Origin of the sequence: Microcoleus sp. CAWBG58, assembly GCF_020883045.1 — a bacterium.
Classification (GTDB): domain Bacteria; phylum Cyanobacteriota; class Cyanobacteriia; order Cyanobacteriales; family Microcoleaceae; genus Microcoleus.
Window position 1 is genome coordinate 1 of record NZ_JAHRFA010000036.1, and the last position, 57,671, is coordinate 57,671.

The 57,671-nt window shown below is 45.9% G+C and carries 53 protein-coding genes and 1 tRNA gene (1 of these 54 running past the window's edge); 20 read left to right on the forward strand and 34 right to left on the reverse strand.

What is annotated here, in order from left to right; genetic code table 11:
• Nucleotides 1-252 precede the first annotated feature (252 nt).
• Together QZ918_RS17275 and QZ918_RS17280 are read right to left on the reverse strand one after the other, a co-directional pair.
• Nucleotides 253-1,251 (reverse strand): Npun_R2479 family HD domain-containing metalloprotein, encoded by a 999-nt coding sequence (locus QZ918_RS17275; protein WP_293337064.1) that lies wholly within the window; start codon nucleotides 1,249-1,251, stop codon nucleotides 253-255.
• 123 nt (nucleotides 1,252-1,374) lie between these two features.
• Nucleotides 1,375-1,512, reverse strand: a complete 138-nt coding sequence (locus QZ918_RS17280) for a hypothetical protein (protein WP_293144362.1) — start codon at nucleotides 1,510-1,512, stop codon at nucleotides 1,375-1,377.
• A 271-nt stretch (nucleotides 1,513-1,783) separates the two neighbouring features.
• On the opposite strand from QZ918_RS17280, the gene QZ918_RS17285 reads away from it, so the two are divergent.
• From QZ918_RS17285 to QZ918_RS17305, 5 genes are all read left to right on the forward strand, one after another.
• Nucleotides 1,784-3,823, forward strand: a complete 2,040-nt coding sequence (locus QZ918_RS17285) for an AAA-like domain-containing protein (RefSeq protein ID WP_293337066.1) — start codon at nucleotides 1,784-1,786, stop codon at nucleotides 3,821-3,823.
• Nucleotides 3,824-4,011: 188 nt separating this feature from the next.
• Nucleotides 4,012-4,788, forward strand: a complete 777-nt coding sequence (locus QZ918_RS17290; RefSeq protein ID WP_293337068.1) for a DUF4058 family protein — start codon at nucleotides 4,012-4,014, stop codon at nucleotides 4,786-4,788.
• A gap of 54 nt (nucleotides 4,789-4,842) precedes the next feature.
• Complete coding sequence (locus QZ918_RS17295; RefSeq protein WP_293337070.1) at nucleotides 4,843-5,250, forward strand: RusA family crossover junction endodeoxyribonuclease; 408 nt, start codon at nucleotides 4,843-4,845, stop codon at nucleotides 5,248-5,250.
• Nucleotides 5,247-5,858, forward strand: a complete 612-nt coding sequence (locus QZ918_RS17300) for a hypothetical protein (RefSeq protein ID WP_293337072.1) — start codon at nucleotides 5,247-5,249, stop codon at nucleotides 5,856-5,858. The genes QZ918_RS17295 and QZ918_RS17300 overlap by 4 nt, the downstream gene beginning before the upstream one ends.
• A gap of 52 nt (nucleotides 5,859-5,910) precedes the next feature.
• Nucleotides 5,911-9,420 carry a GAF domain-containing protein gene (locus QZ918_RS17305; RefSeq protein ID WP_293337074.1) on the forward strand — a complete coding sequence of 1,170 codons (3,510 nt, stop codon included), beginning with the start codon at nucleotides 5,911-5,913 and terminating at the stop codon, nucleotides 9,418-9,420.
• Nucleotides 9,421-9,754: 334 nt separating this feature from the next.
• Here the strand turns inward: QZ918_RS17305 and QZ918_RS17310 are convergent, their stop codons facing one another.
• From QZ918_RS17310 to QZ918_RS17325, 4 genes are all read right to left on the reverse strand, one after another.
• Complete coding sequence (locus tag QZ918_RS17310) at nucleotides 9,755-14,626, reverse strand: CHAT domain-containing protein (protein WP_293337076.1); 4,872 nt, start codon at nucleotides 14,624-14,626, stop codon at nucleotides 9,755-9,757.
• 17 nt (nucleotides 14,627-14,643) lie between these two features.
• Nucleotides 14,644-14,790: a hypothetical protein gene (locus QZ918_RS17315; RefSeq protein WP_293337078.1), complete on the reverse strand. Its 147-nt coding sequence runs from the start codon at nucleotides 14,788-14,790 to the stop codon at nucleotides 14,644-14,646.
• A 16-nt stretch (nucleotides 14,791-14,806) separates the two neighbouring features.
• Nucleotides 14,807-14,965, reverse strand: coding sequence for a hypothetical protein (locus QZ918_RS17320; RefSeq protein ID WP_293144380.1), 159 nt, complete (start codon nucleotides 14,963-14,965; stop codon nucleotides 14,807-14,809).
• A gap of 473 nt (nucleotides 14,966-15,438) precedes the next feature.
• On the reverse strand, nucleotides 15,439-16,731 hold the full coding sequence (locus QZ918_RS17325) for an FAD-dependent oxidoreductase (RefSeq protein WP_293337080.1): 1,293 nt from the start codon (nucleotides 16,729-16,731) through the stop codon (nucleotides 15,439-15,441).
• 279 nt (nucleotides 16,732-17,010) lie between these two features.
• On the opposite strand from QZ918_RS17325, the gene QZ918_RS17330 reads away from it, so the two are divergent.
• Together QZ918_RS17330 and QZ918_RS17335 are read left to right on the forward strand one after the other, a co-directional pair.
• Nucleotides 17,011-18,327, forward strand: a complete 1,317-nt coding sequence (locus QZ918_RS17330; RefSeq protein ID WP_293337082.1) for a glycoside hydrolase family 10-like protein — start codon at nucleotides 17,011-17,013, stop codon at nucleotides 18,325-18,327.
• 447 nt (nucleotides 18,328-18,774) lie between these two features.
• Nucleotides 18,775-19,755 (forward strand): aldo/keto reductase, encoded by a 981-nt coding sequence (locus QZ918_RS17335; RefSeq protein WP_293337084.1) that lies wholly within the window; start codon nucleotides 18,775-18,777, stop codon nucleotides 19,753-19,755.
• A 104-nt stretch (nucleotides 19,756-19,859) separates the two neighbouring features.
• On the opposite strand, the gene QZ918_RS17340 is transcribed toward QZ918_RS17335, so the two are convergent.
• From QZ918_RS17340 to QZ918_RS17360, 5 genes are all read right to left on the reverse strand, one after another.
• Nucleotides 19,860-21,071, reverse strand: coding sequence for a M20 family metallopeptidase (locus QZ918_RS17340; protein WP_293337086.1), 1,212 nt, complete (start codon nucleotides 21,069-21,071; stop codon nucleotides 19,860-19,862).
• Between the two features lie 464 nt (nucleotides 21,072-21,535).
• Nucleotides 21,536-22,243, reverse strand: coding sequence for a dethiobiotin synthase (bioD, locus tag QZ918_RS17345; RefSeq protein ID WP_293337088.1), 708 nt, complete (start codon nucleotides 22,241-22,243; stop codon nucleotides 21,536-21,538).
• 58 nt (nucleotides 22,244-22,301) lie between these two features.
• Entirely contained in the window at nucleotides 22,302-23,984 is a 1,683-nt protein-coding gene (locus QZ918_RS17350) for a serine/threonine-protein kinase (protein WP_293337090.1), read from the reverse strand.
• A gap of 927 nt (nucleotides 23,985-24,911) precedes the next feature.
• On the reverse strand, nucleotides 24,912-25,370 hold the full coding sequence (locus QZ918_RS17355; RefSeq protein WP_293337092.1) for a GatB/YqeY domain-containing protein: 459 nt from the start codon (nucleotides 25,368-25,370) through the stop codon (nucleotides 24,912-24,914).
• 141 nt (nucleotides 25,371-25,511) lie between these two features.
• The gene (locus QZ918_RS17360; protein WP_293337094.1) at nucleotides 25,512-25,742 is read right to left on the reverse strand and encodes a hypothetical protein; all 231 of its coding nucleotides are present in this window, start codon (nucleotides 25,740-25,742) and stop codon (nucleotides 25,512-25,514) included.
• Between the two features lie 161 nt (nucleotides 25,743-25,903).
• Here QZ918_RS17360 and QZ918_RS17365 point away from each other — a divergent pair, with 161 nt between their 5' ends.
• Complete coding sequence (locus QZ918_RS17365) at nucleotides 25,904-26,896, forward strand: ribose-phosphate pyrophosphokinase (protein ID WP_293337096.1); 993 nt, start codon at nucleotides 25,904-25,906, stop codon at nucleotides 26,894-26,896.
• Nucleotides 26,897-26,935: 39 nt separating this feature from the next.
• On the opposite strand, the gene QZ918_RS17370 is transcribed toward QZ918_RS17365, so the two are convergent.
• The gene (locus QZ918_RS17370; protein ID WP_293144413.1) at nucleotides 26,936-27,091 is read right to left on the reverse strand and encodes a hypothetical protein; all 156 of its coding nucleotides are present in this window, start codon (nucleotides 27,089-27,091) and stop codon (nucleotides 26,936-26,938) included.
• Between the two features lie 243 nt (nucleotides 27,092-27,334).
• On the opposite strand from QZ918_RS17370, the gene QZ918_RS17375 reads away from it, so the two are divergent.
• Entirely contained in the window at nucleotides 27,335-28,567 is a 1,233-nt protein-coding gene (locus QZ918_RS17375; RefSeq protein ID WP_293337098.1) for a DUF3747 domain-containing protein, read from the forward strand.
• Nucleotides 28,568-29,009: 442 nt separating this feature from the next.
• Here the strand turns inward: QZ918_RS17375 and QZ918_RS17380 are convergent, their stop codons facing one another.
• From QZ918_RS17380 to QZ918_RS17395, 4 genes are all read right to left on the reverse strand, one after another.
• The gene (locus QZ918_RS17380; protein ID WP_293337100.1) at nucleotides 29,010-29,912 is read right to left on the reverse strand and encodes a hypothetical protein; all 903 of its coding nucleotides are present in this window, start codon (nucleotides 29,910-29,912) and stop codon (nucleotides 29,010-29,012) included.
• Nucleotides 29,890-34,218, reverse strand: a complete 4,329-nt coding sequence (locus tag QZ918_RS17385) for an AAA domain-containing protein (RefSeq protein ID WP_293337102.1) — start codon at nucleotides 34,216-34,218, stop codon at nucleotides 29,890-29,892. The genes QZ918_RS17380 and QZ918_RS17385 overlap by 23 nt, the downstream gene beginning before the upstream one ends.
• A gap of 228 nt (nucleotides 34,219-34,446) precedes the next feature.
• Nucleotides 34,447-34,519 (reverse strand) — tRNA-His (locus tag QZ918_RS17390).
• An 83-nt stretch (nucleotides 34,520-34,602) separates the two neighbouring features.
• Complete coding sequence (locus tag QZ918_RS17395) at nucleotides 34,603-34,740, reverse strand: hypothetical protein (protein ID WP_293337104.1); 138 nt, start codon at nucleotides 34,738-34,740, stop codon at nucleotides 34,603-34,605.
• A gap of 413 nt (nucleotides 34,741-35,153) precedes the next feature.
• On the opposite strand from QZ918_RS17395, the gene QZ918_RS17400 reads away from it, so the two are divergent.
• Nucleotides 35,154-36,665, forward strand: coding sequence for a serine/threonine-protein kinase (locus QZ918_RS17400; protein ID WP_293337106.1), 1,512 nt, complete (start codon nucleotides 35,154-35,156; stop codon nucleotides 36,663-36,665).
• Here QZ918_RS17400 and QZ918_RS17405 read toward each other — a convergent pair.
• The gene (locus QZ918_RS17405) at nucleotides 36,642-36,812 is read right to left on the reverse strand and encodes a hypothetical protein (RefSeq protein ID WP_293337108.1); all 171 of its coding nucleotides are present in this window, start codon (nucleotides 36,810-36,812) and stop codon (nucleotides 36,642-36,644) included. The genes QZ918_RS17400 and QZ918_RS17405 overlap by 24 nt on opposite strands.
• 297 nt (nucleotides 36,813-37,109) lie before the next feature.
• Here QZ918_RS17405 and QZ918_RS17410 point away from each other — a divergent pair, with 297 nt between their 5' ends.
• The 3 genes from QZ918_RS17410 to cobA all read left to right on the forward strand — a co-directional run bounded on the left by QZ918_RS17410 (nucleotide 37,110) and on the right by cobA (nucleotide 39,568).
• A complete protein-coding gene (locus tag QZ918_RS17410) occupies nucleotides 37,110-37,793 on the forward strand; it encodes a manganese catalase family protein (RefSeq protein ID WP_293337170.1) in 684 nt (227 codons plus the stop codon).
• A gap of 168 nt (nucleotides 37,794-37,961) precedes the next feature.
• A complete protein-coding gene (locus tag QZ918_RS17415) occupies nucleotides 37,962-38,702 on the forward strand; it encodes a sirohydrochlorin chelatase (protein WP_527250413.1) in 741 nt (246 codons plus the stop codon).
• On the forward strand, nucleotides 38,699-39,568 hold the full coding sequence (cobA, locus tag QZ918_RS17420) for a uroporphyrinogen-III C-methyltransferase (RefSeq protein WP_293337112.1): 870 nt from the start codon (nucleotides 38,699-38,701) through the stop codon (nucleotides 39,566-39,568). The genes QZ918_RS17415 and cobA overlap by 4 nt, the downstream gene beginning before the upstream one ends.
• Nucleotides 39,569-39,860: 292 nt before the next feature.
• Here cobA and QZ918_RS17425 read toward each other — a convergent pair whose 3' ends face one another.
• The 7 genes from QZ918_RS17425 to QZ918_RS17455 all read right to left on the reverse strand — a co-directional run bounded on the left by QZ918_RS17425 (nucleotide 39,861) and on the right by QZ918_RS17455 (nucleotide 44,870).
• Nucleotides 39,861-42,113 carry a transglycosylase domain-containing protein gene (locus QZ918_RS17425; RefSeq protein ID WP_293337114.1) on the reverse strand — a complete coding sequence of 751 codons (2,253 nt, stop codon included), beginning with the start codon at nucleotides 42,111-42,113 and terminating at the stop codon, nucleotides 39,861-39,863.
• Between the two features lie 634 nt (nucleotides 42,114-42,747).
• Nucleotides 42,748-42,870, reverse strand: a complete 123-nt coding sequence (locus QZ918_RS17430) for a photosystem II reaction center protein J (protein ID WP_293175784.1) — start codon at nucleotides 42,868-42,870, stop codon at nucleotides 42,748-42,750.
• A gap of 69 nt (nucleotides 42,871-42,939) precedes the next feature.
• Nucleotides 42,940-43,062, reverse strand: a complete 123-nt coding sequence (gene psbL, locus QZ918_RS17435) for a photosystem II reaction center protein PsbL (protein WP_293175782.1) — start codon at nucleotides 43,060-43,062, stop codon at nucleotides 42,940-42,942.
• A 9-nt stretch (nucleotides 43,063-43,071) separates the two neighbouring features.
• Complete coding sequence (gene psbF, locus QZ918_RS17440; protein ID WP_006635504.1) at nucleotides 43,072-43,209, reverse strand: cytochrome b559 subunit beta; 138 nt, start codon at nucleotides 43,207-43,209, stop codon at nucleotides 43,072-43,074.
• A 20-nt stretch (nucleotides 43,210-43,229) separates the two neighbouring features.
• The gene (gene psbE, locus QZ918_RS17445; protein ID WP_293144446.1) at nucleotides 43,230-43,478 is read right to left on the reverse strand and encodes a cytochrome b559 subunit alpha; all 249 of its coding nucleotides are present in this window, start codon (nucleotides 43,476-43,478) and stop codon (nucleotides 43,230-43,232) included.
• Nucleotides 43,479-43,534: 56 nt separating this feature from the next.
• The gene (locus tag QZ918_RS17450) at nucleotides 43,535-44,548 is read right to left on the reverse strand and encodes a photosynthesis system II assembly factor Ycf48 (RefSeq protein ID WP_293337116.1); all 1,014 of its coding nucleotides are present in this window, start codon (nucleotides 44,546-44,548) and stop codon (nucleotides 43,535-43,537) included.
• Nucleotides 44,535-44,870: a rubredoxin gene (locus QZ918_RS17455; protein ID WP_293144452.1), complete on the reverse strand. Its 336-nt coding sequence runs from the start codon at nucleotides 44,868-44,870 to the stop codon at nucleotides 44,535-44,537. The genes QZ918_RS17450 and QZ918_RS17455 overlap by 14 nt, the downstream gene beginning before the upstream one ends.
• Before the next feature lie 393 nt (nucleotides 44,871-45,263).
• Between QZ918_RS17455 and ndhC the strand changes: the two genes are divergently transcribed.
• From ndhC to QZ918_RS17480, 5 genes are all read left to right on the forward strand, one after another.
• Nucleotides 45,264-45,626 carry a photosynthetic/respiratory NAD(P)H-quinone oxidoreductase subunit C gene (ndhC, locus tag QZ918_RS17460; protein WP_006635500.1) on the forward strand — a complete coding sequence of 121 codons (363 nt, stop codon included), beginning with the start codon at nucleotides 45,264-45,266 and terminating at the stop codon, nucleotides 45,624-45,626.
• Nucleotides 45,617-46,342, forward strand: a complete 726-nt coding sequence (gene ndhK, locus QZ918_RS17465; RefSeq protein WP_293144455.1) for a photosynthetic/respiratory NAD(P)H-quinone oxidoreductase subunit K — start codon at nucleotides 45,617-45,619, stop codon at nucleotides 46,340-46,342. Before ndhC ends, ndhK begins: the two co-directional genes overlap by 10 nt.
• A complete protein-coding gene (locus QZ918_RS17470) occupies nucleotides 46,335-46,838 on the forward strand; it encodes an NAD(P)H-quinone oxidoreductase subunit J (RefSeq protein WP_293337118.1) in 504 nt (167 codons plus the stop codon). The genes ndhK and QZ918_RS17470 overlap by 8 nt, the downstream gene beginning before the upstream one ends.
• A 194-nt stretch (nucleotides 46,839-47,032) precedes the next feature.
• Entirely contained in the window at nucleotides 47,033-47,257 is a 225-nt protein-coding gene (locus QZ918_RS17475) for a type II toxin-antitoxin system HicA family toxin (protein WP_293337120.1), read from the forward strand.
• Complete coding sequence (locus tag QZ918_RS17480) at nucleotides 47,254-47,481, forward strand: type II toxin-antitoxin system HicB family antitoxin (protein ID WP_293337122.1); 228 nt, start codon at nucleotides 47,254-47,256, stop codon at nucleotides 47,479-47,481. The genes QZ918_RS17475 and QZ918_RS17480 overlap by 4 nt, the downstream gene beginning before the upstream one ends.
• 39 nt (nucleotides 47,482-47,520) lie before the next feature.
• Here the strand turns inward: QZ918_RS17480 and QZ918_RS17485 are convergent, their stop codons facing one another.
• The 10 genes from QZ918_RS17485 to QZ918_RS17530 form a co-directional block, all read right to left on the reverse strand.
• A complete protein-coding gene (locus QZ918_RS17485) occupies nucleotides 47,521-49,953 on the reverse strand; it encodes an ATP-binding protein (RefSeq protein ID WP_293337124.1) in 2,433 nt (810 codons plus the stop codon).
• Between the two features lie 7 nt (nucleotides 49,954-49,960).
• Nucleotides 49,961-51,088: an AAA-like domain-containing protein gene (locus QZ918_RS17490; RefSeq protein ID WP_293337126.1), complete on the reverse strand. Its 1,128-nt coding sequence runs from the start codon at nucleotides 51,086-51,088 to the stop codon at nucleotides 49,961-49,963.
• Nucleotides 51,089-51,186: 98 nt separating this feature from the next.
• Nucleotides 51,187-51,924, reverse strand: a complete 738-nt coding sequence (locus QZ918_RS17495) for an ISL3 family transposase (protein WP_363319288.1) — start codon at nucleotides 51,922-51,924, stop codon at nucleotides 51,187-51,189.
• The gene (locus tag QZ918_RS17500; RefSeq protein ID WP_293337128.1) at nucleotides 51,888-52,070 is read right to left on the reverse strand and encodes a helix-turn-helix domain-containing protein; all 183 of its coding nucleotides are present in this window, start codon (nucleotides 52,068-52,070) and stop codon (nucleotides 51,888-51,890) included. Before QZ918_RS17500 ends, QZ918_RS17495 begins: the two co-directional genes overlap by 37 nt.
• The gene (locus tag QZ918_RS17505; protein WP_293337130.1) at nucleotides 52,033-52,176 is read right to left on the reverse strand and encodes a transposase family protein; all 144 of its coding nucleotides are present in this window, start codon (nucleotides 52,174-52,176) and stop codon (nucleotides 52,033-52,035) included. The genes QZ918_RS17500 and QZ918_RS17505 overlap by 38 nt, the downstream gene beginning before the upstream one ends.
• Before the next feature lie 332 nt (nucleotides 52,177-52,508).
• The gene (locus QZ918_RS17510; RefSeq protein WP_293337132.1) at nucleotides 52,509-52,736 is read right to left on the reverse strand and encodes a DUF5615 family PIN-like protein; all 228 of its coding nucleotides are present in this window, start codon (nucleotides 52,734-52,736) and stop codon (nucleotides 52,509-52,511) included.
• 91 nt (nucleotides 52,737-52,827) lie between these two features.
• A complete protein-coding gene (locus tag QZ918_RS17515) occupies nucleotides 52,828-53,148 on the reverse strand; it encodes a DUF433 domain-containing protein (protein ID WP_293337134.1) in 321 nt (106 codons plus the stop codon).
• 272 nt (nucleotides 53,149-53,420) lie between these two features.
• Complete coding sequence (locus QZ918_RS17520) at nucleotides 53,421-53,723, reverse strand: hypothetical protein (protein WP_293337136.1); 303 nt, start codon at nucleotides 53,721-53,723, stop codon at nucleotides 53,421-53,423.
• A gap of 168 nt (nucleotides 53,724-53,891) precedes the next feature.
• Nucleotides 53,892-55,799 carry a hypothetical protein gene (locus tag QZ918_RS17525; RefSeq protein WP_293337138.1) on the reverse strand — a complete coding sequence of 636 codons (1,908 nt, stop codon included), beginning with the start codon at nucleotides 55,797-55,799 and terminating at the stop codon, nucleotides 53,892-53,894.
• Between the two features lie 127 nt (nucleotides 55,800-55,926).
• Nucleotides 55,927-56,103, reverse strand: coding sequence for a hypothetical protein (locus QZ918_RS17530; RefSeq protein ID WP_293337140.1), 177 nt, complete (start codon nucleotides 56,101-56,103; stop codon nucleotides 55,927-55,929).
• Between the two features lie 352 nt (nucleotides 56,104-56,455).
• Here QZ918_RS17530 and QZ918_RS17535 point away from each other — a divergent pair, with 352 nt between their 5' ends.
• On the forward strand, nucleotides 56,456-56,602 hold the full coding sequence (locus tag QZ918_RS17535; RefSeq protein ID WP_293337142.1) for a hypothetical protein: 147 nt from the start codon (nucleotides 56,456-56,458) through the stop codon (nucleotides 56,600-56,602).
• 257 nt (nucleotides 56,603-56,859) lie between these two features.
• Nucleotides 56,860-57,671 carry the 5' portion of a vanadium-dependent haloperoxidase gene (locus tag QZ918_RS17540; RefSeq protein WP_293337144.1) on the forward strand. The gene runs 520 nt beyond the window's last position, so only the first 812 of its 1,332 coding nucleotides appear in the window; the start codon lies at nucleotides 56,860-56,862; its stop codon lies off the right edge, out of view.

A 57,671-nucleotide genomic window follows, 5' to 3' on the forward strand; every position in this document is an offset into this window, starting at 1 on the left:
GGCTTAAATCATTGGTAAAAGTTATGTTGTGCTATCATAAAATTTATAAAATTTATATTACCAAGACGATCTCAAATTCACTCATTTTTACTAAATGCTGTTTTCTGACTTTTTCAGCAAGCCCTAATTACCAATTCCAATCCGCAATGCCCAATGCCCAATGCCCCATCCCTCCGCTTCGCTTCGCCCTGTTTGGCCAATGCCCTGTTTGGCCTTCTTCCCAATGCCCAATGCCCCATGCCCCATGCCCCATTACCCATTCCCAATTACAAACAAACTTTTAATGTTTTGTTTATTCTTCTGGCTAAAACTGTCAGGCAATCCGCGAAACCCCTGGAAATTCAGAAATTGAAACCCGCGAGTATCAGTCAGTAACTTTTGCGTAGAAGGTTTTTGAGCCGAAGTTGCAGCATGAGAGGCAATTTCTTTCTCTACTGTTAACACATTTCCGTAAAGATTGGCAATTATTTCTTGACCTCCGGCAGTCATTTTCAAATGCTGCAATCCTTCTTGAATGTAGGGATAGACAACATTCCAAAAAAACTTGGGATAGCCCGATCGCAAATCTGCTGGATTGCGGTAGCCTAGATTTTTATTACTACCTATTTCTTCAAATTCATAAAACAGCGCCGGTATTTTTTGCAAGTAGCGGGGGTCGCTGAGTTGACCGAGCAAATCTGCTGCCCGCACTAAGCCGGGATAATTCCCAGTACAAGAGTGTTCTTCGTCGTTCGGTACGGGGAAGCGAGTCAATTCAATATTGCGTATAATAGCCTCTGAATCAATCAAATCGTGACCTAAAAAATGTTCTTTTACAAACATTTTTCCCCTATCTATATGATATGGAGTTAAGCTAGCATCAGTTGTACCCGATTCTAGATAAATTGTATTGCTGTCAGTGCCTGTCGCATACAATCTTTCGCTTTGTCTATCTTGGGGGCAGATTCCTTTGACGTAACCGATATCGTGGCACAGCCAAGAAACGATCGCCTCTAGCCAATTTTCTGGGGAGATGTTTCCTTCGCTGAGGTATTTACCGCGCAATATTTCTTGCCCTACTAAGGTGACAAGAACTGTATGTTCGACGTTGTGATAAAGAGCGTCGCTGCTGGCAATATTTTCTAAAGCTAGGCTGACAACCTGTTCGATAAGTCTGGCGCTGTCAGATTTAATGTTCCCGTAAGTGGTTCGGTATCCAGCTTTTAAGCTTTCAGTTAAGGAACTGATGATGACTGTGGTGGGGTTCAACATTTGTAGTTACCTTGATGGCGGGTGATTGCGAACTATTGAATATTTGGAATTAGTCTGTCAGAGGAGTATTTTTTTTTCCAAGAAGTCATTTGTGCAGTCAATCTAAAATCTAAAATCTAAAATCTAAAATGGATCGACTGGCTGTTGGTTTTTATTGTCACCGATCGCAATTGGCGATCGCAACCAGAAAAGCTCATAAGTTTGACAGTTTTTGCGCCTCAGCAATTTCCCGCTGATTGGGGAGCTACGGCAATACCTCATAAAACCTCATAAAACCTCAGGAAAGCAAAGGAGCAGCTAACTCGACTCGGAATTTGCCGTGCAAGCCCTCAGCTCGGCTTCTCGCTTGAATCTTGACCCGCGAGGCTATACAATTTATAAAAATTCTTGCTATCAAGGAAGTGTGGGACTTTTTTCCTAAAACCAACCTACAACAGTCAAGCTCCCAAGCCCGATCGCCATCAGTGATTCCCAAATCTAAAATCTAAAATCTACAATCTCCAATCTCCAATCGAAATACCTTAGTACAAAAATGAATATTCAAGAAGCTTTAGAATTTATAGAAAACTCAGTTCACCTCAAAACTGGCAAACACCTCAACGATTTGGAAAGGCAGGTTTTTATCGGGACTTGGCAAGGACAAACCTATGAGCAGATTTACCCATTAAACCCGGAATATGTCGAAAAAGATGTAGGTTACAAGCTGTGGCAGAAGCTGTCAAGTATCTTGGGAGAGAAAGTTACAAAAAAGAACGTGCGAGGAGCCATAGCTAGATCCATAGCGCGGCAGGAAATGCGATCGGCAGAACATCTAAAACAGCCTTCCCAGACTGAACCGAGGAATGGGACAGATCGGGGAAAACGAGTTTTTATTAGCTATTGCAACCAAGAACCCGATCTGAGTTTGGCACTGGAGCTTGCCGAAGGCATAAATGCAACGGGACACCAAGTATTCGCTGCCAATATTGGGGCGGTTTATCCCGATCGCGAATCAGCAAAAAACTGGCTTTCTCAAGTTGACTTTCAATTAGAACAGTGTGACTATTTTTTATTGTTGCTGTCCGGAGAAACGGCAGTTAGTGAAATAGTTATGGAAGAATTGCGGAAAATCAAAGAATTGCGCTACAGACGGCAAAATCCGGCCCCTGCCGTGTTGCCAATTCGAGTCAATTATCCTCCCAGCATACGGCTAAACCACGACTTGCGGAACTACATAAACGATACTCAGCAGCGGGAGTGGACATCATCGGCTGACACGGTACTGCTCCTACAAGAAATCAACCAAATGCTGTTAGAAACAGTCGCTGGGGAAAGCACAGTACAGCCAGCAGGTACATCGCAAACAGATACAGAAGATGACATATCCGCAGGATTTATAGTTAATTTAAACCTGCTGGATCCAGAGCATTCTTTCCCTAAAAGTGCGACTCATACTGTAACCATTTCTCGGACTCTGCCGCTTTCAAATCCTCCATCACCCGCCGCAGAGCCGCAGATTCCCCAAGGACAAGTCAGGCTGGATTCGGCTTTTTATGTCGATCGCGTTCCCTGGGAAGCTCAGTGTTACAAGGAACTTTTGCAGCCGGGAACTTTAATTAGGATTAAAGCACCGAGACAAATGGGCAAAACTTCGTTAATGGCGAGGATTCTTTATCAGGCAAAAGAACAAGGCTATCGCACTGTTCCTCTGAGTTTTCAACACGCAGATGCTGCGTCATTTGCCAATCTCAATTCACTGCTGAGGTGGTTCTGCACCAAAATTACGCGCAAGCTGCGTTTGCCTCACCAGATTGACGATTATTGGACGGATACTTACGGCAGTAAAGATAATTGTACGGCTTATTTTGAAGATTTTTTGTTGTCGGAAAACAATGCACCGCTGGTCTTAGGATTGGATGAGGTCGATCGCGTTTTCCAGTATCCTACAATTGCCGATGATTTTTTTGGGCTGCTAAGGGCCTGGTATGAAGAAGCCGGATATGGCGACAGCGACAGCGAACTGTGGGCAAAACTGCGTTTGGTAGTGGTGCATTCAACAGAAGTTTACATTCCGCTGAACGTAAATCAATCACCTTTCAATGTGGGATTGCCCATAGAATTGTCCGAGTTTAGCGCCGAACAAGTGGCAGATTTAGCCAGAAGGCACGGGCTGAATTGGCAAATAAATATGGTGGAAAAATTGATGAATATTGTGGGGGGTCATCCGTATTTGGTGCGGGTAGCATTATATCACATTGCTCAAGAATTTGCTCTTTTCAATCGCCGATTTTCAGGTTCTGCAAAAGAACAAAAAGATTTAGAGGAAAGTTTAGATCGACTTTTAGAACTTGCTCCTACCGAAGCAGGAATTTACGGCGATCATTTGCGCCGTCATTTGTGGAATTTGCAAGAACATCAGGAGTTAGCAGCGGCTTTTAGCAGGGTAGTAGCAGCTAATGAACCTGTAGAGTTAGAATCTGTGCTGGCTTTTAAGTTGCACAGTTTGGGGCTGGTGCAGTTGCGGGGAAATGAGGTAACTGTGCGCTTTGAGTTGTACCGTCAGTATTTTGGCGATCGACTAAAATGTATTTAAGATTAATCTAATACCAATTTTTTATGAGGCTGCATAGAATTCCGATCACCCTGGCACCCCCCTTATCAAGGGGGGGACAAGATTCTTCTCAAAGTCCCCCTTCTTAAGGGGGATTTAGGGGGATCGAGATATGTGCAGCTTCATACAGAATTGCTATAACTTACAACACTCTTGCGGGAGGTAATAAAATGCCGTCTCCATTTCCCGGGGTAGACCCTTACTTAGAAAATCCTGAATTTTGGCCGGAAGTTCATCACCGCTTAATTACGGCGATCGCCGATGCGATCGGGCCTGCGTTGCGCCCGAAATACCGAGCGGCAATTGAAAAGCGGATTTATTTGAGCGAGACCGAAGATAACGATTTGTTGGGAATTCCCGACGTGACAGTATTCGATCGCCCCTCCACCGCTAGCCCATCTGTGATGACAGCAACGCTACCTCATTCCGAACCGATGACAGTTACGGTACCAATATTAGAAGAAGCTAGGGAAGGCTATTTAGAACTCCGAGAGGTAGGTACAAATCGGGTCATCACCGTCATAGAAATTCTTTCCCCAAAAAACAAACGCACTGGCAAAGGTCGAGAGGAATATGAAAATAAGCGGCAAGAAGTGTTAAGAAGTGCCTCGCATTTAATAGAAATTGACTTGCTCAGGGCGGGGAGACAAATGCCTGTAACGGGCGGGACTAACACGGATTATCGCATTTTAATTAGCAGGGCTAATCGCCCTCCAAAAGCTCAGTTATATGCTTTTACGGTACGAGAAGAAATTCCAGCATTTTTCTTGCCTTTGCAGCCGGGAGATATAGAATTTCAGGTAGATTTGCAAGCTTTGTTCAGCGGTGTTTATGACAGAGCGGGATTTGATTTGTCGATCGACTACGCTCAGCAGCCTGTCCCGCGACGGTCGGAAGAGGATGCTGTTTGGGCGCAGGCGCTTTTGCAGGAAAGGGGATTGCGGTGAACGGGGAGTCATTTTGGGCGATCGATTAAAATATCATGTCTAGGAGTAAAATAATTGATTCCGTTTGATTTTATAGTTACTGGTTCGCCAGTTTCTCTACAAACAAATAACCGAGCCAAACTTCAAGAGTGGAAAGCCAAAATTCGCGAAACGGTTGCCGAAGCCTTACCGCTCGGAATGTCAGCAACTAGCGAACCAGTTCAGGTCATCATCACTCACTATTGCTTTACTCAAATATCGGATTTAGATAACATTATTAAACCGATTGTAGATGCCATGAATTCTCTTGTTTACGTTGATGACAGACAAGTTAGCGATCTGACAGTAAAACGGCGCAAACTTACGGAATTCATCGATTTTACTGCGACATCTCCCTTGATAGCTGAAGCTTTAGCTGCCGCCCAAGAATTTATCTATGTTAAAATTGACCTACCAACCGAGCCGATGGAGCTAAATCAATGATAGCAGTCATAGAAAAAATAGAAGTAACAGAAATTGCTGAGATTGTCGATAAATATCGCCAGCAAGGTTATCAAGTGTTAGTAAAGCAGAGGGATTATGACTGGCAAAAATTTATTCAAAATCAGGAAATAGACTCGATCATTTGTACGGTTGAAAACTCGGTTATCGCAGCATTAAAGCCACGTTCTCCGGAGTCAAAAAGTCAAAATACTTCCGAAGAAGAGATGATGCAACCCTTGTATGACTATTCTCGTAAAGATTTAGAAGATATTCAGTTTTATATGAAAAAAGCATTAGAAATGATTGAAAAAGGTAATTTCGAGCTTGCCACTTGTTCGATCGGCTCTATTACTGAATCAGTGATGCGGATGGTAGCCGAACACCACTCGATTAATTTTGAAATTCAAGAACCGCCAATTTTAGCTCAAACATTTCTCGCTCACGGTTTGATAAATGAGGAGGATTATGAGTTTTTGGTGGCGGCGCTGGAAATTCGCGATCGCGTGATTTTTCAGCGAGAAAAAGTTACTGTTGAACTTAATTTGGCGCGCCGTGCTTTTGAAGCATTGCAGCGTCTGTTAAGTCAATCTGGACAAGTTGAAGGGTAATTAGGCTCTCAAAGGGCGATCGGCTGTGTATTCTACTCATTGAAAACAGGTTATGTATCAAGAAAAAAGCTCAGCCTACACTTACAAAGTTGGTGGACATTTGCCTCTAGATGTTTCCACTTATGTAGTGCGACAAGCAGATTCTGAACTTTATCAAGGCTTAACAAATGGTGACTTTTGTTACGTGCTGAATTCTCGCCAGATGGGTAAAACTAGCTTGCGCGTGCGAACTATGCACAAATTGCAAGCAGAAGGTATTGCTTGTGCGGCGATCGATCTAACTAAAATCGGTTCTCAAGATATCAATCCCGATCAGTGGTATGCGGGGGTGATCAGGCGTTTAGTTACCAGTTTTAAGCTAGATCTGAATTTGAGATCGTGGGTGCGGGAGCGAGAATTTTTGCCGCCCGTACAGCGCTTGAGCGAGTTTATTGAACAAGTTTTACTAGAAAATGTTCATGGTAAAATTGTAATTTTTATTGATGAAATAGACAGTATTTTGAGTTTAAATTTTCGGGCGGATGACTTTTTTGCCTTCATTCGTGCTTGCCATGAATTCGATCGCCTGACTTTTGCTTTGCTGGGGGTTGCGACTCCTTCGGACTTGATTCAAGATAAATACTGTACACCTTTTAATCTCGGTCGCGCTGTCGAATTGTACGGCTTTAAGCTGCACGAAGCTCAACCTTTAGTACAAGGTTTAGCAGGGAAAGTTAGCTATCCTGAGTCTGTTGTCGAAAATGTGCTGATTTGGACTGGAGGACAGCCGTTTTTAACTCAAAAGATTTGCAACTATATTTGGCGACAAGCCGAAAATTTCCCGGCAAAAATCCCTCAGGATAAATCTTCGATCGCAGACTGGGTTGAGAATTTAGTGCAGACGCAAATTATTGATAATTGGGAAGTTCAAGACGAACCGCCACATTTGAAAACAATTCGCGATCGCATTCTCAGAAGCGGACAGCGTACCGAAAATTTGCTGAAAATTTACCAGCAAATTTTAATTGCTTCTGATTCGTGTAGCGAAGCCAAGATTCCGGCTGATGAAAGCCTCGAACAAATGGAACTGCGATTGTCTGGTTTGGTTGTGAAAAGAGGGGGAATTTTAAGCATTTATAATAAAATTTATGCCTCTGTATTTAATCGAAATTGGACGAAAAAAGCTTTGGCTGCTCTCCAACCAGACTTTAAACAATTAGTTGCACATCAAGAACACAAAGTCCTATCTATGCTCAACAGTATGGAAGGCAGAGATTTTGAGGATGTGCTCTATGAAATTTTGGGTTCAATTACTATTAAACTAGGCGAATTGATGAGTGTCGATCGCATTTCAATATTTTTTATAGATAAAGATAAAAATGAACTGTGGTCGATTATTGCCAGAACGACAAACAGCAGTTCGACAAAGATTCAAATTATGGCAAACAATCCAACAGCAGGCAGAGTGACTATTTATAAAAAAGCTGTCAGCATTCCCAGCGATTTATCGGAAATTTGGTATTCCGATGTCGTGGAAGAGCAAGATAAAAAGACTGGTTACAAACTTTACAGCAATTTAACCTCACCTATGTTGAATGAAAAGGGAGATATATTTGCTTTTGTGCAGTTAGTTAATAAGTTAAAAAAACATCACGATCCGGCAGGAAATTTTTCTGACAAAGTCGAGATAGAAGGGTTTACAGAAGTCGATCGTACTTTGATCGGAGAGTATGTTCCAGCTATTCAGCGGTTGTTGGAAAGGTGTCAATCTTGTTATAAGTTAACTCAAAGATTGCAAGCTTCGGAAGCTTTAACGGAAGCAACGCGATCGGTTTCTCAAAGCAGCTTAGATTCGGAAGAAATTATCACTAAGGTGATGGAGGCTGCTAAAAGATTGATGAATGCCGATCGCAGCACTCTTTGGCTGTTAGAACGCGAGACAGGGCAACTGTGGACAAAAATCCGCTTTGAAGATGGCTCGGTTCGCGAACTCCGGATCGAAGTAGGACAAGGTTTTGCGGGTCAAGTTGCTGACAGCGGCAAACCTGTAAATATTCCGTTCGATTTGTACGAACATCCCGAATCAATAACCGCGAAACAAACTGACCAAAAAACAAAATATCGTACTTGCAGTTTGCTTTGTATGCCTGTTTGCAGTCCTGACGGTGAATTAGTGGCTGTCACTCAATTAATTAACAAAAGAAGACCGGGAGATTTCCCAGAATATGACCCGGAAACTTGGCCGGAAGCACCGGAATGCTTTCAAGACAGCTTCGATGCTAACAGTCAAAAATATATGCAAATTTTTAACACTCAAGTCGGGGTGGCCCTGCACAATGCGAGACAATTTGCGGCGATGAAACAGCAGGCTGAAGACCACCCGCAAAATGTGGTCAGCCAAACTCTGGCAATGCTAAATCAGGTGATGGACGGTCAGGGTTTTGATGATATTCTTGATGCTACTTTGCGATCGATTACTTTGAAAATGGGTAAGTCTTTGAATGCCGATCGCACTAGCATTTTTCTGTTAGACGAAGAAAAAAATGAGTTTTGGTCGATTATTGCGGAAGCCGATGCTGAGGGCGATCGATCGCTAGAAATTCGGGTTCCGGCAGATAAAGGAATTGTGGGTCATGTGGCTTCGACGAAACAAAGCATCAATATTCCGTTTGATTTTTACGACGATCCGCGATCGGAAACGGCAAAAGCATTAGATATCAAAAATGGATATCGAACTTATACTATGTTAACACTTCCTTTGTTAAATGACGAGGGTAATTTAGTAGCTGTAATTCAGCTAATTAATAAAATCAAAAAAATCGAGCGTTCCAGCTTGTCCTTGCAAGAAAAAATTGATTTGGAAGGGTTTACAAAACTGGATGAACAGCGGTTTGCCGAAGATGCGAATTTGATTCAAATGATTTTAGAAAGTTTCCGTACCTTTCACAAAACAGCCCGAGGACAAAGAGTTGCGGCTGCGTTGATGGCGGCTACTCGTTCTGTCAGCCAAAGCAGCTTAGAAATTGATTCGATTCTGCAACGGGTGATGGAATCTGCTAAGGAATTAATGAATGCAGATCGCAGCAGCTTTTGGGTAATAGATAGAGATGCCAATCAATTGTGGACAAAGATTCTTTTGCCAGACGGTACATTTTTTGAATTGCGTGTGGCGATCGGGCAAGGTTATGTAGGCCAAGTGGCCCAAATGGGAGTTCCTCTAAATATACCGTTCGATCTTTATGATTATCCGGGTTCTGAAACTTCTAAAAAGACGGACGAAAAAACCGGATATCGGACTTGCAGCTTGCTTTGTATGCCTGTTTGGAATCCAGACGGAGAGTTGATTGCTGTGACGCAGTTAATTAATAAAATTAAATCGGATGGCGACGATCAATCAATTGAATTATCGAAGAAAAATGTGCCGGAGCGTTTTCGGGCAAGTTTCGACCAAAGCGATCAAAATTATATGAAAATTTTTAACAATCAAGTGGGGGTTATTTTGCAGAATGCAGAATTGTTGGCGGCGGTTAAGCGGCAGGAACAAACATTGCGAAATAATTTGAGTTCGATCGGCGGTGATTAGCCGGTTCGTAGTGAGGACTTTAGTCCTTCTTTCTGAGGACTGAAGTCCTCACTACAAACTAATTACAGGTTCGTAGTGAGGACTTTAGTCCTTCTTTCTGAGGACTGAAGTCCTCACTACAAACTAATTACTCATGATATCGTTTCTGGTTTTATCGGAATGATTTAACCGCAGAGGACACAGAGAACACAGAGAGGGAATAGAGAGATTAATAATTCCTATGCAACCAGATTTGATATTACCACGGATTGCCAATCATAGTGAAGACTGTCCAGGTTCGTAGTGAGGACTTTAGTCCTCAGAAAGAAGGACTAAAGTCCTCACTACAAACTAATTACCAGGGATTGCCAATCATGGTGAAGGCGGCCCAATAATATGGATGGGCAAGGATTCGATCGCCCCGCGCGGCAATTTCCGGAGGCAAAATTAGAGGTAAAGCCAGCCCTTCGACTCGCAGCAGCCCGTCTTGAATCCGCACGCGCCCCCGCAGCATCTCCAATTGCGCTTGCCGCAAAGCCTCGGCTTTGATCGTCACATTCCCCTCGCGTCTGGGGGCGCGCAACTGCCGGTAAAACCCTGTCATCAGCCCCAAAGTTCCCTCATCGCTGACTTCCCACAAACTCGCTAAAGCCGATCGCGCACCGCTAGCTACCGCCAAACCCGCAAACCCCAACTCTGCCTCTTCGTCGCCCAAAGCTGTACTGCACGCGCTTAAAACTAAGAGATTCACTGGCGGTTCATTCCACCCCAACTTCGGCATTTCAGTGATGAGCAACTTAGTATCCCACAATTGAATGTAAGAATTAGTCGGTTGCCCGGGCTGGAATTCGCTGTGAGTTGCTAAATGAATGATGCCAAACGGATGATTTGCCCGCTGAGCTTGCAAGTTTCTGAGGGTAAAATCTTGATTCAAAAATGATTTTCCGCGATCGGGCGGCGCGATCGACTCTAACTCCACCGGTACCGCCGGTAATGGCGCTTTATCTTGAAATACCGACGCGCCCATCGCCAAAACTTCATCGTCAGCAATATTCTCGTAGCGGGTATCCGTCAAACTCAGACTCGGGATGACGCTAATGCTGTATTTTTCTACTAAAAATTGTTTTCCATCGTGAAGGGCAGCAAAGGGCAAGCTTCGCAAACCTGCTGCCGGAATTACAATTAAATTGTCAATTTTTAAAGCTGCCAATTCTGTCACTATTGGCGCAATTAACCACCGATAAATTTTTTGGGCTGCATCCAAATAACTGATGCTGTTTCTTCTTCTGGGATTAGTTATTTCGGTTTGCAGGGATTCTGCTAGTTGCAATACCTGCCAGCGGGTTATTGCGGGAACTAAAATGCGTATTGGTTGAGCGTTGGCTGTGACTAACACTAATTCTAACTGCTCCCCGTTAGGGATATCGGAAATTTCTTTGTCGGCTGGTTGGAGGCTCTTTCCTAACTTGTTTTCTAAGGATATAGGAGACTCGGATGTGAGGTTTTTGATTGCAGGAAATACATTAGATAAATTCCGACTTGCCACCAGCACCGAACTATTTTCTTTCGCTGCCCCGTTGGTTCCGCCGACCCAATTCATATAAATGATTGCCGATTTTACGCGGGTAATTTGTTCGTTTTTGCGAAGAGTTTCGTAAATTACCGACATATTAGTTATCGGCATTCTGGCGGGCAGTTTTAGATGTTTTTCGTACTCGCGAGTGAAGGTTCTCTCAAATGCTAAGACTCCCGAGCCTGCCGCATCGTATTTGCGAGAAGGAGCGAAAAGATCCGGGCTAATTGGAGAATCCTTGTCTCGATTTGGCGATCGCAATTCTACTTGCAAAGATGCCGGAAGCGATCGCCCAGGCTCAGGATTTACGGACACTGGAGTTGATGCGGGAGTTGATGCGGGAGTTGGTGCGGGAGTTGGTGCGGGAGTTGGTGCGGGAGTTGGAGTTGGTGCGGGAGTTGGAGTTGGAGTTGGTGCGGGAGTTGGTGCGATCAGGGAAATCAGATTTGGTAAACTTCCTTGGGTGTAAGTTTCCCCAAAAGCAAGACTGGGGAAAATAGTGTTTCCCTCGCCAGAATTAATGCTTCCCTTGGTTCCATTGTCGATCGCGCCGCCAACTAGAAATGGTCGATTGCTACCGCCTCCGTGCCGAATTGCGATCGCGCCACCTCCGGCACTTCCGGCAGTAGAAATACTGCTGGAAACATTGCCAGATGTATCGTCGGTGAACACATTGTTCGATCGAAACAAACCGAGGGTTGTTACATCAACGTTGCCACCTGTGCCGTCTTGTTGGCCACCTCTAGCATCGATAAAACCCAACAGAATGTTACCTGTCGCGCTGAGGGAGACGTTGCCACCGTTTCTCTGAGTGCCGCGGGAGGTGAGATCGAGAGCGGAAATTCCGGCTTGGGAGGTGAGGGCAATATTGCCGCCGATCGCTCCTGAAGCGTTCAAAGAGGCGGCAGTTAAAGGGCCTGTATTGCTTTTGAGTGCGATCGCGCCGCCTGTTCCCGTTGCCGATGAGGAGTCGATCGCACCGACAGTAACAGTATTTCCCTCAACTCGAATGCCACCGCCGTTGGAGGTAATATTGCCAGTTTTCAATTCGCGAGTTGCTTGCAGGTTGATGCTGCCGCCATCCGTCCTTAAATTGCCTTCTAAGAGTAGGTTTCCTGCGTTGATATCGGCTGGTAAACTGGCTCTGTTGCCCCCTCCGAGGGTAGCCGGATCTCGGGCGTTCAGGGTCAAATTGCGCGCGGTAATTCTGGAAGTCGCCGTGATGCTAGCAGCGTCAGCCGAGAGCTGGCCAAAGCTCTGAGTTTGACCGACGGGGCCGCCAAAAGTAATGTTACCACCAGCGCGCAGGGTCAAATTATTTGCGCCGCTGGGGGTGCTGTCGAGGGTATTGGCAAAAGTGATATTGCCGGTACTGGCGGCGAGGGTGGCGGTGCGATCGACTGTGACGGCACTGTTAAAAGTAATGTTGCCCGCAGTCGCGATCGTACCGGATAGCTCGGTACTGCGGCCGTTGACAGTCAAACTAGCTAGGGGCGCAGTTTGACCGACTGTACCGCCGAACAGCACTCGCTGAGCGTCAAGTCTCAGGGCGCGAGTTCCGTCTAGGTTGCCGGAAAACAGAATGTTGCCCCTAGCTTGAGTGCTCAAAGCTACATCAGCATTCAGGGAGAAGTTGCCTGTCAAAGTGAGATCGGCGCCGGATGTTGAAATGTTGGCACCGATCGCAGTTTGGGATGCGTCGAGAGTCAAACTAGCGCTGCCAGTCGTTCTCAGGGGATTGTCGATCGCGATCGAGTTGCCTTGAAGTGTCAGCGAACTGTTGAAGGTAGTGGGTGTGACGATCGCGATCGAGCTGCTGTTGGGACGCCCAATCGCGATCGAGCCAAAATCCGCTGCCAAACCAGCGATATCCGTTGCCGTTAAGTCCAAAATCCCTAAATTATCCCCAGTGCCGCCAATCCTAATTTGTCTGCCGTCATTGGGTTGCAAGCTAATTGTTCCCCCCGCACTGCTGGCGGAATTGTTGCCGCCCCTGAAGTCAATGCCGTTAGCAGTGAGAGCAATGTTACCACCGTTCGCATTCACCCGTCCCAGAGAGATGCTGCTAGCAAAAATGTTGATGTTGCCGCCTTGAGTCTCGATTAAATCGTTGGGATCGTTGACAAAAAAGACTCCGCCGGCTCTAAATGTGACGCTGTCTCCCCTTCTCGCTTGCAGGGAAAGTTGGTTGTCGGGCAAATCTTCGACGGTGATGAAGCCCGGAGTCTCTAAAACTACGTTGCTGCCGGCAGCCATCTGTTCCAACTGCGCGTCTGAGATCGATGTTTCAGCCAGCGATCCTGTGGCTTGAAGTTCCCCGCCAGTCGATCGCGCGCTGTTGTCGCCGTTACCGCTGACGATGGTAATATTTGGCGGATCGAGCAACAAATTGCCGATCGACCCATTAGGAGCGCGAGTATCGACCTCTCCTTGGAAAGTTAGAGCATTTTTGCCGGAAACTTCGACTCTGCCACCGTTACCTGCGGCAGTGCCGCCGCGAGCAGTAATATTGCCAAAGAAACCAGTAGTATTGTCCGACCAAATTACCGCTGCGCCACCGTTGCCGCGGTCGATCGCATTTGTGGCGATCGTAGAACCAGGACTAACATAAGTTACCTGGGCATTTAGCACCGGTTCGAGTCCCTGGAAACCGCCTCCGACGCGCACAACACCCCCGCCATCAATCCCCGAAGCATTAATATTTGCGCCGAACAGGCCGACTTTTTCGCCTAAAATATTTACCGTACCGCCAGTCTGGCCAGCAGGGGCCAATACATTTAGAGTACCCGAGACGATCGCACTTCCGGCAGTTACCGGCACTGTTTGGCCGCCCGTCAGTACCAATTCACCTTGTGCATTGGTTGTTAAACCTGTAGCCGAAGCTACTCCTGGGCCCGTCAGCAACTGAGGCAAAGCAGCCGGGGCGATCGCAGATTTTTCTGACTGCAAAGATGGAGTAATTTCTAAACTCAATAAATTACCCGCTTGACTGATGCGGACTGCATTTTGTCCCGGAACAGCAGCCACTGTAATTTGACCGGCCGGCGCCGATAATTGCCCGCTATTAATTACTGTACCGCCCAGCAAAGTTAAATTTTGACCGTTGCCAACTGCCAAATTTCCTGCATTGACAATTGCACCGACTTGTGAGTTATTAAAATTAAATTGATTGGGATTTCCCAGTAAAGCTTTATAATCATTAATTCCTGCCGAATTAAACCAGCCATCGCCGAAACCGATACCTGTAGCAGTTGTGGCGAAAAAAGAACCAGGCACGTTTAATCTGGCATTTTGACCGAAGACAATTCCCGCCGGATTCATCAGGAATAGATTTGAATTGCCACCGCTTACAGAAATTAGACCGTTAATGACAGAAACATTGTTGCTGGAAATCCGCCCTAAAATATTTTGAATATTTGGATTAGTGAGAAAATTGGCGATTTGACCTTCGCTGAGATTAAATTGACTGAAGCTGTGAAACAGATTGGCCCCGTTTCCCGACACTTGTCCGCCGCTAATGTTTAAGCGATTTTGCTCCTGATTGACAACAGTATTAGTGCCGTCATTCGCCGGAACGACAGATTGCGATCGCACTGCTATCGGTAGCAGCCAAAAACCTAATGTCAAAATTAAAGCAGAGCGAAAATAGGTCATTAGTCAGTTGTCAGTTGTCAGTTGTCAGTTGTCAGTTGTCCGTTGTCCGTTATCATGGGAGCAATTATCAATTCCCAATTCCCTGTTTGGCCGATGCCCGATGCCCAATGCCCAATTACCAATTCCCGATTCCCGATTCCCGATTCCCGATTCCCGATGCCCAATTCGCAATTCCCAATTCTAATCTATAGTAGTTTTGATTTTGTTTGAGCTGTAATGTTCCGGGAAAGTGCCAATAAACTTAAAAATGTCGATCGCGCGCCGGCACAGGTAGTTTGTCTGCTGAGTGCCAAGGGTGCCTCGTTCAGTCGATCGCACTTTCAAAGCGCCCGCTGCCATAATATCGGAAATATCATACAGATTTAATATTTATCTGTAGCAGGTGTCTTGACAAAACGATCGCTTTTGTGGTGTACTGATTGGATAGAAGAGCAGTCAAACCACGAAATCACTCGCTCCTGTGACGAAGAGTAGCCCCCGCTCAGGAAAGGAGCAAGAGGATAAAACCGAATTCATATAAAAGTAGGCATCTGGATTTGTAAATTAGTATTATAACGATTCAAAAAACGATAAGATGAGGTACAACTTAGATTTTAGATTTTAGATTAGGTGATTCGAGGATTGGGGGATTCGAGGATTGGGGAATTGTTCATTAATTGGTGAATATCTCATCTTTCCGAGAAGCACTATATAGCCTTTCTCAGAAAGATTTAGAATTGGGAATTGGGAATCGGGAATCGGGAATTGGCAATTTCTTGCCATGATAACTGTCAACTGTCAACTGTCAACTGTCAACTGTCAACTGTCAACTGTCAACTGAATTTTTGCATGAATTGGCGATCGATCCAATCTTTCCAGTACCACAGTAGCGATGATTCCCACATCCACGATCCGCGAGATGCGATCGCCCTTTTATTCCCAGTACCGATTAAGCCTAAATATTTTTCCTGCGGTATAAAGGGTTTCAGCGGTTTTGCCAATAAAAACTGCTGCAAATTTTCAAACAGCGGTTTGCCCTGACGCACGGCAAACACGCCTGCTTTGGGACGGGGATAATTAACCATCGCCGCGATGTCTCCAGCCCCAAATACGTTGGGATGAGAGACTGATTGCAGGCAATCGTTGACTTGCATAAAGCCGTTTGAGTCAGTTGCTAAACCCGATTCTCCGATCCAACGGGCGGCGGATGCTTGTGTCACCCAAAAAATGCGATCGCACTCAATCTTCAAACCAGATTCACAGTATATTTGGTAAATGGGCATCGGGCATCGGGCATCGGGCATCGGGCATCGGGCATCGGGCATCGGGCATCGGGCATTGGGCATTGGGCATTGGGCATCGGATGTTATTTGCATCATTTCTTGCTTTTCTACAGCACTGACTTTTTCCATTAGATGCAGTTGAATGCCGCGACTAATTAGAATTTCTTTCAGGCGGTGACGAACCCGTTTGTTATGTGCAGGCATCAATTCAGCACCGCTATGAAACAAATGAATTTTTAATTCTTCTTCCTGCTTAAACTTTCCTGTCTCATTGAAAATCCATCCGTTAAATCCGTTACAAAATCCGCTGCCGAACCCTTCTTCCTTCCCAAAACGAGATTGCATATTCAATGCTAATTCTACGCCGCCCGCGCCGCCACCAACGATCGCGATTCGTACAGGTTTTTCTCGATAGTTTTGCGTAGCAGAGATTAACTGATTCCAGCTATCTAAAAACTCCGGTACGGGTTTAGCTGGAATTGCGTATTCTGCCGCACCTGGAACTGATATAGTCGCGGGAGTGCTGCCGATATCCACAGACAGCACGTCAAAGTTAATTGGAGGGCGTGTTTGACAAATTACTAAATTTTTGTTAAAGTCGATCGCGATCGCCCGATCGACCAATATTTGACACCCGGCAAATTCGGCGAGCGATCGCAAATCGATATGACATTCAGCATAATCGTAAAACCCAGCAACGTGTCCCGGCAACATCCCCGAATAAGGCGCGTACAGGACATCGCTAATCAGAGTCAACCGCACGGAGGGCAGCGGTTTGATGCCGAACATTTTCAATACAATAGCATGACTGTGACCGCCGCCAATTAAGACTAAATCTTTCACAATTACAGATGTTCGATCGAAATATTCCTTTCCACGATATTGTACAGCACTTGCACTTCCGCAGACAGGACTGTCCGGTCAGGAGAGCTGGCGGTGTGTAATTAAGATTGGCCAGCACTTTTGACAAAATGCTCTCACTTACCCCCCGCCTACATCGCAGATTTTCAGCGATTGTACGATCGCACATTCAGCACAAATGGCTGTAGACTGTAGAGCGAGCAAATTTGATCGCCAAATTATGCCGGGGTGTGTTTGAAAGCTAACTCACCATTGATAATTATGACATTACGGATCGTGCCTCGCAGTTGGTCGCCATCGATTAAACGTTTGTTCCCACTGCTGTTTGCCCTCTCATTCATTATAGTATTGTTGGTCAATAATGCGATCGGGGCGATCGCCCAGCAACCCCGCCAAGAAATTCGCGGAGTTTGGATGACGACAAACGACAAAGACATCCTCAGAGATAGGCGCAAAGTAGCCGAGGCTGTCAGCCAATTAAAGCGATTAAATTTTAACACAATCTATCCCGTAGTTTGGAACTCTGGCTATGCAATGTATCCCAGCCCAGTCGCCCAAAAAAGAGACATTCAACCCTTTGTTTATAGAGGGTTAGACGGACAAGATACGATCGCAGATTTAATCGCCCAAGCCCACCGCCAAGGCCTGCTAGTAATTCCTTGGTTTGAATTTGGTTTCATGACTCCTCCCACCTCAGAATTAGCATTAAACAATCCCGATTGGCTGACTCAAAAACAAGACGGCAGTCAAACATCAAACGGTGCGGGCGGCGAAGTAGTTTGGCTCAATCCCTTTCATCCCGAAGTCCAGAAATTTATTACAGAACTCGTACTAGAAATCACCACTCAATACAACGCCGACGGCATTCAATTCGACGACCACATGAGTTTGCCCTCGGAATTTGGCTATGACAAATACACAGTGGCTTTGTATACCAAAGAAACAAAAAAAGCACCTCCAAGCGACTCTCAAGATCCAGCATGGGTGAAGTGGCGAGCCAATAAAATCACTGCTTTTATGTCCCAACTAAATCAAGCCGTCAAAGCAGCCAAACCCAATGCAATTTTCTCGATTTCTCCCAATTACTACGAATTTGCTTACAAACATCACCTGCAAGATTGGCTAGCCTGGGTGCGTTTGGATATTGCCGACGAACTGATCGTGCAAGTGTACCGTCCCAATCTAGAATCATTTTTGGACAAGATTAACCGTCCAGAAATGCGAGAATCGCAGCAAAAAATCCCCACAGGAGTTGGGATTATGACAGGTTTAAGAAATCGCCCAGTAGCCATAGGGCAAATTAAATCCCAGGTGCAAGCAGTCCAAGAATACGGCTTAGGCGCCGCTTTCTTCTACTACGAAAGCTTGTGGGAAGATGCACCCGAACCAATTGCAGATAGACTTTCTCAATTTAGCGCCTTCTTCCCGTCTTCTGCATTCCGCACAGCGCTACAAATGCCGAGACGCGCGGCAACTTTTCCTCCGCCTCCCCCGCCCAAACCAGACCCCAAAACTAAGCCAGGACAACCTACAAAAAACAGCCCACCTTCGCCCTCACCAACCACATCTAAAAAGTAAAAAGTTGTCATATAGCGGTTCTCAAAAAGATGAGGTACGTTGTTGGGCTTGGGCCCTCTTAGCTGAACTGGTTATGTAAGCTGTCAGTCATACCTCATCTTTCTGAAAAAGGCTATATCAAATGCGGTTACATCGGGATATTGCAGTGATTGCGAGCGAAGGTTTCGCGAGCGGGTACAGCACTAATAATAGGAAAATTATTGTTCGGATGCAAGCAAAAATAATATCATTCATCAATAATAATATCATTCATCAATCTTTTCCTAGTGGTGTTCCCGCTCGCCTGTTCAGTAAACTTGAATTGCAAAAATCGGAAAACACCTAAAATTATCTGCGTTCATCTGCGTTTATCTGTCTGACATCTGCGGTTGCAGAATCCATCCAAGACTTATGCAATGCAAGTCTAGTATACCTTAGCGTAATATCAATCATTAATCATCAATAAAAATGTCAAACAATCAAAAAATTGTATTACCAAAAATGGGCTGCGGTACTTGGGCTTGGGGCAACAGATTGCTCTGGGGTTACGATGAAAGTATGGACGAGGAATTGCAAGAGGCTTTTAATCTTTGCGTTAACAATGGAGTCACTTTATTTGATACAGGTGATTCCTACGGAACCGGGAAATTAAACGGACGCAGCGAGCAACTTTTAGGGCAGTTTTCCCAACAATATCAAGGTGCAAATCAAGACAATATTTGTATTGCGACAAAACTAGCGGCTTATCCTTGGCGACTGACGCGACAATCCATGATATCTGCTGGAAAAGCCTCGGCTGCGCGGCTCGGAAAGAATGTGGATTTAGTGCAAATGCACTGGTCTACAGCCAATTATGCACCTTGGCAAGAGGGGGTTCTTTTGGACGGTTTGGCAGACCTTTACGAGCAAGGATTGGTCAAGGGAGTGGGTTTATCTAATTACGGGCCGAAACGCTTGAAATGGGTGCATCAAAGATTTAGTTCGCGCCAAGTTCCGATTGTGACTTTACAAGTGCAATATTCGCTACTTTCTACCTATCCAGTAACAGAACTTGGATTGAAAGATGTTTGCGATGAATTGGGGATAAAATTGATTGCTTACAGTCCTTTAGCTTTGGGATTGCTGACTGGGAAATATTCAGAAAATGGCGCTCTTCCTAAGGGTATCAGAGGTGTGGCGTGCAAGCAGTTATTACCGGGAATGCGATCGCTTTTGGAGTGTTTGCGAGAAATAGCAGATTTCAGAAATAAGACGGTTTCGCAGGTAGCGATTAATTGGTGTATCTGCAAAGAAACGATGCCGATTCCTGGGGCGAAATCGGCGGCGCAGGCGGCCGAGAATATTGGTGCTTTAGGTTGGAATTTAGACTCTGGGGAGATTGCAGAATTGGATAAGGCGGCGGCAAGTGTAGATAAGAAAATGGTGCAGAATATATTTCAAACGAGATAACCCGGTTTGTAGTGAGGACTTTAGTCCTTCTTTAGTTTGTAGTGAGGACTTTAGTCCGCATCAAAGAGAGGACTGAAGTCCTCACTACGAACCTATGAATAAAGCTAATTGCAAAACTTTTCTACACACCTCACAAACATTTCTACACCCATCCCCAACGCAGTTTCATCAAAATCAAAACGCGGGTGGTGGTGCGGGAAAGCCAAATTTTTCTCGGGATTTGCCGAACCTAAAAAGAAATAACAGCCGGGGACTTCTTGCAAAAAGAATGACATATCCTCCCCGCCCATTGTTTGACATTCCGGTACTATTCCCGCAGGAGTTTCTACAACCGATTCTGCTACGCTGCGGACTAAATCAGCCATGCTGGAATCGTTGATTACTGGCGGATAAATCGAAGAATAATCTAGTTGGTAACTTGCACCGTGACTCTGACAAATTCCGGCAATTACCTGCTCGATGCGCTTAGAGAAATAACCTCGATATCTGGGATTGAAATAACGCACTGTACCGCCGATTTCGGCAGTGTTGGCGATGACATTGTGGGTGCGCCCTGCGTGGAATTGGCCGACAGTGACTACCGCAGAGTCGATCGGGTTAACATTCCGTGCGACAATTGCCTGTAGGGCGCTGACAATTTGGGCTGTAACGACGATCGCATCTACAGTCTGATGTGGCATTCCACCGTGCCCGCCCTTACCAAAAATCGTGCAATCAAAAACTTCCACAGCCGCCATCAGGGCGCCGCTGCGGACACCTACAGTACCTAAGGGTAGATTGTTCCACAAATGCAAGCCGACGATCGCCTCAACGTCAGGATTCTGCAAAACACCCGCTTCAATCATCGGTTTGGCGCCGCCCGGGCCTTCTTCGGCGGGCTGAAAGATGAACTTTACCTTACCCGAAAAACTGTGCTTGTGTTTGGCGAGATAACAAACAGTCCCCAGGGCGATCGCAGTGTGACCGTCGTGACCGCAAGCGTGCATAATACCATCATGCTGCGATCGATAATCCACCTCATTTTCCTCTTGAATCGGCAAAGCATCCATATCCGCCCGAATTGCCAAAACCCGCCCAGGCTTCCCGCTGTCAATAGTTGCGACAACACCCGTTTTAGCAATATTAGTTTGATGCTCAATTCCCCATTCCTGCAACTTTTCCGAGACAAACTGTGCTGTTAAATTCTCGTCAAAACCCAACTCCGGCTTTTGGTGCAAGCGGCGCCGCCATTCGACTAGCTGAGGCTGCAAATTTCTAATTTCCAGCCGCAATTGAGATAAATCGACATCTGTTAAATTGGGTAAAGTAGAAACCATATTAGTTGTTAGTTGTTAGTTGTTATTTGTTTACTTTTTAACTGACTCTACCAGATAACCAGTTAAACAATCTGTAAAACTCTCTCTTTTTCTTCTCTGTGTTCTCTGTGTTCTCTGCGGTTCAAATAAAATCTTATCTTTTAACCACAGAGGCCGCAGAGTACGCAGAGAAAGAGAAGATGAAAAACAGTTAAATAATCTGTAAAACTCTCTCTTTTTCTTCTCTGTGTTCTCTGTGTTCTCTGCGGTTCAAATAAAATCTTATCTTTTAACCACAGAGGCCGCAGAGTACGCAGAGAAAGAGAAGATGAAAAACAGTTAAATAATCTGTAAAACTCTCTCTTTTTCTTCTCTGTGTTCTCTGTGTTCTCTGCGGTTCAAATAAAATCTTATCTTTTAACCACAGAGGCCGCAGAGTACGCAGAGAAAGAGAAAATTTAAAAATAGAGGTATTCAGAATACGGTTATTTAGCAATCTGAGGTATTAAGTTTGCCCCCGGAAGTAACCGCTCTAAATCTAATTCTGATGCTGATGCCGCTAATTTTTTCAGGTCATTTGGATCGTCTAAATGTGGCAAAGTACCCAACACGGGAATTTGAGTCAGAGACTGGATTAAATCGATCGGCGCAAAATCGGCAATTTCTTGTTCCGAACAAGCTTGAGGGCAATTGAGGACAATGCCTCTAAGCTTAAAACCCGTGTGTCTGGCGAGGGCAACGTTTGCTACAGCTTGCCCGATCGCACCTAACCTCACAGGTACCACCAAAACGCCCCTCAGCCGCCAATCTCGGGCAATATCCGCCACCGTCAGTTCCCGCGTTACCGGCGAACCCAGCCCTCCCAAAGCTTCTACCAGCACAAATTTCTTGCGCTCAGTCAGGCTTTGCAGCGCCGTCCAGACTTTTTCGAGTTCGATCGGTCTCCCCTCGCGTTCGGCAGAAATTGGCGGTGCTAGAGGCGCGCTAAAGTGCAGCGGATTGAGTTCTTCGGGGGATTGGTCGAGGCTAAACAAACGGGTGTAGAGTTCGCGATCGCCCGTGCCGGTTTGCAACAGCTTCATAATTCCCAAACTGCGATCGGGAAAATACATTTGCCAATAAGCAGCCAGAGCACTGGTCAAAACAGTTTTGCCCGCGTCGGTATCAGTTCCAGCAATCAGCAGCGAGTTCATTCGGGAATAGCTAGTAAGTAATTGGCTTCCACTTTAGTCTAGAGGAATTTTGCCAGAACTAGGGTGAAGGCGCAGGAGTCGGTGCAGGTTCCGGAGATGGCGCAGGAGTCGGTGCAGGTTCCGGTGACGGCGCAGGAGTCGGTGCAGGTTCCGGTGACGGCGCAGGAGTTGGTGACGGCGCAGGAGTTGGTGCGGGCGCAGGAGTCGGTGCGGGCGCAGGAGTCGGTGCGGGAGTCGGTTTGGGTGCGGGAGTCGGCGCGGGTGTCGGTTTCGGCGCGGGAGTTGGCGCAGGAGTCGGTTTGGGTGCGGGAGTTGGCGCGGGTGTCGGTTTCGGCGCGGGAGTTGGCGCGGGTGTCGGTTCAGGTGTTGGCGTGGGTTCTGGCGCTGGCGTTGGTTCAGGTGGTAGCGATGGTGTAATTTCTGGCGAAGGTTCTGGGGTGATTTCCGGCGAAGGTTCTGGTGTGATTTCCGGGGAAGGTTCTGGGGTTGGGCTGGGTGAAGGTTCTGGAGTTGGGCTTGGTAAAGGTTCCGGGGTTGGGGTTGGCGAAGGTTGCGGGGTTGGAAGCGGAGTTAGTCTCGGCGCCGGAGTTATGATTGATGGCGGTGTCGGAGTGGCTGTGGGCTTTGGTTTGCTGTTGAGAAATGAGCCTACTAATGCCCAGGAACCAAAGCCTGTCAAGATGACTAAGCCAGTTAAAAGTCCGATCGCAGCGGCGGGATTGTCCCACAAAGAGCCACCAGCAGGCTCAATTAGCGGATCTGGCTGGTTTTGCGGCCCGCCACTGACGGGAACAGGCTCGGGTTCGGGCGGCCTTCCTACGGCTACCGTTGCTATTAGTGAAGGATTGGGCTGCACGACTGCTGATGCTGGTGGTGCAGTTGGCGCGCTAGATTGAGGCTTAGGATTAGTTTGGGCGTCAAGTGCTTGAGCGACTTCGCTGACAGATTGATATCGATCGCCCGGAGAGCGATTTAACATCCGATTCAGCACCAAAGCCAAACCAGCGCTCACCTGTACTTGCTGCTGCCAATTCCAATGCAACGTTGTTTGATCCAGCAATTCCTGCGGTTCTTTGCCTGTCAGCAGGACGATCGCCGTTACAGCTAAAGCATACAGGTCGCTGCTGGCCGTTGCGCGCCCGCTTTGCAATTGTTCCATCGGCGCGTAGCCAATTTTACCCACAGTTGTCGCGTGGGCTGTTCCTTCGGGAGACTGAACCTTGGTAGCGAGTTCTTTCACCACTCCAAAGTCAATCAGTACCGGGAGTTGGTCGTTTTCGCGGCGGATGATATTTTCTGGCGAGATGTCGCGGTGGATGATGCCCCGGGCGTGGATGTGAGCCAGTACCGGCAACATTTGTCGGAGAAAGACTAAAACTTCGGCTTCGCTGAAGGTGCGACTTATAGAAGGATCGAGCAACAGTTCGCGGTAAGTCATCCCTTCCACGTAATCCTGCACTAAAAACAAACGTTGATTCTCTTCAAATATTGCCCGAAACTGGGGAATTTGCGGGTGGGCAATTTGGTAAAGTATTGCCGCCTCTCTTTGAAACAATTCCTTCGATTTTTCCAAAACGTAAGGCCCGCTTTGCATCGGAATCAATTCCTTGAGGGCGCAGCGTTCTTTAAACCGCCCCTCGTCTTCTACTAAATAAGTCCGACCAAATCCCCCTTGACCTAAAATACTTACCAAGCGGTAACGGTTTTGTAGGAGAGTACCAATAGCAATAGGTGGCTGCATAAGTTTTAAGTAGAAATTGTTAAAAAATAGACGATCGCTCGCAGGTTTAGCTAGACAGGCGGGAATCCCCAGTCCATAATCTTTGATTTGGAGTGGGATGAGAGCCGAGCGATTGAGGAGTTCCACCCGATCGCGAAACCGACAAACGTAGTTCTCTCCGAGTGGTCGGGTGGGTGACGAATGAGCATTCCTTGCAATAATTCTGGTAAAATCATCACATCTTGGATCAAAGAATAACAATCTGGGTCTAAGTCAAAAAGTTTTCATGTGACAAGTGGGGCTGGACGTGTTCCTCACTATAAAACGCCGTAGAGGGAAAGAAGGAGTACCTTGAAGGAAGATCTTGATATCCTTAACAGGACTCAGATGCTTACAACATACCGCTTGCGGTTGGTGTAGGAGCGTCACTAATCCTAGGTCTTTAATGCCCAAGAGCTTACTTCACTGGCTGTAGTTCCCAGTCCCGACGAAAGTTAGCATTTTACATTTTTTTGAGCAACTTTGAGAAATTGGATTTTTTCCAAGTCAAGCAGGGACAAGAGCATCTCATTTTTTGCCAAAAATATTTTTTCTTTGAGTGCTGTCCCCGCTCGCGATATACACCTCGCGAGCGGGGACAGCACTATGAAAATGCAAAACTGAAATGCCCCCAACAGAGACAAACTCTAACTCAATGCAGGGACAAACCCCCTGCGGTTGCTTTGCGATCGACCCCTAAACCCCGTCCGCAAAGAGAAACCGCAGGAGATTTGCTGCTAAATTCTTTCTGACTGTGAGGACAACTGCCTTCCTACCAACTGCCTTCCTACCACAAATCAACTGTCAACTGCCAACTGTCAATTGTCAACTGTCAACTGTCAACTGATTAACGCTGTCAACTGTCAACTGATTAACGCTGTCAACTGTCAACTGTCAACTGTCAACTGACTATCCGTTAAGCTTTGCTTTCACCATCTCTTGAATTCTGTTACCATCTGCTTTGCCTTTAAGCTGCTGCATAGCCTTGCCCATCACCTTGCCCATATCTTTGGCAGAAGTAGCGCCCACCGAAGCAATCACCTCGTCAACCACTTGACTCACCTCTTCATCAGACATCTGCGCCGGCAAATACTCTTCTAGAATTGCCAACTCCGCCTCCTCTTGTGCCACTAAGTCCTCGCGGCCGCCTTTGCGGTATTGATCGATCGAATCCCGGCGCTGTTTCGCTATCTGCATCAAAATTTCCAATTCTTGAGCTTCTGTCAGCGTCTCTTGTCCGGAGGGACGGAGGCTGACTTCTTTTTCGAGAATAACTTTCTTGATGCCACGAACAGTTTCCAAGCGAACTTTGTCCTTGGACTTCATCGCTGCTTTGATTTCTGCGTCAATACGTTCTCTTAAGCTCATCGATGTCTACCTTGCTTTGCTATATCAAAAATCAGGAGTATGCTTCCGATTCTTAACTTTTTTTACAGTATTTTGCAAGTTTATTGCCTGTTGGTGGCGTTTCGATCGTCTTGCACCCGGATGGCTTCGGTGAGAGACAGTCTATTTGGGGGCAGCAGCACCTAGAGTACAGGCGCGGGCATTGATGCCAAACAAAATTTTTAGGCCTCGGGCCATGCGCTGCGGGCGTTCTGACATTGCCGAAACCCTTGATTTTAGTGCTTCTTCCCTCTTGCTTCTTCCCTCTTGCTTCTTCCCTCTTGCTTCTTCCCTCTTGCTTCTTCCCTCTTGCTTCTTCCCTCTTGCTTCTTCCCTCTGTGCACAGCCCGCCATAAACTCTGTTTATGGGAGATATTTCTGCAAGTCATTTTTCGTTCGCCTAAGTTAACACTTGCCGCCACCCCGAAAGTTAAATCTCTCCAAATATTGGCTGAACATTTCTAATTTCAGATGGTAAGATGGCGATTAAATAAACGTCTTGCAAGAGGCCTGCTGTGATCCGTTCTGCTACTTTACCGCTTCCGCTTCCCGAGCCGCCGGTTTCTGCTCACGACCGTCTGCGGCTGTTCTCCGGTTCTGCTAATGTTCCCCTCGCCCAAGAGGTGGCTCGCTATCTGGGGATCGATTTGGGGCCGATGGTTCGCAAGCGGTTCGCTGATGGGGAACTCTACGTTCAAATTCAAGAATCGATTCGGGGTTGCGATGTTTACTTAATTCAGCCTACTTGCTGTCCGGTGAACGATCGCCTCATGGAATTATTAATTATGATCGATGCTTGTCGTCGCGCTTCGGCAAGACAAGTTACTGCTGTGATTCCCTACTACGGATATGCTAGAGCAGACCGCAAAACGGCCGGAAGAGAGTCGATTACTGCAAAGTTGGTGGCCAATTTGATTACTGAAGCTGGCGCGGATCGCATTTTGGGGATGGATTTGCACTCAGCTCAGATTCAAGGTTATTTTGACATTCCTTTCGACCATGTTTACGGTTCGCCGGTGCTGTTGGATTATCTGGCAAGCAAGCAGTTGACGGATATTGTTGTGGTTTCGCCGGATGTTGGCGGAGTCGCTAGAGCGAGAGCTTTTGCCAAAAAGCTTGGCGATGCTCCCCTGGCAATTATTGACAAGCGCCGCCAAGCTCACAACGTCGCTGAAGTGATGAACGTCATCGGGGATGTCAAGGGCAAAACTGCCGTGTTGGTGGACGACATGATCGATACTGCGGGGACGATTACCGAAGGCGCCAGATTGTTGCGCCGCCAAGGTGCGAGACAGGTATATGCTTGTGCTACTCATGCGGTTTTTTCACCTCCGGCGATCGAGCGTTTGTCTAGCGGAGTTTTGGAAGAGGTAATTGTTACAAATACAATTCCCGTACCTGAAGAGAACCGATTCAAGCAGTTGACGGTGCTTTCGGTAGCGAATTTGCTGGGCGAAACTATTTGGCGGATTCACGAAGATAGTTCTGTTAGCAGTATGTTCCGCTAGCTAGAGAAAGCACGTTTTCAATATTTGTTTTAGGGTGCGTTACACGCTTGTTAACGCACCATTTTTTTTGTAGATTGCGCTCTTTCCCGCAATAAATATCGTTTCCACAGGCATCCGAATCATAATATGTTTCCTGTAGTGCGATCGTCCCCGCTCGCGATCGTAACAGCAGATGCGATCGCATTGCAGTATCATATCAAATCCGGTAGCATCGTCCTGTATTAATCTCTCTATTCTCTCTCTGTGCCCTCTGCGCCCTAGTAAGGTTAAATCATTCCGATGCAACCGGAAACGATATCATCCGATCTCACCGGAGTCGATCGCGCTTGAGATCGCTGGAACAACAAATGGTAAAATTCTATCTTGTTGTCTTAAGACCGCGACTTTTTCATCTTCTAGAGATGTCTGACCAAAATAAGGGGTAAATAGGGAAAAACTATGAAACATTCACTGGTACGAGCAGCGGCAGCCTTTGTCGGTTCAGCAATTTTAACACTCGGGGCGATCGCTCCGGCGAAAGCATATAGTTTTGACGAAACCGACATTAACCAAGATCGAGTAATTGCGATCGCCCAACCGGGCGGTTTGACCGGCTACCAATTACTCATAGTAGAACAAGTAACAGACAGACGGAAGTGCTGGAGCGAAAGTGGCTCTAATCCCGTCAGAGTCGATCCGTTATTAGCTACCTTTGATTTCACCGGCATTTGCGGCCGCGCCACAGACAGCAACGGCTTTTCCATTCGCATGGCCGGCACCGATTTAGCATTAAAATACAGCCTAATCTTGCAAAGTATTGATGGCAATGTGCTATTAATGGGAATTCCCAGCGATCCGAACGGTAAAGCGATAATTATCGGCCGCACCAACGGCAATACTAACGGCTTTATGAAAATCACTCTCGATCCGGCTTGGCGCTTTAGCAAAAGAACTTATCAAGGGAAAGTATTAGGTCACTTTTATTTCACTAGCAGTCAAGCCGCACCGGGAGAAACCGGAAATACTGGCGGAAATACTGGCGGAAATACTGGCGGAAATACTGGCGGAAATACTGGCGGAAATACTGGCTCTTCTACATTCAGAGATATTGCTACTGATATCTACGCTCCCGAAATTAAAGAAGCTGTGGGCCTTGGGTTTGTCGCCGGCTTTGCTCAAGATAATACATTTCGGCCGCAACTCGCTGTTACGCGAGAGCAATTGGTATCTTTAGTATTGGAATCATTGAAAGGAATCCAAGGTGCTAACATCACATTTCCTAACAATGTTTCTACTCGTCCTTATAGCGACGTTGATAGCACGCGTTGGAGTGCCGGAAAAGTTCAATTTGCGCGGGACAATAAGATAGTTAGCGGTTATCAGGATGGAACTTTTAAACCTATGCAGTCAGTGACTCGTGCTGAATTGATGGCGGTGTTGCGAAGAGCATCAGAATTTGGTTTGTCGGCGCGGGGAATGCAGCCAAATTTAGTTGGAAAAGAGCCACCTAAAACTTTTTCAGACACTCAAAATCATTGGGCTGCTGCTATTATTACTCAAATGTCTGCTTATTGTTCTGTTGCTTCCCCTGTTAACGAAGTTGGAACTCGTTTTGCTCCCGATGATGCGGCAAAGCGGAATTACGGGGCGGCAGCTACTTTGCGGATGCTGAAGTGCGTTAAAGCTCAGTAAACAGTTGACAGTTGACAGTTGACAGTTGACAGCGAAGTGATAAGAACGGAGATTTAAATTCCGTTCTTATCACAATCTGCCTAAAGGCAGGTGCTTCAAAGTATTTGTAGGGTGCGGATCCATCGACAATCTCTCGCATTCAATTAACAATCTAATGGCGACGCACCATAGTATTTGTAGGGTGCGGATCCATGGACAATCTCTCGCATTCAATTAACAATCTGATGGATCCGCACCTTATACAATAGTCAGTGATTATTGTAGGGTGCGTCAGTTAGAAAACCTAATTTTTGCATAGTAAATCTAAAACTGACGCACCCTACAAGATTGGGAGAGAATATGCGGACTGAAGTCCTCACTACGAACTGGTTTGTAGTGAGGACTTCAGTCCGCATCTTACTTGTTTTCTGACTGGTTTGTAGTGAGGACTTCAGTCCGCATCTTACTTGTTTTCTGACTCTATTTCCTTGCGTTTCTTCTTTGATGTCTGTTTGCGAGTTTTAGGAACCGGGATTGTTTCTGACTCGGGCTGTGCGATTTCTTCTGTTGATTTGCACAATTCATTCAACAACAATTTCTGCTGAGATTCGAGTTCATTTAGCCGATTCGATGCGGTTTCTAATATTTGCTTTCCTTGTCGGAGTTGAATCGTAGTTTTATTTTCGATCGCATCCAGCAACACAAAAACTGATACAATTTGCCAAATCTCCACATCATCGCCGATGACATCGCACTTAGAGACGATTTTGCCGTTTTCTGGAACGTGAATTCCTAAGCCGGAAGCTTCGATCGGCGGCTGGATTTCTGCTATGCTTAAATCCGCAAGGTCGGTAATTTTATGTTCGAGGGATACGAAGTCTGTTAAATCTGGTAAGTTGGTCGATTCTGCGGGTAAGGCGTCGAACTTGAAGGTGAGAGTTTGGTTTAACGGATCGGAAATGGCGTAAATTGATTGGATGTGCGATCGACTAACCGCACCTTTATCAAAAAAATCTTGGCCTTGCAAAGCTAAGGCAATTTTACCATTATCCGCCACTTTCAAAATCTCCAAACCAACCAAATTCTCCGCCGCAGTCTTTACAAAAATTTTATCTAACCCGAGTAAATCCGCCAACTCTTGCAAAGTCGGCGCCGGATCGAACTCAACACCCGCCCGCAAAATAAACTCTTCCAACACGTTAAACTCGCGGGGTTCGCTAATCGCCACCTCCAGCGGAGTTTGGCGAATTGCAAAGCGGAATTCACGCGCCGCCAACACCGACAAATCAGGGTTTTGTTGTTCAATTTGTGCAGCTAGCGAACTTAAATTCGCGTCAATTTGTTTAGCCGATGACGCTAGCAACATCTACAAAACCTCCGCAGTGACGCACCGTTTTTGAAACTTCCTGATACATTTTTCCGACAGTACCTGTTTGTTGGGTAAATAAATCGTGACAGCCGACAACTACCAGCAATTCTTGAGCGCGAGAAAAAGCCACATTCACCCGTTCCGGTTCCTTAGCAAATCCAATATCCCCTCTAATATTATTGCACACTGTGCTGACCACAATCACAGGTCTTTCCATGCCTTGAAAAATGTCAACCGTACCTGTGCGGATACTCAGAGATGGAAATTTTTCTGGTTCTATTTTATCTTGAATTAACCTCAATTGAGCGCCATAAAAAGTTATGATTCCGATTTCTTTCGGCGGTTCACCGTCAACAACCTTGGGATGCCAAGCTGTTTCCATTTGCTGACACAAACGTTCAATTGCATCAACTTCCTTGACATTCAAGCGCGAGGTTCCATTTTTTTCTTCTTCAAACCCTTGTCCGATTGGTGTCTTTACCCACAGGATGTGATTGGTATCTTGAATGATTTTACCTGCGAGATGGTGCGCGCGTCTCGTGTCTGCTTCCAAAATCCCGCAGTTGAGCTTTTGCTGGTAAAACTGATTGATTGCGCCCATGATTTGCGGGTGCATTCGGTATTGAGTTGTCAGCATTTTTTTAATACCGTCGTCAGCCTTTTCAAACAATATTTTAAACAGCGATTCTTTGATAAAGCTAAGTTCATCTCCGGTACAACCGATGTCTTCGGCGATGTCATCGATTGTACTTTGATTGAACATCGGCGGCAATTGCCTGTGATCGCCCACTAATACTAATTTTCTGCCCTTCAACGCGGGGATTAACAACTCTGGCGGAGTGCATTTACTAACTTCGTCAATGATGACTGCATCAAAGCTGGGAAAGTTTTTGCTAAAATCAAAGCTGGCAGCTTGCACGCAGGTAATGCCGATCACGTTCGCGTTGTCAATATAAATTTGTTTTAAATCATTGCGGTCTTTTTCAGATGGATTGCGGAGTTTTTCAATCCAATCTGTGACGAAGTTTTGAGAACGTTTGAGGGCTATTTCTTCTCGTTCTAATTCCCGCTGCCAATGTTTGAACAAACGCTTGATTTTGCTTAAAAAATCTACGCTAAACAATCCGGTACTTGGAACTTCTGGCTGGTATTTACTCGGGATGGTTTGCCATGCTGATTCCCACCAACTTCTCTCTCGGATTAATTCTGCTGTCGGTTGTTGCTGTTGCAGTTGAGTTGTAATTTCGCTCAATTCTGTTTGCAGTGTCGCTAGTTGTTGCTTTGCAGTTGTAGCGGCAATTTGCAGCGGGGAGAATTGCTCGTCAAGAGTAGTTTTGATAACTTCCAAAATCCCGAACGGATCTAAGTCGGCGATTGATTTTTCAAGCTGAATTACACTGGTTTTCCATGTCTCAACTTGTTTCAAAAACTGCTGCGGCTGTTCCCAAATATTCGACTTTTGCGCGAGATATTGTTGGGCGAGCACCTGCAATTTTTCGGGAACCTTTGACTCTTCGACAATTGCTTGCAATTGATGCGTAACTTCGCTAATTTTTAAGTTCGCCTCTTGCTGCGCGGCTTCTACTTGAAGTTGGGCGGCGGATATTTGTTGCTGGCTGACAGTTTGACCGATTTTATCTAATAACTGTTGCTGTTTAATTAGTTGTTGTTCGGTTTCGGTTTTCAGGGGAACTATGCACTGGCGGGCGTTGCCGAGAATGGTGTGCAGCAATTCTTTGACTAGGCGATCGAAGGTTGCTTCGATTTGATTTTGGTGCAATGATTGACTGTAAATTTGTTGGATGTTAGCAAAGAAAGTGTCAGCTTTTTCGAGGATAAATTTGCGCTGGCTTTGACTGACTTGGGCGTAGCTGGAGAAGTCTTTGGCTAGTTGTTGCCATTGCGCCCGATCGCCCGCAGCGAGCACGATCGGCATTTGAATCAAATTTAGGTGCAAAAACTCGCTAAACCGGAACTGTTGCCCTTGAATGTCCTTAAAACCCGCGCTGGCTTCATGGGCGATCGCCTTTTGCAACCGTTCCAAATCGGGCAAACTGACTTTACACTTCGGCGGGACGATCGGCAATTTGAGCGATCGGGCAATTTTCAAAAGTCCTGCGGGCAATTCTACCATATCATCCGTTAGCATCGCGCCCGTTTCCCAGCAAGATTGCACAACTGTATAAAGTCGGGTATCAGCCGTCTCAATCCACTCTGCAACGGCGACAACTACGGCGGCAATTTCCGCTTTTCGCAGTTCCAAATTACTGATTTTCTGTTCGAGATTGTGGCGGTGCGTCTGATTTTGCTTGTCGCCCAACTCGAGCTGATTCACCACATCCGACATCTGGCGCGACACTCGCAGCGACTCTGCAACCGCTGACATCGCGTGACAAACCTCCTGCGCGCGATCGCCCGCCGTCTTAAATTCGGATAATTGCGGTGCTACAGTTTCCCGCAACCAAACCGCAATCCCAAACGCGCCGCAACTAGGGCGATCCAATCCTATTTGAATAGTATGGCTGACGCAAATCCGCACATTTGCCATAAAGTTTTCGACTAAAACATTACCTTCAGAATAAGGTTTTAGTTTCGGCATAAACTCGGAGACTTCTGAAGATTCCCAGTTAATCTCCGGCGCAGCCAGTAAATTAGCCAGCCCGTCAACCAAAGATGCAATCTCGCTTTTAGCAGTTAAACTTAATTGATACGCTGCTGATTGCGCGGTTAACTTTTCCTCAACCTCCGCCTGCTTGTCGTGCAGGTGTTTTTGTTCCTTAAAAAAAGCTCTCTCAGCAGCCGAGTAGGCATTAAATCTGTCGAAATCTGCCAGCAACCGCTGTAAAGATGCGACATTAATCTGGCGCTGCGACAACTTTTGTTCGCAATCAGTCGCCGTATTTTGCAGCCAATTGCCGATCGCATTTTCCTCTAAAAACGGCTGGCCTTCCTCCTGCACCTTATGGGCTTTTCCCTTCCGCAAAGCCCGAATTGCCGGATTGTGCACCAACCGACTCAAAGCATTATCAACCGCTAAATTAGCTTGGGAAGCAATCAAAGTTTTCCCGCCTTGACGCGCAATTTGATAGCAAATTTCCGCAATCACCGTCGTTTTTCCGGTTCCCGGCGGCCCTTGAATTAAAATTAAATCCCGCGCCGACAGCACCATTTCTACAGCGGCGAGTTGGTCGTCGTTAGCATTCCGATTTAATAAATCTTCCCGATTTAACTTAACCAGCTTGTCGGGAATTCTCGCCTCGGCAGAGTCAAATAAAAACTCGCTTAAATAGGGATTTTGAGCGCGGCCATCCGCCAGCATTTTTAAAGCTTTCTTTTTGCGATCGATCTGACTGATATCGCCCGCCGCCTCGAAATACAAAAATCCTTGTTTGGGAAGTTGATATCTACCGCCCGCCATGCGATCGCCCAAATCAACATCCAACTTAATCCGTAACATACCACGTTCAAACTCAATTTCGGCAATGCTACCCAAAGTCTCGCCATCGCGGCTGCTTCTGCTTCCCGGCGGCGAATCAAACAAAATAATGTCTTCATTTCTGGCTTGTTTCAGCCTTTCGCGAAAGTCGCCGACTTGTAAGGGATTCTCCTCGTAGCCGTCAAGAGTTGCCGAATTGCGATCGATTTCAAAAGTGACGATTTTGAAACCTGAACCGTAGTTGTGCGCGCGGAAAGGTACGCAAAATTGACGCGCTTCCGCGATACGTTGTTCGACATTTAAGAAAGTATGCCAAACTTTTAATTGTTCAGTTGTCGGTATGTGTCTGTCGTCCCAAAATGGCATTTGTTGGACGCGGGCGATCGACTTTGCGGGAATTGGCGATCGACTTTTCGACACAAGTCGCAATTGCAACGGCAAAGAATAGCCATCTTTTCTACCTCTAGGAATCGCTACCAAACCAGCATCCAGGAATTTCAACCCGCCGATTCCATCTTCTGTGCGTACAGTTGCTAGCAGCCGCAAAGTGCGATTCCCTTCGGGATAGCTTCGCTTCACGGCTTTTTGCAGCAATTCGGGTAATTTAAAATCATCTCCATCGGTAGCAAGAATCAATTCCCAGATTTCCTCTTCCGAAAATCTCTCATTAATCTTTTGGCGGCGCACGTAGAAAAGACTGGGGGATTTACCGGCTATTTCCGACATCAGAAGTTCCGCCCGATCTCTGCATTCCCAATCGCAATACTTCGCTAAAGCTGCTTCTCCTTCTATATCGCGAATAAATTTACTAATTGTGCGATCGCCACTAAATTTATATCCCCAATCTTCTGCTACTAAAGATGGCATATTTTGATTTTAGATTTTGGATTTTAGATTTGAGATTGGATTTAAGATTAGCATATTGGAAGACTGGGCGGTTAGAAACCGCGTCTATACAGGCGAAACCCAAGGTGGTTTTACAGTCATCAGAGAATTAGGTACGTTGTTGGGCTTTAGCCCTCTTTATATATACGCCTAAAGAGGGCTGAAGCCCAACAACGTACCTTTGTTAATTCTGCACAATAAAATCAAAAGGGCGAATGATGGGAATTGAACCCACGAATGGTGGTACCACAAACCACTGCCTTAACCACTTGGCTACACTCGCCATAACGTTTTTAACTATAACATAACATCTCAGCACAAGTCTAGGGGTAAAGCCAAATTTTTTTTAAATATTTTTCAGCGTCCCTAAACCGATCGCATCAATTGTGCCTGAAATTCAGCGCACAGCCAGAGTTTAGCACAATTTTCGATTTGGGCGATCGCGCAATACAATTGGTTCGTAGTGCGGGCTTCAGCCCGCATAATGCGGACTGAAGTCCGCACTACGAACCGCACTACGAACTTTCATTACCCGACAGCATCTAAGTCCTCGACGCAAGTGTGACAATAGTTAAAGATTTTTTGAGGTAGATTGTGGCGCCAAGAGTGAAGACAGCGCAACCGCATACCTTTTGTTAATGTGACAGTTGCGTCTCGGAATGTAAATGAAACGCCCGCGCAGCAAGCTGTCGCGCGCCCGGATCTGTGTCAGCTTGGGGCGCCGTGCACATTGTATAACATCGCGATCGGGCCCAGCGGAATAGAATAGCCTTATATCCATGTGTGCGTCTATTGTCAACTAATTTTCTTCTCTTATCTCTCTTCCTTCGCCCCGCGAAGCAAGGAGACGATGAAAGCGGTGCATTTAAAAAACTTCTTCACAATCCAAAATCTCAAATATAAAATCTCAAATCCCTATGAGCTACTGTATTAACCCAGAATGTCAAAATCCCGAAAATTTACCCACAGAAAAACTTTGCTTGAACTGCGGCTTTAACCTATTGTTGAGACAGCGGTATCGCCCGATTAAACTCTTAGGAAGAGGTGGATTTGGCAAAACTTTCCTCGCCATTGATGAAGACATCCCCTCGCAACCGCGCTGTGCCATCAAGCAATTTTATTTTCGCGATCGCGATCCAGTAATTTTCAACAAAGCCCTTGAATTATTCCACCAAGAAGCCGTCCGTTTAGACGAACTGGGAAAACACGAGCAAATTCCCAATTTATTAGCTGCATTTGAACAAGAAGGTCATATTTATTTAGTTCAAGAGTTTATAGACGGGCCGACTCTCAAAGAAGAATTAGACCAAAGTGTCTGCGATGAAAATCAAATTTGGCAAGTCCTGCAAGACTTATTGCCCGTGTTGCAATTCATCCACGACAAGCGCGTCATTCACCGCGACATCAAACCTGAAAATATTATCCGCCGCCAGTCAGACAACAAACTCGTATTGATCGATTTCGGCATTGCCAAACTGCTGACTGATTCAGCTATACTCCGTTCAGCAACGCTGATCGGGAGTCAAGATTATATAGCTCCCGAACAAATGCGGGGTAAAGTATTTCCTGCTAGCGACCTTTACAGTTTAGGTGTTACTTGCATTCGCCTGATGACGCAAGTTCCGCCGTTGGATATGTACGACTGTAAAACCGAGCGCTGGTGGTGGCGCGAGTTTCTCCCCAAAGGCACGAGTATTAGCGCCGAGTTAGGTGAGATTTTAGATAAATTGCTACAAACTCATCTTTGTCAGCGCTACAGTTTTGCGGCGGAAGTTTTGCAAGATATCAATGCAGTTTTAGAGATTCGCCAGCAAAATTTGGTTGTGCCGAAAAAGCCGATCGCCCAAACTCTCATTAATACCGACAACTCCCCTTATTTCAAAGCCCTGCCAACTCCTGAGCCTACGATTTTACCGACCAAAACCACCGCCAATTCCGCAGAAACTTTGTCCTTATCAAGGATTTCAAATCTCGAACTGACCCTACTTTCTGTCAGGGGAGTTGATTATACCAAACTGCGGAATTTTTTGTCAAGTAAAAAGTGGAAAGAAGCCGATCGCGAAACTTGGGCCGTGATGTGTCAATCTCTGTCGCTGACACCGGGAATTCAGCTAGAAATCAGCCAAATTTACAAGTTACCATGCGAAGATTTGCAAATAGTCGATCGCCTGTGGCTGCACTACAGTCAAGGTCGGTTTGGCTTCAGCGTCCAAAAGGAAATCTACGAAAGCGTCAAAGGAGATTATGTCAGATTTTGCGATCGGGTAAACTGGCCAACCTACAATTCAACTACCAGTCCAGGAAAAATTAAATTTACTCAGCAAGCACCAATTGGACACCTCCCATCTCGCAGTTGGGTAGGCGGCATTCAGTGGCTGCGACATCTCGATGCCCTGTCAGCAAAATTAACCGAATGCGACAATAATTGACAGTTGACAGTTGACAGTTGACAGTTGGCCGTTGACAGTTGACAGCACTTGACAAATGAAGGAAGAGGATTGGAGCAATGAATCGTCTTTTTTTAATTTCTCCCGGGGTTCCGGATTTAAACCAATTCTTTCTCGTAATTTTTCCACCTGCTAAATAAGTAGATATTGTAGGGTGCGTCAGCGATTAACCTAATTTGTAGGTGAGGAGCCAGAAGTGGCTGACGCACCCTACTACTAATAACTAATAACTAATGACCAATGACCAATGACCAATGACCAATGACTTAACTCTACCTGAAAGCAGAGAAATTGGTTCTGCTAGATATATCCAGCGACCGAGGATCGAGGCGAGCGCTTGTCGCACAATGGATGCTGAAGGTGAACACAGTTAAAGTCTGCAATCTGAACGGCTTTAACAACCGAACTAAAGAGAGGTATCGAGCCGTGTTTTTTCATAAAAAACCACTAATGTCTGCGGTAAAAGTAGACGCACCAAATCCGCGTTTTGCCCAATTGCTCCTAGAACAGTTTGGCGGAGCAACCGGAGAACTGACAGCAGCTTTACAATACTGGGTGCAGTCCTTTCACTGTGAAAATGCAGAGATTAAGGATATGCTTCAAGATATTGCGATCGAAGAATTTAGTCACTTAGAAATGGTGGGCAAACTGATCGAAATGCACACCAAAAACGTTGACCAAACAGAAGCTTACAAAAGCACTTTGTTTGCAGTCAGAGGTGTAGGCCCGCACTTGTTAGATAGCCAAGGTCAAGCTTGGACGGGGGCTTACGTCAACGAAGGCGGCGATGTTGTCCGCGATTTGCGCGCTAATATCGGTGCGGAAGCAGGAGCTCGCCAAACCTACGAAGCATTGATTGAACTAGCGCCGGATGCGGGAACGAAAAAGACGCTGCACTTCTTGTTGACTCGGGAAATTTCCCACACTCAAATGTTCATGAATGCCCTACAATCTATGGGCAAACTTACCGATCCGTTCTTCGGAAATATCCAGCCAGATTCAACAGTAGATTTGTTCTTTAACTTGTCCGGCGATGCCAAAGACCAACCAAATGCTTTGAACTCTGAACCTAATTTCAAGTATATCGCCGAGCCGGCTCCCCAAGGTTAATTAGAATATCCGGCAACTAAGATTGTTTTAGAGCCCCGACTTCTTAAAGAAGTCGGGGCTCTGGGCGTTCGGTTTTTTTAACCTGTTAAGCTTAATCCAATGGTCGTTTCGGCTCCCAGATGGTATAATCTCTTAAAATTCCGATCGAACATTAAGCTCAAATCCATATTGAAATTGCGATCGACTTACCTATTAGTTTCTCACGGCAGCCGCGACCCCAGACCGCAAGTAGCTTTGGAAAACCTGGCTCAACTGCTGTCTGATAATTTGGCCCACTCCTTTCCCGCAGTCGCCACCGCCACCCTAGAACTCGGCCCCGCGCCACTCCACGAACAAATTTGCAGTTTTGGCGATCGTACCCTGTCGCTAGGATTTACTCAATTGCAAATCCTGCCCGTATTTTTATTACCGGGAGTGCACGTCGCCGAAGACATCCCCGCAGAGGTACAAATTGCCCAGAAAACTTTTGGTTCCCGGTTAAAAATTGAAGTGCGCCCGCATTTAGGTTCCCAAACAGCAGGATTAACAAACTTGCTACAAACTCAGATGCAAGAGCTAGCTTTTGTCCCCAATTTGCTATCCCCAAAATGGATTGTACTATCTCACGGCAGCAGCCGCCCCGGAGGTAACTCGACATTTGAACAAATCGCCAGCCAACTCGGCGCAGAGACTGCTTATTGGTCAGTAAAGCCGAGTTTGGAAGAACGAATTGACAGTTTAGTTCGTGATGGACAGCAGCAAATAGGAATTGTGCCATACTTCTTATTTAATGGAGGAATTACAGATGCGATCGCCAAAAATGTCGAGCAGCTACAGCAGCAATTTCCCCAGGCAGAACTTCATCTCGCAAATCCTCTAGGCGCCAGTGTAGAATTAGCAGACTTAATTCGGGATTTAATTCACAAATGAATCGCAAAGACACAGAAGAGGTCAAGGAAGCAAGAAAAATGTCTTTAGGTAAAGTGTATTTAGTAGGTGCAGGGCCCGGAGATCCGGGTTTAATGACTTTGAAGGGAAAAGCGCTGTTAGAGTGCGCGGATGTGGTGATTTACGATGCTTTAGTCAGCCCTCAAATTTTGGCAGTCATCAACCCCCAAGCAGAACGAATTGATGCCGGGAAACGCAAAGGCCGCCACTCGTTAATGCAGGACGAAACTACTCAGTTAATGATAGACAAAGCTCAAGATAATGCGATCGTAGTTCGTCTCAAAGGCGGCGATCCGTTTATTTTCGGCCGCGGCGGCGAAGAAATGGAAGATTTGGTAAAAGCTAGAGTTGCGGTGGAAGTTGTACCCGGTGTCACTTCTGGAATTGCGGCCCCGGCCTATGCGGGAATTCCTCTGACACATCGATCGTACAGTTCGTCAGTCACTTTTGTCACCGGTCACGAATCGGCGGGAAAATATCGGCCGGAAGTAAATTGGCAGGCGATCGCCCGCGGCTCCGAAACCATTGTAGTATACATGGGAATCCACAATTTACCTCACATTATCGGCGAGCTCACAGCAGCCGAATTGAGCGCAGAAACGCCCGTAGCCTTAGTGCGCTGGGGAACGCGGCCGGAACAAGAAGAATTGATCGGCACTTTGAGTACAATTGTAGAGCAAGTTGAGGCGACTGGATTTGCAGCACCGGCGATCGCGGTAATCGGAAATGTCGTCAATTTGCACTCGATATTGTCTGGTTGTCGGCCCTATCATATCATGTCCGCTCCAATGACCGCGATCGATCGGGTTTGTAGTGAGGACTTTAGTCCTTCTTCGGTCAAGGACTAAAGTCCTCACTACGAACCTTTTTTACTATGGTAATCTAGCGGACATGATATCAGACGGCGGTTGAAACCGCACCTAAACAAACGATGTCCGCCGGACGCCGACTGAAGAAAATAAATCAATCAAATTTAACCATCTTTATCTTCAACCCGCAGAGGCGGGTTTTGTGTGTGTAGGCGCGGTTTCTAACCGCCGTGTTTTCGTATATACCCGGTGAGGACTTAGAATAAGAAGGACTAAAGTCCTCACTACAAGCCTATTTTTAAGGACTAAAGTCCTCACTACAAACCTATTTTCAACGCGCCACCTGCCGCATATATTCCCCCCACAACTGAGCCGCATTTGCACTACCTCCGCCAGTCGGAGAATTATCGTCATTTCCCAACCAAACTCCTGTCACCAGTTGCTGGCTGGGAATATAACCGACAAACCACAAATCTTTATTGTCATTAGTCGTGCCTGTTTTTCCAGCTTCTCCCAAGCCCAAAGCAGCACTGCTACCCGTACCTCCCCGGACAACTCCTTGCAGCATATCAGTCATCGTATCCGCGACGCCTTCAGAAACTAACTGCCGGTTGGCAATCCCATCTTTTTGATAGTCATAAATCACCCGACAACTTTTAAAATCATTGCGATTTTTGCAATCGCTGCTGTCAATAATTCGCTTGATTACGTGGGGGCGATTCCCCAAACCCCGGTTAGCTAAAACCCCGAACGCACCTGTTAACTGCAATACGTTAACTTCACTTTCACCTAATACTAAACCAGGGGAAGAACGCAGGGGAGATGTAATTCCCAAACGTCTCGCCATTCCTACTACATTGTCTAAGCCGACATCTTGCGCGACTCTCAAAGCAATGGGATTTTCCGACTGTGCTAAACCCCGATACATATCAGCGCTACCGCTAGTTCTTTCGCAGCCGCTGTAACTTTGTCCGCCCCAAGAAAGCGGCTCGCAAGAATAAGTTTTGGTCGGCGGTATTCCGCGTTCGAGGGCGGCTGCATAGGCGAAAATCTTAAATGTAGAACCGGGCTGTCTCAATGCTTGCGTTGCTCGATTAAACTGACTTTGCAAGTAATCTACGCCCCCAACTAATGCTAGGACTTCCCCGGTGGTAGAATTGAGAGTTACTACTGCTCCTTGAGAAAAACCTGCATTCGCTCCGGCATTTTCTACAGCATTTTTTAGGGAAGATTCAGCTACTCTTTGCAGACCTGGATTTAAGCCTGTTTCTACAATAAAATTGCCTTCTCTGGCTAACTGCTCGCCCAACAAAAACTCCAATTCGTCAAATACATAATTGTAGAAATAAGGCGCGATCGTACTTTGCAGGTATTGGCGGGCTTTGGGATTGATGTCAATTCGCGATCGCCTCGCGCGATCGGCTTCTTCCTGAGAAACCGTCCCCATGGCGCGCATCCGTTCGATTACCCGATCGCGATACTGCACCGCCAACTGATAATTTTGAATCGGATTAAAACTGTTTGGCCCAGGCAAAATCCCCGCCAAAGTCGCCGCCTCCGATAAAGTCAAATCCTTCGCCGACTTGGCAAAATAAAATCGAGACGCATCCTCAAAACCGTAGAGGTCAATTCCCAAAAACACGCGATTTAAATAAGTCAGCAACAGCTCATCTTTGCTGTAATAACTCTCCAGTTTCAAAGCAACTACTGCTTCCCGGAATTTGCGTCCGCCCGAATCTTGAGTACCTACATAATCTCGAAACAAACTCCGGGCTAACTGCTGCGTCAGAGTGCTACCGCCTTCGCGAATTCCTCCCCCGCGCACATTGGTCAACAGCGCCCGCAAAACGCCGATCGGATCTACGCCCAAATGCCAATTGTAGCGGCTGTCTTCCGAAGCAAGTACCGCCTTGGATAAATAAGGCGAAAAATCCTGCAATCGCTTCAATTCTAAGTGAGCGTTATTTTGAGGGGGACGCAGCGGAGTTTGTCCGTCGCGGGCGTAAACAATTACGGGCCCGTTGATACTTCTCGGTAGAGGCCGCACTTGAAACTTGGTCGATTCAACACCAACCAAAATAGCTATCAGAGTTGTAATTCCGCTGACACCGTAAAAGCTGTAACGCAGAAATTCTAAATACCAAGGTGGCGGATCTACAAACTGAACTCTGACGGCGGCGGCGAGCTCCGGCGGCCCTAATGTGAACACGTCTCCGTGACGGAGGGACATACTTTTAATTCGTCTTTTCCCTCTGTAAATGCCGTTAGTAGAGTCTTCGTCTTTAATTACAAAAGGTGTTCGCCGTCTAGTATCCCGCGACAGGGATAGGTGCACGTGACTGACAACGGGATTGCGAACTACAATATCTGAAGCTTTGGACGATCGACCTAGCAAATATCGATCGCCCAATAGCGGATAAACCTCAGCTTTAGCCGCACCTGCATCCTGCACCCACAGTTCGGGTACTTTGGCATTCGGTTTCAGGGCTAGCTGGTTAAAATTAACCTTGGCAATTGTCTGGACTGCTTGGGTAATCGCACCCAAGACGGTTTGAGGTTTGCGGGGCGGCTGCGGTGGGGTCATATTTCGCGATGGACTACGATCGAGCGATCGGCTCTTGCACCATTCTACTCGCAACTTTTGGCTATTTTCAGGATCTGTCCCATACTTTGGGCGATCGACCGTCGATGTTAGATGTTAGATTTTAGATTTTAGATTTTAGATTTATACCGTGTCCTGTCAATTACCTAAAATTAAAAAGGTTCGATCGTTCGGACTTTAGTCCTACTAGCGATTCCCAGCAAAATATTATAAATTTCCTAAACAATTAACTGTTTATCTAACATTTATCCTCGATTTATATCATTTATCAAAACTTTTGCTACAAAACAATTGTTCGGATTGTTTGATCGACCTCGATCGAGGCTAATTCTTAGGTACGTAGTTGCGCTTAAGCGCTCCGATCTTAATATATATAGCCATCCTAAATCATTATCACGGGCGGCGAACATAAATGTGATTTCGCCTAAATCAATCAGGGACACGGCTTGACCTAAGTCCCTACAGGTACTCATGAAAATCCTGCGAGGATTGCGATAAGAGCGCTTAAGCGCAACTACGTACCTTTATTTAGTGTGACAGTTGCGTCTCAGACTGAATTAATTAAAACCCCCCTTTTTCAAGGGAGGTTTTAGGCGTAAAATACGCAATATTGTCCTTACATCGAAGAACCCAAACCGGCATAAGCACCGTAGAAGAAAAGGCTCAAAATGCTCAGAGCACCGAGACCTGCGACAGTAGCTACCAGCCACAAAGGAATTCTGCCACTTTCACTAAACATAGCGATCACCTCACTAATTCACAGCTAAACAAATTGGATTGAATCACAGAGATTGAACTGAAACACCAGTTAGTTAAAGAAATAACTGGAGAACAAAATCCCCAACACAAAAATCAGCAATAAACCCAAATAAAGAGAAGTCCGGTTTAACTCTACCGGCTGCTCGTTGGGATTAGGGGCGCGTTCAGGCATTGTAAACTCCTATCGTTGAATAAATTGCATTGCTGCGATCGCGCCCAAAAAGAAAATCGTTGGGACACCTAAAGTATGAACTGCCAACCAGCGTACCGTAAAAATTGGATACGAAATTGGCTCATTGTTTGGCGTTCTGCTCGTCATTTTTCCAAATCCTTGTAAAATTACTTGCCAATGAACTGATCTACTTGTTTCTTAGCTTCAAAGCGATCCGAGATAATCGGAACTTCTTCGCGCTGCTCTGTGAAATACTGGTTAGGGCGAGGAGTTCCGAAAGCATCGTAAGCCAAACCTGTTTGCACAAACAACCATCCAGCAATAAACAAAGCTGGAATGGTTAGACTGTGAATTACCCAATAACGGATGCTTGTAATAATGTCCCCAAACGGACGTTCTCCAGTTGTACCGGCCATTTAGAATCCTCCTTTCAACAACAAATCGACAGACAATCTCTATTACTATTCTACTATCAAGCAGCTTGCGCTGAACCTTGATATTTAAGTAGAGTACCGCTCGCACCAATCACGAATCCGCGATCGGGGCCCATAAAGACAATCCTGTAAAAATTAGCAGGAACGTCCTCAACTTCGCGGTCTTTTTGCCAAGTTTTCCCGCCATCCAAACTGCACAGCAAATTGCCGCCGCCGCCGGCTACCCAAACTTCATTATCAGTCCGGTAAGCCATGTCTAGCAAACCCCAACTTGCTTTGCGATCGGGAAAAAACGGTTTTCCCCAACCTTCAGGATTGGTCGGATCGCTAAACTGAATCTGACCGCCGCGGGCGAGCATCCACAAACGCCCGTCTTTGGTAAAGCCCATGTTTTGCAAGCGGCGAGAACTGTTGCGGTTGTGGGGTTCCCAGGCTTGTTGTCCTGGTTTCCACACCGAGTAGAAATTACCTTTCGAGGATACCGCAACATACTGCCCGTCTTCCGAGCGGTTGATATTGCGAACTACCCCAAAAGAGTCCTGCACGATCGCTTTCCAATTTTTGCCACCGTCATTTGTCTGGTAAATCGCCCCGACATCCGTCGTCATCTGGGCGGAATTTTCGCTCAAGGCTGCGATCGTACTCGGAGAACCTGGTAACTGAGAGCTCAAAGCAATCCGCGTCCAAGACTTGCCCTCATCTTCTGTGTGGAGCAAAATCGAAGGCTGACCGACAATCCAGCCTTCGGAACCGGAAAAACTCACCGACGCAAAACGCGATCTCGGCTCATCTATATCCAGTGCTACTGGCTTCCAGTTAGTCCCGCCGTCGATCGTTTCAAACAAAGTCGCTTCAGAACCGACAACCCAGCCGTGCTGGGGATTTCCGGTAAAGGCAATATCCTGTAAATTAGCTTCCGTCGGCAAGGAAATCACTTGCCAAGGGTTGTAACTCACAGAACCGATCGTGCTGCAACTCGTACAGATGAGTGCAGCCGCCAATAACATTACAATTCGTTGCCAAAATCTCACAATCGTCTTACTGCAAACCATACATACTAAGTAACAACAAGAAACCAACGACCAAGCCGCCAAAAATCAGCAAACTTTTTTGACCTTCAGTCATGCCGTTGACGCCGACACCGTAACGCTGATTTGCCTTAAATCCCGATACCCCTTCCATCTGGCCGAGATTTTGAAACATCGACTTGCGCGCAGCGCAAACTGGACATACCCAAGTCATAGGCAAATCTTCAAAAGCCGTACCCGGGGCAATGTCAATTTTAGGATTGCCCTTTTTCGGATCGTAGACGTAGCCGCAGGCGCGGCACTCGTGCCGATCGAGGGTTTTAGTCTCAGTGGCCGGATCGCTCATAAATCCAAAATTATGGGTCAGCTAACCGTGAAGTACCTCAGCTAAACTTTGCAGCAGTTGGGGCTTCCAACTAAAACTAAGGTTAGGACGGTCTTATTCGTCTTCGAGGTTTCCCGTCTCAACCGCCGATGCCACCGCACATCACAGGGATGTTCGACACAAAGGGTCGGTGGTGGTCTCAATCAGCGTCCACAGGCAGCCACCCGTCTTCCACAGGCAGTTAGAATATTGTTTACCCAATCCTGAGATTGCGGTTTTATTAAAATATACATTAAAAATTATTGCAGAAGATGGACAATTAATCTCGATCGACTCGTAATTTTAGCTACCCAAAATCTATATAATGTGAAGACAAGTTACAAAACCCTTTCACAGAGGCAGTAATTATTCACCGTGTTTGCACTTAGCGGCTACGAGTATTTTTTAGGCTTCCTGTTAATTTCGAGCCTAGTGCCCATCCTCGCCCTCACGGCGTCTAAGGTACTGCGGCCCAAAAGTCGTCCCTACGACCGACGCACTACCTACGAATCTGGCGTCGAGCCGATCGGCGGAGCCTGGATTCAGTTCAACATCCGATATTATATGTTCGCCCTGGTCTTCGTCATTTTCGACGTAGAGACCGTATTCCTCTATCCTTGGGCGGTTGCTTTCAACCAGCTAGGACTCTTGGCTTTCATCGAAGCCTTGTTTTTCATCACGATCCTCGTTATTGCTCTTGTCTATGCGTGGCGCAAAGGAGCCTTGGAATGGTCTTAAGTTCTGATAAATCACAAAAATCGCTAATTGTCAATCCGGCAGAGCGGCCGCAAGTCACATCCGAGTTATCGGAGAACGTCATCCTAACCACGGTTGACGACATCTATAACTGGGCGAGACTTTCCAGCCTGTGGCCGCTGTTGTACGGTACGGCTTGCTGCTTCATCGAATTTGCAGCTTTGATCGGATCGCGCTTCGACTTCGACAGATTTGGTCTAGTACCTCGATCGAGTCCGAGACAAGCTGACCTGTTAATTACCGCAGGTACAATTAGCATGAAGTACGCCCCCATCTTGGTGCGGTTGTACGAACAAATGCCCGAACCCAAATACGTGATCGCGATGGGCGCTTGCACGATCACCGGGGGAATGTTCAGCGTAGACTCTCCGACAGCAGTCAGAGGCGTTGACAAACTGATTCCCGTAGACGTGTACATCCCCGGCTGCCCTCCCCGTCCCGAAGCGATTATTGACGCAATTATCAAACTGCGGAAAAAAATCGCCAATGACTCAATGCAAGAACGGGCTAACTTGCTGCCAACTCACCGCTACTACACCAGACCCCACAAAATGAAAGTAGTAGACGACATTTTGGACGGCAAATATTTGTCAGTTCCCGGCCGGATGGCCCCACCGAAGGAATTGACCGAAGCAATGGGAATGCCGGTACCGCCCGCCCTGCTAGCAGGACAAAAACAGGAGGTACAACGTGGCTGAGCAAGAATCTGCGATCGTTGAAGCTGGGAAGGTTTCTCAGTGGTTGACTCAAAATGGCTTCGAGCACGAAGCTTTAGCGGCCGATAATTTGGGTGTGGAGATCTTAAAGGTCGATCGGGACTTTTTAATTCCCATGTCAACAGCACTGTATGCCTACGGGTTCAATTATATGCAGTGCCAGTGCGCCTACGACCAAGGCCCCGGACAAGATTTAGTCAGCGTTTACCACTTAGCGAAACTGACAGATAATGCTGTCAAGCCTGAAGAAATCCGCGTCAAAGTATTCATTCCCCGCGAAGATCCGAGAGTGCCATCAGTCTATTGGATTTGGAAGGCGGCGGATTTTCAAGAACGGGAATCCTACGATATGTACGGGATTGTCTACGAAGGACATCCGAATCTGAAACGGATTTTGATGAACGAAGATTGGGTAGGCTGGCCGCTGCGGAAGGATTACATTTCCCCTGATTTTTACGAACTGCAAGACGCTTATTAAGTGAGTTTTGAGTTTTTAGCTCAAAATACAGTTTGTCGTTTTACAAGCACCCACTTCTTTGAGGAGTGGGTGCGTTGTTTTGTGCGTTTTTTTTCGGAAAGGTCGATTCCCTACGGGATAGCTTCGCTTCACGAAACTTTTTGGGATATGATGAAAGTGCGATCGTCAGCTTGCCACATTTTTAATGTCTGCTTATGCCCAAAAAGATTAGAGAACTCAAAAGCCTGCTGCTAAAATCTGGGTTTACTTATCGTTCGGCAAAAGGCAGTCATACAAGATGGGTTCATCCTTTACTACCAAATGAACCAATTACCATTGCTGGAAATGATGGCGATGATGCGAAACTGTATTTAGAGAGAGAAGTTAATCGAAAACTTGGAATATTGAAAGCAATTGAAGAAGAGGAATCAGAATCATGAAATTACCTTATATAATTGTTATTCAATGGTCGGAAGAAGATAACTGCTATCTAGTTCACTTACCTGATTTTCCATCTCAGCAGTTCCACACTCACGGAGATACCTACGAAGAAGCTTTGCAGAATGCAGTAGAGGTATTAGAGCTTTTGGTTGAAGAATATCAGGCAGATGGTAAATCTCTCCCAGCACCTAAAACTTTAGCAGAAAACTTGCTGTTTGCTTGAATGTAGATTTTGAAGAGCCGGACGCACTTATGAACCTGTTTACCGACTTTGAAGCTCTACAAACTTCTGAAATAGCGGTACTTGAAAACGATAACCTGCTTCAGTCACCTCCAGCACTTCTTTATCCACAAGTCTCTGCCATGAACGACTTTCTGCTACCGACAAAACAGGTTCATCGAGCAATTTATGCAAAAACTCTCGTTCTGATTCCGCGAACTCTTGATAGCGTTCTCGAAATACAACCCCGCCTCGTTCCAAAGTTTTGAGAATAACAGCCTGCACGTCCTCTGCTGTTAATTGGCTTTGTTTTTCCAGATTTAACCTGCTATTTTCTCTGTTGATTGCATTCAGGCGATCGACAAGCATACAACACATCAATTGTACATAATAAGGCTGACATCGGGTTAAGTAAATAATTTCATCGATCGCACTTTCTGTATAAATTTCGGGAAAATTAGGAACAGGATTCCGAATTAAATCCCGCGCCTCTGATTCCTGCAAATACGTCATCCGTAAAGATTGGGTGTTAATTAAATAATCGCTCCAATACGGATTTAGTTCGTCCAAAGTATGGGAACCGCTGAACAGCAAAATCCAGTTATCGCGGTGCTGTACAATGTAGCGCAAAAAGTTCAAGGGCGATCGGCTTCCGGTATCTGTGACTACTTCCTGCAACCGCTCAAATTCATCCAGACACAACAAAAATCGCTGTCCCGGTGCATTTTTTTCAATTTGCACAAACCATTTTTGGAGAGTCATAAATGGTTCTTTTTTTAGCGATTCTCGGTCAATGGCAGATAATTTCAAATTGCGGTTGCGTCGCGCCTCTTCGATGATGGCATCAGCGATAAACTCGGCTAAACCACTCAAAGTTGTTGCCATTGCTGCCCCCTGAAAGTCGATTAGCAGCGGCACTAATTCTGAGCCAACTTTCTGAGGTAAAAACTTGAGAGTGGAGGTTTTGCCGGTGCGACGACCTCCATACAGCAACAATACAGGTGGTTGAGAGGAAACAGCCAAAGACTCGATTTCTCGAAATACGTCCAAACGCCCTTTGAAGCGACTGTTAGAATTTTCTGGGTTGAGGGCTGGCCCAGCGACATAAACTTGCCGGATTTCTGCTGAATCTAAAGCTGCTTCTTCTAGAGTTTTTCGGGATATTTCTAAGATATCCAGCCACCGCTGCACGATGCTGCCAAAGCTAGTTGCTAAAGCTGCATCTTTACTTAAAACCAAACTTTTTCGCAAACCATTGAGTTTAGTCACAGGTGTGGCCAGCGATTCATATTTAAGGTAGGCAGAACTGGCATTTTCGGCGGCGCGGATATCTTGGCTGATTGCTAAAAATTCAGGTAGTACGGAACCGATTTCGGCTGGTGGTGGTGAGGGTATCCAGGCAAGTTGTTCGGTAATGGCAACAATATCTTGAGAGTTCTGACAGCGGTTGAGGGTATCAATGGCAATTTCCACCATTGCCTTTAATGCTACTTTCTGTTGGTTAGTTGAGTCGATTAGATAATTGATGGTTTGTTGGCCTGCAACTGGGTTCTGCTGATAAGCTTTGACGATAAACGAATCCATCAAAGGCATCGGTAAATGAATGATTTGGTCGAAGTACGGTGGCAAACGCCTCAGCCATTTTGTCTCGTCTCCCTCCGGCACAAAACGCAACAGGAAAAACATCCACAGTAATTCTGGAATCCAGAAATAAACCCGCAAAGTGCCTATAATAGACGCCACACCGAACGCCACACCCATCGCCACACTCCCCGCCACACCCACCGCCACACCGAACGCCACACTCCCCGCCACACCGAACGCCACACTCCCCGCCACACCCAATATCACACCAAATATCATACCTCCCGCTACACCTGACGCCATACCGAACGCCACACCCAACGCCACACCCCCTCCCACACCGATCGCCACACCCATCGCCACACCGAACGTCACACCCATCGCCACACCGAACGCCACACCCATCGCCACAACATAAAACTGAGATTGAAATAGAGATTGTAGGGGGATGACTTGTAGAATGGATCGCGTTACTTCAGGTGCGAATCGCAGACCAATATTCATCAAAAAGATAATACCACAAACAATCCATAGAAGTTGTGTCAACCACTTTTGCAAATTACTATTATTACCTTGTGCTACCCAATTTCCCAGAAACCAGCCCATCAAAAAAAGACTGCTTCTCGACCAATTAAATGGTTCAACTGCCAGGGAATAAATGATGCCAACTAGCAGTACAGCGACTGCGGGTACTGCTACTATCAACCACCAAACTTGTCCCGCATACCGTCGCAGCTTAGGATTTCCGTTAAACTCCGATCGCATACTAAAAGGATTAGTATCTGATTTCAAATCGGGGTGAATTTCCAGCAGCCACTCTGCCAAAGTAAAAGGTTTAAAGTAAATCCAGTAGAGTAGTCGAACGCATTCAGCTAGATAATTCAAATTCATATTGCTCCTAAGTATCACACCACTTGCCTAGCACCGGACTCAAACTGCCGCACAAAAACTTTTTAAACAACTCAAAAAGATAATTTTCAGGAACAATGCGGGCGACACACATAATCGCCACAACTATCAAACTCAGACCCATTAGCCAACTAAATATATCACCCAATTTCAAGCCAAAATTTTTGGTTAAATTACCAATCCAAATTGGCATATCCCAGAATAGCCAGCGCAGCCCCTGTCCCAATTTCTGAGGGCGTTTTGGTCGAGCTTGCAATTGTAGAACCGCACTAACTTGTGATTGAAACTGCTGCTTTGCCCACTTCACACTTTTACTATTTTGTTCCGATTGCCAGAGATATTTTGCAGCTAATTGCAAACGCGCAGGATGTTCTTCTCCCCACTGCAAAGCTAGTTGCTGATTTTTTTTACTTAAATCGGGTCTAGACCCTGCTATGCCTCTTTGAGGCAGCTTAACCAATTTCTTCGCATCTTCTTCTGAAAACTTTTTCAACAAGCACTCTGAACCGACATTAAAAAAAGAAGAAGTAAGTTTATTTTGAGTCCTGTAAAAATCAAGAGGTTCTATAGATATCAAGATCAACATCATTAAACTATTATTGATTAAGGAATGAAGATTATCAAAAAAACCTCCATCAAATTCTTCGCGATAACTCTCTTGAAACACCGCTTCAAATTTGTCTATACATAGGACGGGTAATATTTTTTCTTTGTTGCACAGCTTAATTGACCGAGCAAAGGTACTGCGAGTCCAATCGGGTGCTTGAAAAGCTGTAACTAAACTTGGATTTCTTTGAATAACGGGCACCTGACTCAATTCTCTAGCAACTGTTTGATATAAACTATTTTCTGTTTGGCATTCGCCATCTTGAAATGATAAATAAATAACTGCATAAGGGCTGGAAGCGTATTGAGGATGATTGCGAATTTGATAAAAACGCCAAAGTAGGGATGATTTACCAATTTTATGCGGGCCGACAATATTAACGCTGGTTGGCTGCGGGCCTGTCATTTGAGATTGAATAAATCTTAGTTCCTCTTCGCGCCCGACAAAGCAATCGGGATTTTTCAGCATCGAGGGTGCAGAAAACGGACAACTAGGCGAACGAGGAGCCATAGAGTTTATTTGACTAGAGGAGGAGCGGACTCATATATTTATCATACACGATCGCTGAGTTTGATTTGGCTCTTCTGGAGTCAAGGTGATAAGCAAACCTAATCAGAAAAGCAAGCTAATAGCCTTGCTCGAAAGTTATCAAAGTTCATAAAGCCATAGGCTTGTCGCTTAATCAACTTAATTCGATTGTTAATTCCCTCCATCACGCCACTCGTGGTTCGGTTCAAAAAATAGTTGCAGATTCCATCCAGATGATTACGAATCGTTGTGAGAACATCACAGTAAACCGAACGAGCTTTTTTTAGCCATGCAAGGAGTTGCTCTTTCCCAGCTTCGACAGTCTCAGAACGTTCAAAAATATCTCTGAACTCTTCTTTGAGTTCATAAGCCAGTTTCAACCGTTTTGAATGCTTTAAGATGTCTGCCAGTTTGACCTTCTGCTCCTCGGTCAAATCTACCCCGTTCTTGAGGAGAATGAATTTACTCCCTTTGAGGGTCATTTGAGTTTGCTTGCGTACTTTATTTAACTCTTCATTGACTGGTTTCATCACGTGAAATCGATCAAATACAATCCGCGCCTTGGGAAACACTTCTTGAACCACTTTGGGAAAGCCTCCCCACATATCAACACTCACTTCTTCGACTTGTTCACGCAGCTCAATCGGTTGCTGCTGAAGCACTTTGATGATGTCATCCTGTTTGTGACTATCAATCACCTCAACCAATTTTCCACGGTCAATATCGGCAACAACTGTGGCAAAATCTTGATGCCCTTTGCGTTTACTAATTTCATCAATACTCAGACGAGTAACCGTTCCCCAGTCTGCTTTTTTGATCGATCAAACCTATGATTGAAAATCCCCTGTACTTGATCCCAACTTAAATTTTCCTCTTGGCTAACTTGTTCGATGGTGGTTGCTTGAACTCGCTGATAGATATGATTCTCATAGCGTTGGGTATATCGACCTTGGACAATCGACAAAGTTCAAACTTTCCGTAAAGTATTTCTGACAAGTCCTACAGTAAAATTGGCGACGCGGAACTTTCAGATAAACTGGTTGACCGAAAATCGATAGATCCCGTATCAATACAGGTCTGTTTTGATTTAATTGAGCCCTCGGACGCTGGCAGTATCGACAATTACTTTCAACAGTGAAGGAGGCGGAGTTTCAAGATAACCTCAGGTGCGAATTGGATGCAACTTTCAACAGTAACATCGGGTAGATTAAGCAGTCTGTCAAGATGAAGATCCATACGGTAGAAATCAATTAGTAGTATCTCATTATACACTTTTCACCAAAAAGCCAGAAGAGCCTTTGATTTTACAAAGTCATTTTCGATCGCCCTTTCACCAACCATAATTTTCTCAACCTCTGTTTCCATTCCCAAAACAGGAATCAGATCGGATTTGTCTAAAGTCTTAAATAAACTCCACACGCCCTGTCAGATCGTCTAACTCAAGATACTCCCAAATCATTACTAAACTTCTCAAAATTTCTCCAATCGAGCGGCTATTCTTCTGACAGTAAATAATCCCATTATGAGGTAATCCAGCTCGATCTATCCTTAAAAAATCTGCATCTTGAGTAAAAATTATTCTCCCTTCGGCCATCGCAAATTCTACATGAAGTTCGTCAGGCTTGCCCAATTAGCCTGCTTCTGTTGTAGTCGTCACATTAATCTCATATCTTCGCAGACCGATCGCAATAGCATTACTTACATTTTCATCCAAATGAAAATTAAGAGTTCTTGACATTTAGGCTTTTTAATTTTTGCTGAAGGATAGAATGATTTTGGGCTTGCAACCCGCGAACAAAGGTTTCATCTTCTCTAATTTGTGTCCTAATTTCTTCACGATGATCGTGATAATAAGTCAAAGCTGCATAAACATCAGCTAGAGTAATTGAAGGATAATGGTAAATAATCTCCTCTGGTGACATTCCCATTTCCTCATGCCAAATTACCACATCTTGTACCTTAATTCGATGTCCAGTAATGCAAGGTTGCCCACCGCAAAAACCGGGATTAATTGTAATATGTTCAGAAATTATGCTTACCATAAATTAGCCGTTGACTCAGTTTTGTTACTTCATCTGATAAGTATATTTTACCTGTTCATAATCAGACAAATAGATATCAATTTTTTTACCTGAAAAAAACTCGGATGTCAAGCCAGTCGTGGGAAATGCTTCGCCTCTACTATTATGTATGGGGCGATCGCTTTTCGGAAACAGCCATTCTAATTATCCTTGTAATGGTGCGAGCAAGCCGCGTCGCACAGATTCATTCAAGGCTTGAGCTTGTCGCAGCAGCCTATCTTCATAAATATGAATTAATGCCTGCAATTCTTCTGAGTCCAACGAGCAACCTCTGCATACCGCGCCGCGTGCAGTTGGTGGATAGTTCGGCGTACTCCCAGGGGTGAACCGATGATGATGTGACGGACTGCTTCGCGACGATCGCCAACTAGAAATGGCTGCGGTATCAGTGGGAGAAGAACGCTCACGTACCCGACTGTATCAAAGTTATTGGTTGGAATCGAGGTTATCTGCGACGGGTGATGGGCAACGATCGATCGCCAGCGAAAGGATTCGGACGGTAAAAATGAGTCACTCAATCGCGGAAAACTAACCATAGATGCAACCTGCACTGAGCGTCGATATTAGTTATCCGACAGACTTAGGAGTATTAAATGGAGCCAGGACTCACACCTAAAAAATCATAGGTATCCTGTATAAATCTGGTTGAATATATCGATCGCTCCTGTTATTGGTTGGCGATCGATTATTCAGCAAACTCTAATTTAAGTTGTCGGAATTGCCTTCAACAAATAAGCACGGGTTCCTGTTTGAGTTACGCCCTTGGCATCTTTGTAGGTGTAACTTCCATAGGCAGAAATATCACCGAAATTATTGATGCCGGTAGCGTTAGTTAATGTCACCTTCGACCCGCCAAAGCTGGGATCTGTGAGTATCAGACTGTTCAAGTCTTTGATGACACCGTTGTTCCAGACAAAAGCGCGGTTTTGAAGGCTCGAATTCTGAGAGACGCCGACTACTTGACCGAATTGGTTGATGCCAGCGGCGGCACCGGTTGCACCGCCAAGGCTGCCGATGTTGATTTTTTGACCGTTTTGCAACAGGAAGGGTGAACTGGTAGCAGTGGCACCTGTGCCACTGCTAGTATTACCGATGATTTGACCGGCATCGTTGATATCGCGAGCAATGGCTTGTTCTGCCCCAAAGGTGCCGAGGTCGGTGAGTTTGTATTTACCATCTGAGCCTTTTTCCCACAATGCCGCAGTGTTGATAGTTACGGTATTGAGTCCGTCACTGTCAATTTGTCCGACAATGACACCTTTATTGTTAATTCCATTTGCGGTAGCGCTGTTACCGTCCAAATCTGGCAGGGGGTTGATGAAACCCTGGTCTACAGAAAGCGCGCGGGTGCGAACGGGGATTGTGCCGCTAGCTGGCGCCCAAATGTGGCGACCGGCCATTTGGTTTTGGTTGTTGATATCGAAGAAGTAGGTTTCAACACCCGGCAAGTCGGTGATTTGTAGGGTGTAGTCGTTGCCAGTTTTTTGCCACAGCAAGCCCCTGTCTGTGGCTTGACCGGCAATTTCATCGCTTGTACCGGCGATCGCACCTAAGTCGTTGATGGCCGCGGTGAACCCACCACCACCTCGCTGAGTAACCTCTTGTCCGGTTAGAAGGCCACCACCATTTTTGATGCCGGTGCTAGTCAGCGGCTTGAACACCCCATTTTCCCAAATAAACCCTTGGTTGCGGAACCCGGTGCCAAGCACTTCGGTGGTTTGGGAACGACCAACTATTTGTCCTCGATCGTTAATGTTATTAGCTTGCGTGGCATTGCCTGTGGGAGCGATCGCACCAAGGTCAACAACCTGGTAGCGGTACAGGGGAATCTCGGCGGAAACGAGAGCTTTGTGTGCTCCCGTACTGACATCTTTGATGGTTGCCAACAAGTCATCTTCGGCTTTGACGAGGGTGCTGCCCTGTTCGGTAACAAAAGAGATGGATTTGCCTGCGAGGCTGCCACCTAAGCGCAGTTTATCGGCGATCGCATTAAATCCAAGTATGGTAACGGAACCTTCACCTGCTTCGAGAACTATTTGATCGTTACCATTGCCGACAGAAACTGAGTCATTGCCAGTTCCCGGTTTGATGAAGTTATTGCCGTCTCCTGCATTGATGTTGTCATCGCCGGCACCGGTGTAGATTTGGTCGTCGCCAGCACCTGCTGTGACGAAATCGTTACCACTACCTGTGACGACGCGGTTGTTGCCTTTACCTGCAAAGACGGTGTTGTTGCCTTCTCCGGCATTGATGATGTCGTTGCCTGCTTGGGCGTAGATGGTATCATTTTCGGGGCTGCCGGTAATGATTTTGTTGCCTTCGCCAGCAAAGATGCTACTTGCTGCTTCTCCGGCATTGATAATGTCTTTACCAGTGCCTGCAAAAATTATGCCGCCACCGTCGCCTGTGATGAGGCTGTCATTATTTTGGAATTTAATTAACTGGCTGGCGGTTCTTTCTACATTGAGACTGCTCGATGAGCCGATCGACTGTGACAATTGAGCATTCAACCGTGATAAGTCGCTGGATATTCCCAAGTCTGCCAGTGCGGTATTCGGGAATAGGGAAGATGTTGGATTCGAGGATGTATTCAGGACGTTATCGGGAACCATTTGGAACTCCTTTGAGATTTAGATTTGAGTAGTATTTGAGCGCGTGTAAAACTACACCCTGAAGTCATACTTTGGGAGCAATATTGATGCCAAAATCTCGAAAAAACCTGACGAGAATTGAGTCGATTTATTGAAAAATCAACAATAATTTACCTGGAATATTTTGGTCGGTAAGTTGACCGCAAAATTCTGAGTCCGCAGCACAGACATCTTGCCTGTGAATTTCGGACGCTAGTTTCGATCGCAACAAGTGACAACCTGTCGGATACTTACCTGGATACGATACAAACCAGGGCAAACGCATCTAATTTATAAGTTTTCTTTCTAAGCGCGTTTTTTAGCTTTCACTAGCACTATCTGCGGGTCAAGCTATGTCAATGTCAGAAAGTATAGCGGTTATCAGAAAGATGAGGTATGTTGTTGGGATGCGAGCCCTATACGTCTAAGCGGTTATACCAGCTCTCTGACGTACCTCATCTTTTTGAGAAAGGCTATAATGTCGATCGATAGATCGCAAGCAGCCCTTTCTCTAACACGCTCGGATTATCTTCTCAGCCAAAAGACTGGAAGAATTACGTATCTGCAATCACGTTTAACAGTGGACAATTGACAATTGTCCATAAGCGGGTTTAACTCCCCCACCTATTAGTTAGACAGTGGACAATCGACAGCAAAAACTTAGATTCAGATTTTCCCTGTTAACTATCAACTGTCAACTGTTTAAATCCCCATCCTCAAACCTCACTGTCAACTGTCAACTGTCAACTGTCAACTGTTTAATGGTGTTGCTTCAATTTATCTAGACGATGTAGATTGTAAAGCCTATTGCAAATAAAAGTCAACTAGATTGACTAACTTTTTTGCTTGATGACTGCAAATAATCTCTCAAAGCCTTAATATACAGGAGATTTTAGGCTAAATTTTGCTATCTACAGTTGTCTTTAATAAGAATAATTATAATAAAATTATTAAAATTTGTTTAAGAAAATTAGCTGAGTGACAACTTGGGCTTAAAATCCTTGTCGCAAGTAACTCTTGATTATTTTTTTCAATAAATACCATGAAGTCAATACCGCGTAAGTCTGTGAGACAGGGTTTAGTTTTGATTTTTCTGGCAATTGGCTCGATCGCTGCTAGCACTATTAGTTCTCAATTGCAACAAAGTCCTTGGCGATCCATGTTGCAACCGGAAAGTGCGATCGCCCAAACCCCCAGTCGCGAGTCCCAAGATGCGATCGTCCGCTGGAATGCTCTCACATTAGATATAATCCGTACCGAAAAAACCTCTCCGCCAATGGCAGCGCGCAATTTAGCGATGGTTCATGCTGCGATTTTCGATGCGGCAAATGCTGTCAGCAAAACTCACAAAGTATACAAAGTGCCAGTAGAAGCACCCGCCGGCGCCTCAGCCCAAGCAGCAGCAGTAGCAGCAGCACACCGCGTGTTAGCAAATTTGTACCCAAAACAAACAGCAACTTTAGATGCAGCAAAAACAGCATCTTTGGCAACAATAGCTGAAGGCAAATCAAAAACAGACGGCGTACAATTGGGGGAATTTGTAGCGAACAAAATCCTAGAATGGCGAAAAGATGACGGCGCGAATGCCGAGGTGACATATACTCCAGTTAATCAACCGGGCTACTGGCAGCCCATACCGCCAGAGTTGAAACCAGCATCCATGCCACACTGGAAAAATGTCAAACCTTTTGCCATGACAAAAGGTTCGCAGTTTCAGATAGCAAATATGCCAAGTTTGACAAGCGCAGAATATACGGCAGAGTTCAAGAAACTCAAAGAATTAGGAGCGAAAGATAGTAAAGTTAGAACGGCAGATCAAAGTGCGATCGCGAAATTCTGGCTAGACAGTGCAGG

Coding starts and splice junctions, on each gene's coding strand:
- QZ918_RS17275 (WP_293337064.1), bottom strand. CDS start 1,251: ATGTTGAACCCCACCACAGTCATCATCAGTTCCTTAACTGAAAGCTTA.
- QZ918_RS17280 (WP_293144362.1), bottom strand. CDS start 1,512: ATGAGGTATTGCCGTAGCTCCCCAATCAGCGGGAAATTGCTGAGGCGC.
- QZ918_RS17285 (WP_293337066.1), top strand. CDS start 1,784: ATGAATATTCAAGAAGCTTTAGAATTTATAGAAAACTCAGTTCACCTC.
- QZ918_RS17290 (WP_293337068.1), top strand. CDS start 4,012: ATGCCGTCTCCATTTCCCGGGGTAGACCCTTACTTAGAAAATCCTGAA.
- QZ918_RS17300 (WP_293337072.1), top strand. CDS start 5,247: ATGATAGCAGTCATAGAAAAAATAGAAGTAACAGAAATTGCTGAGATT.
- QZ918_RS17305 (WP_293337074.1), top strand. CDS start 5,911: ATGTATCAAGAAAAAAGCTCAGCCTACACTTACAAAGTTGGTGGACAT.
- QZ918_RS17310 (WP_293337076.1), bottom strand. CDS start 14,626: ATGACCTATTTTCGCTCTGCTTTAATTTTGACATTAGGTTTTTGGCTG.
- QZ918_RS17320 (WP_293144380.1), bottom strand. CDS start 14,965: ATGGCAGCGGGCGCTTTGAAAGTGCGATCGACTGAACGAGGCACCCTT.
- QZ918_RS17330 (WP_293337082.1), top strand. CDS start 17,011: ATGACATTACGGATCGTGCCTCGCAGTTGGTCGCCATCGATTAAACGT.
- QZ918_RS17335 (WP_293337084.1), top strand. CDS start 18,775: ATGTCAAACAATCAAAAAATTGTATTACCAAAAATGGGCTGCGGTACT.
- QZ918_RS17340 (WP_293337086.1), bottom strand. CDS start 21,071: ATGGTTTCTACTTTACCCAATTTAACAGATGTCGATTTATCTCAATTG.
- bioD (WP_293337088.1), bottom strand. CDS start 22,243: ATGAACTCGCTGCTGATTGCTGGAACTGATACCGACGCGGGCAAAACT.
- QZ918_RS17350 (WP_293337090.1), bottom strand. CDS start 23,984: ATGCAGCCACCTATTGCTATTGGTACTCTCCTACAAAACCGTTACCGC.
- QZ918_RS17355 (WP_293337092.1), bottom strand. CDS start 25,370: ATGAGCTTAAGAGAACGTATTGACGCAGAAATCAAAGCAGCGATGAAG.
- QZ918_RS17360 (WP_293337094.1), bottom strand. CDS start 25,742: ATGGCGGGCTGTGCACAGAGGGAAGAAGCAAGAGGGAAGAAGCAAGAG.
- QZ918_RS17370 (WP_293144413.1), bottom strand. CDS start 27,091: ATGATACTGCAATGCGATCGCATCTGCTGTTACGATCGCGAGCGGGGA.
- QZ918_RS17375 (WP_293337098.1), top strand. CDS start 27,335: ATGAAACATTCACTGGTACGAGCAGCGGCAGCCTTTGTCGGTTCAGCA.
- QZ918_RS17380 (WP_293337100.1), bottom strand. CDS start 29,912: ATGTTGCTAGCGTCATCGGCTAAACAAATTGACGCGAATTTAAGTTCG.
- QZ918_RS17385 (WP_293337102.1), bottom strand. CDS start 34,218: ATGCCATCTTTAGTAGCAGAAGATTGGGGATATAAATTTAGTGGCGAT.
- QZ918_RS17400 (WP_293337106.1), top strand. CDS start 35,154: ATGAGCTACTGTATTAACCCAGAATGTCAAAATCCCGAAAATTTACCC.
- cobA (WP_293337112.1), top strand. CDS start 38,699: ATGAATCGCAAAGACACAGAAGAGGTCAAGGAAGCAAGAAAAATGTCT.
- QZ918_RS17425 (WP_293337114.1), bottom strand. CDS start 42,113: ATGACCCCACCGCAGCCGCCCCGCAAACCTCAAACCGTCTTGGGTGCG.
- QZ918_RS17430 (WP_293175784.1), bottom strand. CDS start 42,870: ATGTTTAGTGAAAGTGGCAGAATTCCTTTGTGGCTGGTAGCTACTGTC.
- psbL (WP_293175782.1), bottom strand. CDS start 43,062: ATGCCTGAACGCGCCCCTAATCCCAACGAGCAGCCGGTAGAGTTAAAC.
- psbF (WP_006635504.1), bottom strand. CDS start 43,209: ATGACGAGCAGAACGCCAAACAATGAGCCAATTTCGTATCCAATTTTT.
- psbE (WP_293144446.1), bottom strand. CDS start 43,478: ATGGCCGGTACAACTGGAGAACGTCCGTTTGGGGACATTATTACAAGC.
- QZ918_RS17450 (WP_293337116.1), bottom strand. CDS start 44,548: ATGGTTTGCAGTAAGACGATTGTGAGATTTTGGCAACGAATTGTAATG.
- QZ918_RS17455 (WP_293144452.1), bottom strand. CDS start 44,870: ATGAGCGATCCGGCCACTGAGACTAAAACCCTCGATCGGCACGAGTGC.
- ndhK (WP_293144455.1), top strand. CDS start 45,617: ATGGTCTTAAGTTCTGATAAATCACAAAAATCGCTAATTGTCAATCCG.
- QZ918_RS17475 (WP_293337120.1), top strand. CDS start 47,033: ATGCCCAAAAAGATTAGAGAACTCAAAAGCCTGCTGCTAAAATCTGGG.
- QZ918_RS17480 (WP_293337122.1), top strand. CDS start 47,254: ATGAAATTACCTTATATAATTGTTATTCAATGGTCGGAAGAAGATAAC.
- QZ918_RS17485 (WP_293337124.1), bottom strand. CDS start 49,953: ATGAATTTGAATTATCTAGCTGAATGCGTTCGACTACTCTACTGGATT.
- QZ918_RS17490 (WP_293337126.1), bottom strand. CDS start 51,088: ATGGCTCCTCGTTCGCCTAGTTGTCCGTTTTCTGCACCCTCGATGCTG.
- QZ918_RS17515 (WP_293337134.1), bottom strand. CDS start 53,148: ATGGTAAGCATAATTTCTGAACATATTACAATTAATCCCGGTTTTTGC.
- QZ918_RS17520 (WP_293337136.1), bottom strand. CDS start 53,723: ATGGTTAGTTTTCCGCGATTGAGTGACTCATTTTTACCGTCCGAATCC.
- QZ918_RS17525 (WP_293337138.1), bottom strand. CDS start 55,799: ATGGTTCCCGATAACGTCCTGAATACATCCTCGAATCCAACATCTTCC.
- QZ918_RS17530 (WP_293337140.1), bottom strand. CDS start 56,103: ATGCGTTTGCCCTGGTTTGTATCGTATCCAGGTAAGTATCCGACAGGT.